The organism is Bradyrhizobium acaciae, assembly GCF_020889785.1.
Taxonomy (GTDB): domain Bacteria; phylum Pseudomonadota; class Alphaproteobacteria; order Rhizobiales; family Xanthobacteraceae; genus Bradyrhizobium; species Bradyrhizobium acaciae.
This window is the reverse complement of the sequence record NZ_JACMYK010000011.1, coordinates 1-57,671: the sequence shown is the minus strand read 5'-3', so window position 1 is coordinate 57,671 and position 57,671 is coordinate 1. Positions and strand designations below refer to the sequence as shown.

Sequence of the window (57,671 nt, the reverse complement as noted above, 5' to 3'; positions counted from 1 at the left end):
GCGATCCTCGATGCCACCGAGCAGCAGACCCGCGCCGTGGTGTCGAGCTGGAAGGACGGCGTGTTCTACGGCGAAGCGCTGCTCGACGATGACGGCCACGGCCGCACCGACATCAAGATCGCCGCCAAGGTGACGAAAAAGGGCAGTGACATCGAGGTCGATCTCACCGGCTCCGATCCGCAGTCGACGAGCTTCGTCAATTCGTCGCACGCCAACATGCAGGCCGCGGTCGCGATGGCCTTTGCCTATCTGATCGACGCCGATATCCCCAAGAACACCGGCGCGCTGCGGCCGCTGAGGGTGGTGGCGAAGCAGGGCACCATCGTATGGGCAGATCCCGGCCGTCCCGTGACCTTGTGCACCAGCCATCCTTCGAATGAGATCGTGGAAGCGATCATCAAGGCGATGTCGGCGTCCTGCCCGGATCGCGTGATGGGCGGCTGGGGACGCCGCTTCCGCATCGCGATCCAGGGCGAGGATCCGCGCAACGGGCGCAATTTCATCTGGCACATGTTTCAGGCGCGGCCCGGCGGCGGCGCATCGCCGGGCGGCGACGGTTACTCGTCGATCGGCGAGTGGCACTCGGTCGGCGGTCTCAAATTCGGCAGCATCGAGGTTGCCGAGGTGCGCTTTCCCCTGCATTTCCGCCAGCACGAGTTCCGCCCCGACTCCGGCGCGATGGCCAACATCGCGGCGGCCTCGGCGTGGCGCTCGACATGGTGCTGGAGACGCAAAAGCCCGCCAAGGGCAACACTGCCGGCGACGGCGCGCGCCACGGCCCCTGTGGCATGCTCGGCGGCAAGGACGGCGAGCCGCATCACTACCGGCTGCTGTCAGAGGGCCGCGAACCGCGTGTGTTGAAGACCAAGGAGGTCGGCATCGAGCTGCGCCCAGGCGATTGCCTCGAGATCCGATCGTCCGGTGGCGGCGGCTGGGGTCCGCCGGAGAAGCGCTCGGCGGAGGCGCGGGCGCGCGACGTCGCGCAGGGCCTGGTTTCGAAAGCGGTGTAGGTCAGCGATGTACACGATTGGGGTCGACGTCGGCGGCACTTACACCGACCTGGTTGCAACTGACAAAACCGGGCGCACGGTTTTCGCGAAATCACCGTCCACGCCGGCCGATCAGTCGATCGGCGTGATGGCGGGACTGGAGGAGCTGGCGCGCCGCCTCGGTGTCACCCGCGCGGCGATGCTGGCAGCGACCGATCGTTTGGTGCACGGCACGACGGTCGCGACCAATGCGCTGCTGGAGCGCAAGGGCGCCAGGGTCGCGCTGCTGACCACCGAAGGCCATCGCGACGTCGTCGAGATGCGCGAAGGGCTGAAGCCGGATCGCTATGATCTGCGCACGCCGCCGCCCGAGCCTTTGGTGCCGCGTGAGCGACGTTTCGGCGTGCGCGAGCGGCTGAAGGCCGACGGCAGCACTGCGGTTGCGCTGGATAGCGCCGCGCTCGGCGATGTCATCGCGGAAGTGAAACGAACAGGTGCGAATTCGGTCGCGGTCTGCTTCCTGCACGCCTATCTCAACCCGGCGCATGAGCTCGCTGCGGTCGAGCGGTTGGCGAAGGAATTGCCCGACGTCAACGTGTCGCGCTCGAGCGACGTGCTGCCGCAGATCAAGGAATATGAGCGCGTCTCGACCACGATCGTGAACGCCTATGTCGAGCCGACGGTGCGGCGCTATCTCACCAATCTGGAGCGCAGCCTGCACGAGGCCGGCTTCAAGGGCTCGCTGTTCGTCGTGCTGTCGCATGGCGGCATGGCGCCGGTGGAAGAGGCTTCGCGGCTTGCCGCGGGCACCGTGCTGTCGGGCCCGGCCGGCGGCATCTCCGGCAGCCGCCGCTGCGCGGAGATGCTTGGGATCCCCGATCTGGTGCCGTTCGACATGGGCGGCACCTCGACCGACATTTCGCTGATCGCTGACGGTCAGGCCTCGCTCTCGGCCGACGGCATGCTCGCGGGCCAGCGCATCGCGCTGCGCAGCCTCGACATCGCCAGCATCGCGGCCGGCGGCGGGTCGATCGCAAGCGTTGACGGCAGCCGCACGCTGCGGGTCGGGCCGGAGAGCGCGGGCTCGGTGCCGGGGCCGGCCTGTTACGGTAATGGCGGCACGGCGGCTGCCGTCACCGACGCCAATGTCGTGCTCGGCTATCTCGATGCCGCCGCCTTCATGGGCGGCGCGCGGCCGCTCGATCGTGCGGCGTCGGAAGCTGCTGTCGACCGGATTGCGGAAGCGCTAGAGCTGTCGCGCATCGAGGCGGCCGCGGGCATCTACAAGATGATCAATCTGAAGATGGCCGACGGCATCCGCCTGATGACCCTGCGCCGTGGCGTCGATCCGCGCAAATTCGCGCTGCTCAGCTTCGGCGGTGCCGCCGGCATGCATGCCGCCGAAGTCGCCCGCGAGCTCGAGATCAAGCGCATCATCGTGCCGACGGTTGCCTCGGTGCTGTCGGCCTGGGGCATGCTGACCAGCGATCTGCGCTATGAAGTCAGCCGCACGCATTACGGCACCGGCCGGATTTCCGCCGACGAGGTGAGGGCGCTGTTCGCCGGGCTGGACCAGCAAGCGGCCGGCCGGCTGCGCGACTGGTTCAAGGGCGACATCGCGATCGAGCGCTCGGCCGAGATGCGCTACGGCGAGCAGGTGTTCGAGATCGACGTGCCGCTCGGCGATCTCGATCTCGGCGCCGCCGATCTGGTCGCGCAGATCGAGGAGCGCTTCCATCGCCGCCACGAGGAGCTCTACACCTATGCCTCGCGCGGGCAGGAGGTGGTGTTCGTCAACGCCCGCGTCGCCGCCGTCGGCAAGGTCGCGCCGGGCAGCAATGATGCCGGAAAGGCCAGCTCGGCCGCGCCCTGCGCGCCGCGTGGCAAGCGGCAGGCTTGGCTCGGCGCCTGGCGCGAGGTGGCGGTCTATGCGCTCGACGATCTCAAACCGGGCCATGCGCTGGCCGGTCCGGCCATCATTGAGGCCGAAACCACGACAGTGCTGGTCGATCATGGCGATCGCGTCACAGTCAATCCGCTGGGCTGGCTCGACATAACATTGCGCTGAGGTCCGCTTCCGCCATCAACATTTCATTTTTCCGGCATTGGCTTGGGGGTAAGCTCTGCGCGCTGGGAGGGAGCGCCGGCTTGCCGCCGGCCTTTGTGGCGATGTTGATGCAAGCAAAACAACAAACTGCGTTTTCGATGGTGCTTGCCTTTGCAGCTGTTCTCGCGGCGGCACCGTTGCGCGCGCAGCAGGCGCAGACGGCGGCCGGCAGCGAGATACGCGTCGGCAATGTCATGCCCTACACCGGGCCGCTCGCCGCGTTCGCGACCATCGGGCGGGCGGAAGCGGCCTATTTCGACATGGTCAACGAGCACGGCGGCATCAACGGCCGCAAGGTCAAGTTCGTCTCGGTCGATGACAGCTCCAATCCGAAGACCGCGATGGAGCAGACCCGCGATCTCGTCGAGAAGCAGGACGTGCTGTTGATGTTCGGCTCGTTCGGTACGCCGAGCAACCTCGCGGTGCGGAAGTATCTCAATGAGAGGAAGATCCCGCAGCTGTTCGTTGCTTCCGGCGACGAGGAGTGGGCGCATCCGAGGGCCTTCCCCTGGACCATGGGCTGGCAGCCGACCTTCCGGGCCGAGGGACAGATCTACGCCAACTACATCCAGGCCGCCTATCCCTCGCGCAAGATCGCGGTGCTCTGGCAGAACGACCAGTTCGGCCGCGACCTGTTCAGGGGATTGCAGGAGGGGCTCGGCGACACCGCCGGGATGATCGTCGCCGATCTCGCTTTCGACGCCTCGGAGACCGCGATCCAGAACCAGATCGGCATTCTGAAGAACTCCGGCGCCGACATCCTGGTGTTCGACGGCGCCCCTGCGATCGCGGCGCGCGCGATCCGCGTGGCCGCCGACCTCGACTGGCATCCGGTGTTCATCCTCGACAATGCGTCGGCCTCGATCGCGAGCGCATTGCGGCCGGCGGGCCTGCAGAATTCGCTGGGCGTGATCTCGACCTCGTTCCTGAAGGACGCCGGCGATGCGTCCTGGAAGAACGATCCGCAGATCAAGGCGTGGCTCGCCTTCATGGACAGATATTACCCCGACGGCGACAAGGACGACATCTACGCCGTGTTCGGCTATGCCGCCGCCGACACGCTGATGCAGGTGCTGCGCCAGTGCGGCGACGACCTGTCGCGCGAGAACATCATGCGGCAGGCGGCCTCGCTGAAGGACTATCAGAGCCCGATCGCGCTGCCGGGGATCGTGATCAACACCGGGCCGAGGGATTTCCGCCCGATCAAGCAGATGCGCCTGGTGCAGTTCGACGGCACCGCCTGGCAGCCGATCGGCGATGTGATCGAAAGCGCGTTCACGGGGGTGCGCGAGGATAATTGAGGTATGGTGGCCACTCCATCACCGTCACCCTGAGGAGGCCGCGGAGCGGCCGTCTCGAAGGGTCGACGGCCCGACCGTGGCCGTGCATCCTTCGAGGCTCACTCCGCTCGCACCTCAGGATGACGGTGATGGGCGCAGTGCTTCCCCTCTATCGTAATGCGTCGTCCCGGCGAAGGCCGGGACCCATTACCCCAGCAGGGCATTGGTTTGCTCCGCTGGGGCGACAATCGTTTCCACACCACGCAGCGGTGGTTATGGATCCCGGCCTTCGCCGGGACGACGATGTGGCGAGGGGCGGCGTAAAAATACCTACTTCTTCAGCCCGTAATTCAACAGCCCGCCCTTGTTCTTCGGCGGATGCGCGCGCAGGCCTTCCTCGTTCGGCTCGGTGCCCCAGCCCGGACGGTCCGGGATCACGAGATGGCCGTCGACGAATTCGGGCACGTGGGTGAACAGCTCGTGGTCCCAGGCCAGCCGATCGATGTCGGTCTCCATGATCCGCAGGTTCGGCACCGCCGCGCAGAAATGCGCGTTCATCATCGTGCAGAGATGGCCGTAGAAATTATGTGGCGCGACGTTGACCTCGAAATGCTCGGCGGCCGCGGCGATCTTCATCGATTGCCACACCCCGTTCCACGGCGTGTCGATGATCGCGACGTCCATCGCCTGTTCGGTGAAGTAGGGCAGGAATTCGCGCAGGCCGAGCAGCGTCTCGCAGGACGAGATCGGGTGCGGGCTCTGGCGGCGGATATAGCCGAGCGCCTGCGGATTGAAGGTGTCGATCTCGACCCAGAACATGTCCATCTTCTCGATGGCGCGCAGGATATTGAGATAGCCCTCGGTCTTGGCGTTGAAGTTGAGGTCGAGCAGGAGATCGACATCCGGCCCCGCGCCGTCGCGGATCGCCTCCAGATGCATGCAGAGATTGCGCAGCACATTGCGGTCGATATTGATCTCGGGCTGGAACGGTGAGCCGAAGCCGGGGCGCCAGCCCATTGGCTTGCCGTCGGTATAGACGAAGATGTTGGTCTTCATCGCCGAGAATTTTTTCTCGCGCACCTCGGCGCCGATCGCCTTGACGCCGTCGAGATCGGTGATGGCCGGCTTGTACCAGTCGGGATGATTGATGCGCCAGGTCGCGCAGTGCGACCAGTAGACCCGGACGCGGTCGCGGATCCTGCCGCCGAGCAAATCGTAGCAGGGCACGCCGAGCGCCTTGGCCTTGACGTCGAGCAGCGCGTTCTCGATGGCCCCGAGCGCCAGCGCCACCACGCCGCCGGCAGCGGGGCGGGTCGCGGCGAACAGCTCGACATAGATCCGCTCGTGATCGAACGCGTTCTTGCCGATCACCCGCGCCGACAGCCGTTCGATCGCCGCCGTCACGCCGGGCGCGCCAAAACCCTCGTCATATTCGCTCCAGCCGACCAGCCCGTCCGTGGTCGTCACCTTGACGAAGTGATAATTCCGCCAGCCGGCATCGCAGGCGAGCGTCTCGACGCTTTTGATGGTGGTGGATTTGCTCATCGTTTCCCGCCCGGCTTTTGTTGATGTTGAGCAAGTTCAACAACGGATCGGCGGACGCGTCAATTCGCGCCACGGGAAGGCGACAATGCGCCGAGGTGGGTGCTGCGACATACTATCGCTTGCGTTAGCCAGCTCAATCGATCCGTCACCCCCGCGCAAAGGCTTCGCCTTTGTCGCTGGAGGTGCGAGCGGAGCGAGCCTCGAAGGGCGATGGCCCGACTGCTTCCGCGTGGAGCGGGGGCCGTGCATCCTTCGAGGCTCGCAAGAGCTCGCACCTCAGGATGACGGGGGGAGAGTGGTGGTTGCAGGCCGGAACAGCGTCGGCCTTTGTCGCTCGAACGTCTTGCGGCCGCGTTTGAAGCCCATCAGCACGTCGGGCAGTTCGGCGATCGCATTGGTTCCGCTGTCGGTGTCCAGCACGACGATATCGGCAGGGTTGCCGACCGCAATGCCGTAGTCGCGCAGGTTCATCAGGCGAGCCGGCAGCTCGGTGACGAGATCGAGGCAGGTGTCGAACTCGCCGATCCCGGCATGCGCGGCATTGGCATAGAGGTTGGCCATCCGCAGCAGCGATGCGTCGCCGAACGGCGTGAAAGGATTCTGCACGTTGTTGGTTGCGACCGAGCACAGCACGCCATCGGCGACCAGCCGGTGCGCCGCGGTCAGCCCGCGCGGGGCGTTATGCGTGGCGTCGCGCCCCATCAGATAAAGGTCGGTCGCGGGCAGCACGGTCACCGCGACGCCGGCTCCGGCAAGGCGCGCGCTCGCCGCCTTCAGCCTGTCCGGCGGCAGCGCGGACAGCTTGGTCGCGTGCCCGATCGCGACGCGTCCCTGATAGTTGCGCCGCTCGGTCTGCCGGCAGACCTCCTCGATGTGCGACCAGGACGGATCGAGGTCGAAGTCGAGATGGAAGTCGACATCGATGTCGAACTGCTGCGCGAGATCGAAGATGCGCGCGATCTGCGTGTTCGGGTCGGTGTCGACATAGGGGCAGCCGCCGATCACATCCGCGCCGTCGTTGAGTGCCGCGACCAAGAGCTCGTCGGCGCCGGGATCGTTCGTCAAACCCTCCTGCGGAAAGACACAAAGAGACAGATCGAGCGCCCAGGCATAGTCGTGCTTCAGCGCCTTGACCGCCTCGAAACTGCGCAGCCCGATCCGCGGGTCGATCTCGACATGGGTCCGCATCCGCGTGGTGCCCGCCGTGATCGCGCGCTCGATCACCTTGGCGCCGCGTGTATAGACATCCTCGACCGTGAAGTCGCGCTTCATGGCCGACACCGCGCGGATCGCGTCACCGAGGCTGGCGTGGTCGTGGCCGCAGCGGCCGAGCAGGCAGGCCTTGTCGAGATGGATATGGGTGTCGACGAAGCCGGCCAGCGCCAGCCGGCCGTCGAGGTCGACCTCGACGGCCTCGCAGGAGAGATGCGGCGCGACCGCGGCGATCCTGCCGCCGGCCACGCCGATATCGACCGCCGACGCGGATTGGCGCGTCAGGGCATTGCGGAAGACCAGGTCGAAGACGGGTTTCGCGATCATCGAGAAAACATCAGGATGGTTTGAGCCTAGCGGAAGGGGCGGGAACCGGCAGCATCAGATTGTGTGCAGTTTGCCTATCGAATTGTCTAAAAAATATGCATACACTTTGGCGGCCGAATTGTAGAGTCCTGTTTGTCCCTGGAGGCCCCGTCATGTCCATTACCGCCCAAGCCGATGCCCGCCCGCTGTCCGATGCCGAGATCGTCGAAGCCTATCTGACCGCGTCGATGATCCCGGATCCCGACGCGGCGGCGACCTATATGAAGCCGGGCACGGTGATCACCTTCACCGGCGGGCGCGAATTCGACCATCCGCGCGGGCCGACCGGCTTCAACGCCAAGCGCTATCGCTGGGTGAAAAAGCGGATGGATCGGTTCGACGTCTGCCCCGGCACCGGCGAGACCGTGGTCTATAGCGTCGGCACGCTGTACGGCGAATGGATCGACGGCACGCCGTTCGAAGGCAACCGCTATGTCGATCGCTTCGTGGTGAAGGGCGGGCAGATCGTCAAGATGGACGTCTGGAACGACAGCGCCGAACGGATTCTGGTGCAGCGGGGGATAGGGGCTTAGCCTCGCTGTCATGCCCCGCTTCAAGCGGGGCATCCAGTACGCCGCGGCCTCTCGGCGGACCACGAATGTCTCTGGAATACTGGATCGCCCGGTCAAGCCGGGCGATGACCCCGAAATTGGGATTACCTTCCCCGCACAGCCTTCGGCAGCTTCACACCCCGGTCGCCGCGTCCGCGTACGGCGCAAGGATATCCAGCAGATCCCGGCCGCGCTGCGGGCTCGGCGCAACCAGGGCGCGGGTCGCTACCGAATCCAGATGGCTGTGCATCAACCCCATCACCTTGTCGACGTCGCCCTTCACCAGCGCCGCGATGATGGCGCGGTGCTCGTTGATCGCGCATTCCGATGAATGCGGCCGGCTGTACAGCGACAGCGTCAGGCAGCAGCGGTAGGCGACCTCGCTGACATAGCGCACCAGGATCGGGCTGTTGGTCATGTGGGCGAGCAGGATGTGGAATTCGGTGGCGAGCCGGATCGAGACCGCATCGGTGCCGTTGCGGGCGCGATCCTCGGCGTCGACATGGGCGGTGAGTTCGGCGATCTGCGGCTTGGTCAGCTTGCCCGCCAGTTGCCGCACCACCAGCCGCTCCAGCTCGATGCGGATGTCGAAGGCATCGCGCGCCTCCTGCCAGCTCGGCGTCGCCACCACCGCAATACGGTTGCGGCGCAGCTCGACAAGGCCTTCCGCGGCCAATTGCCCGAGTGCATGCCGCGCAATGGTGCGGCTGACGCCGAAGCGCTCGCCGAGCGAATCCTCGGGCAGCTTTGCGCCGGGCTCCAGCGCCTGCTCGATGATCGCGCGCCGCAACGCACGGCAGATCACGCTGACCTTGTCGGACGATTCAGCCGTCTTGCTGGTGTAGGTGCGCGCCGCCATTGCCGCGAATCCCTCTCGAAAGCTGCCACGAACGCCTCTCTATCATACCGCAAAAACAATCGATCGCCCGAATTGCATGCAGTTCGGGTTGTGGATTGCCTAAAAGGAATCCGCCTCCCCGAGGTACGGATCGCGTGATCCCCTTGATTTTCAACGGGTCGGCCGCTGGCATCCAGCTTGCATGCACTTTGCTCGTGATGCGCATGCAACCAAATTCCGAATTTGCCGGCGAGCCGATGGCCGCCGGATCCGCGCCGACCGCGATCGAGCTGTCGGAAGCCTCCGTCACCTTCGGCCGCGGCGCCCGCGCCGTGCCGGCTTTGTCGAAGACCACGCTGCGGATCGCCGACGGCGAGTTCGTGGCGCTGGTCGGCCCATCCGGCTGCGGCAAGTCCACCATCCTGCGGCTGGTCAGTGGCCTGGCGCGGCCGACCACCGGCGTCGTCATCGTCGGCGGCCGCGAGGTCGCGGCGCGGGCGATGCGGGTCGGCATGGCGTTCCAGAACCCGACCATGCTGCCGTGGATGACGATCGAAAAGAACATCATGTTGCCGCTGAAGATCGTCGAGCCGTTCCGCTCGCAGTTCCGCAAGCTGCGCAAGACCGAGTTCCGCGACAAGGCCAATGCGCTGCTCGAGCAGGTTGGGCTGAAGGGTTTTGGCGGCCGCTATCCCTGGCAGCTCTCCGGCGGCATGCTCCAGCGCGCCAATCTGTGCCGCGCGCTGATCCACGAGCCGCGCATGCTGCTGCTCGACGAGCCGTTCGGCGCGCTCGACCAGTTCACCCGCGAGGAACTGTGGGGAATTCTTCAGCAGCTCTGGATGACCCACAAGCCGACCGTGCTGCTGGTCACCCACGATCTGCGCGAAGCCGGCTTTCTTGCGAGCCGCATCTGCGTGATGAGCGCGCGCCCCGGCCGCATCCTCGATGACTCCAGTGTGGATTTTGCCCGCCCGCGCACCGTGGCGATGACGTTCGAGCCGGACTTCGTCGCGCTCAACCAGAAACTTCGTGCCTTCATCGTCGATGCGCGCACCGCGGCGCGCGAGGGAGCCTGACCATGCCCGTGTCGGATATCAGGCAGAAGGCCTGGTCGGTGGCCTTGATCGTGCTGTTCTTCGTCGCCTGGGAGCTGTTCTGCCTGATGACGGGGATGTCGGATCTCGTGCTGCCGCGACCGTCGCAGATCTTCGTCACGCTGTTCGAGAAATTCCCGATCCTCTGGCCGCATATCGTGCAGACGCTGGTGACCACGATGATCGGCTTTGTGCTCGGCGTGGCCTTGGGCGTCGCGCTCGGCGCGGTGATCGGGGTGTCGAAGACCGCCTACGACACCTGTTATCCGCTGCTGGTCGGCTTCTCCTCGATCCCGAAGGTCGCGGTGGTTCCGATCTTCGTGCTGTGGTTTGGCTCCGGCACGGTGCCGGCGGTGCTGACGTCGCTGTCGATCTGCTTCTTCCCGATCGTCGTCAATATCGCGACCGGCCTTGCCACCACCGAGCCCGAGCTCGAGGACGTGCTGAAGGCGCTCGGCGCCAGCAAGTTCGACATCCTCTGGAATGTCGGGCTGCCGCGGACGATGCCGTTCTTCTTTGCCTCGCTGAAGGTTGCGATCTCCTACGCTTTCGTCGGCGCGGTGCTGTCGGAAACCGTCGCCTCGAACCGCGGCATCGGCAACGTCATGATGACCGCGTCCTCCAATTTCAACGTGCCGCTGGTGTTCGCCGGGCTGTTCGTGCTCGCAGGTCTCGGCGTCGCGCTCTACGTGCTGTTCTCGCTGATCGAGGGCCAGGTCACGGGCTGGGCGACGCGCAAGGACAATGTCATCGCCACCTGAATCATTTCGCCATCGCCGTTCACTGGAGTTGAGGAGGTCGTCATGCTGAAGACAATAAGCGCCGCATTGCTGGGATTGGCCCTGGTCGCGGCTTCCGCGCGCGCCGAGGACACCACCATCAAGTTCACCTTGGGCTGGAAGACGCAGGGCTCGGACGCCGCGTTCTTCTACGCCAAGGACAACGGCTATTTCAAAGAGGAGGGCCTCAACGTCGTGATCGACCAGGGCGAAGGCTCCGGCGCGACCGTGACGCGCGTCATGTCCGGCGCCTATGACGCCGGCTTCGGCGACGTCAACGCGATCATCCAGAATGCCGCGACCAAGCCGCAGGATGCGCCTGTGATGGTCTACATGATGTGGAACCAGCCGCCGTTCGCGATCGTCGCCAAGAACACCAGCGGCATCCAGACCATCAAGGATTTCGAGGGCCACACGCTCGGCGGGGCGCAGGGCACGCCGACCACGCGGCTGCTGCCGGTGTTCGTGCACAAGAACGGGCTCGACGGCGAGAAGATCAAGGTCTCCAACATGGCGCCGAACCTGCAGGAGCCGATGCTGATCAAGGGCGACATCGATGCCGCGCTGGTGTTCAACATCACGAGCTACTTCAACCTGGTGCTGAATCGCCAGGACCCCGACAAGGACTTCAAATGGTTCTCGTTCGGCGACTATGGGCTCGATCTCTATTCCAACGGCGTGATGGTGTCGCGCAAGCTGATCGCCTCGAACCCGAAGGCGGTGGCCGGCCTCGTGCGCGCCATCAACAAGGGCGCGATCGCGGTAGCCAAGGACCAGAACGCCGCGATGAAAGCTGCGCTGAACTATGACAATCTGATCAATGTCGATGTCGAGAAGCGCCGGTTGCAATATTCCTTCGAGAAGCTGATCGTTTCGCCGGAGATGAAGGACATCGGCATCGGCGACGTCAAGGACGATCGCATGGCCCGCGCCATCGGCTTCATCGTCGAAGGCTACCAGCTCGCCCGTACGCCGACGCCGGCCGAAGTGTTCTCCCGCGAGTTCCTGCCGCCGCGCGCGGAGCGGGAGCTGGTGTACACGGCGAATTGACGCAATTCGTCATTGCGAGGCGCGAAGCGACGAAGCAATCCATCTTTCCGCATGTGGAGATATGGATTGCTTCGCTTCGCTCGCAACGACGCCAGAGTGGAGCGCGTTCATGGACGTCACGGCAACCCGTCTGTTCTCCGGCTCTGACCACAACATCCGGGACAATGTCGTACTTCGGCACGATGGCGGTCTCATCACCGGTATCTCCGAAGCCGCCACCCCGCAGACCGGACCGCGCTCGCTCATCCTCCCCGCCTTCATCAACGCCCACGACCACGCCCGCCCGCGGGCGTCGAGCTTCGGTGCGGTCGGCATGCCGCTGGAAAGCTGGCTGCTGCGCACGGTGGTCGGCACGCCGGTCGACCCCTATCTCACCGCAGCCTCGGCGTTTGCCCGCGCAGCGAGGGCCGGCTGCGCGGCGATGATGGTGCACTACACACGGCCGAGCGGCACCATGCCGCTCGTCGACGAGGTCAGGGCAGTCGCGCGCGCTGCCGGCGATGTCGGGATCCGCATCGCCTTTGCGATCGCGGTGCGCGACCAGAACCCGATCGTCTATGGCGACAGCGAACCAGTGCTGTCAGGCCTTGCGGCCGACGATCGCAGGACGATCGAGGAACTGTTCGTCCGCATGCCGATGTCGCCGAAGGCCTACATCGAACTGACCGACGAGATCGCCGCGGCGATCGGTGGGCCGAAGGTCGACGTGCAGCTCGGGCCGGCCGGCGTGCAATGGTGCTCGAAGCCGCTGCTGGAGGCGGTCGCGGAGAATTCCGCGCAGACCGGCCGCCGTATCCACATGCACCTGCTCGAGACGATCTATCAGCGCGCCTGGGCCGACCAGCATTTTCCCGATGGCATCGTCCGCTATCTCCGCGACATCGGCTTCCTCTCGGAGCGGCTGGCGCTGGCGCACTGCACTCACGCCCGGCCCGACGAGATCGAGATGATCGCGGCATCAGGCGCGCGCATCGTCACCAATTTCTCCTCCAATCTGCATCTGCGCTCCGGGCTGGCGCCGATCGCAGCCGCACACGCTTGCGGCTGCGCGATTGCGGTCGGCGTCGACGGCCTGGCGCTCGACGAGGACGATGACGTGCTGCGTGAGATGCGCCTGGTGCAGATGATGCATGGTGGCCTCGGCTTCAAACGGACCTGGACCCCGCCGGAATTCCTCGCGCTCGCGATCCGCAACGGCCGCCGCGCCACCGGCGCACCGGGCACGGGCGAGCTTGCCGCCGGTGCGCCGGCTGATTTCGTGCGTATCGATCTCGATCGCCTGGAGCGCGACCAGATGATCGACGCCGATCCGCTCGATCTGCTGTTCGCGCGCGGCAATGCGCAGCTTGTCTCCGAGCTTGTGGTCAATGGTCGCACCGTCGCCATTGCCGGCCGGTGCCTCGGTGTTGATCTTCCCGCCATCGAGCAGGAACTGCGCGGCATCATGCGCGCGAGCGCGGCCTCATACGCGCATGTCTTGCGCGCATGGCCGCGACTGTCGAGCTCGTTGCAGCATTGGTTTGAAGCGCAGCTCACCTGCAATTAACTGCACAATCGTCGTTTCGCGCCGAGCAGCAACTTCAGTCGATCTCTCGCTAATTCCGTCAAGCGGAAGAAAATTCCACTTGCATCACACAGACGGCGCGGCTTCAAGTTCAGGCAACAAGAAACTGAATCAGTCGCTGTCACCGGCTGGTCATGTTGTCGCGAGGAAGCCTGATGGGCGCGTTGTCGCATCTGCGGATTGTCGAGATCGGAAGTGCTGCGGCGACGAGCTATTGCGCGCGGCTGTTTGCCGATTTCGGCGCCGATGTGCAGAAGGTCGAGCCGCCTGGCGGCGATCCGATCCGCCGCACCGCACCGCTGACGCCGCAAGGGCACAGCGCATGGTTCGCGTTTCTCAATTTCAACAAATCGAGTGCCGTGCTCGACAAAAGCGACGCGTCGCGGCTGCGCGGGCTGATCGCCGACTGCGACATCCTGCTCGACGGACGCGGCATCGATGCGGCGGACTGTCCCGACATCGATCTCGATACGATCAAGCGGGACAATCCCGGCCTGATCCATCTCGACCTCGCCTGGTTCGGCGATCGCGGTCCCTACGCCGATTTCGCAGCAACGGACTCCACGATCCGCGCGCTGACCGGGCTCGTGAAGCTGGTCGGACCCGAGCAGGGGCCGCCGATGCACGCGCCGGATTTCCAGACCGGCATCCTGGGCGGGCTGTGGGGCTTCATCGCCGCCGCCTCGTCGGTGTTGGGCCGCATGCAGGACGGACGCGGACGCGAAAGCCATCTCAGCCTGTTCGAGGCCTCTATCGCCGTCACCGAATACATCATGTTCGAGGCGTTCCAGCGCGGCGACATCATGCGGCGGATCGGCGTCAACCGGTTCTGGCCGACCTTTCCGGTCGGCATCTACGAGACCAAACAAGGCTGGCTCGGCGTCACCACGGTGACCCCGGCGCAGTGGCGCGCGTTCTGCGAGATGCTCGGGCTCACCGATCTGCGCGACGATCCGACGCTGGTCATGGGCGTCGACCGGCTGCAACACGTCGCCGAGATCGAAGGCAGGATCCTGCCCAGGCTGAAGCAGCGCACGGCGCAGGAATGGTTCGCCGAAGGCCTCAAGCGCAAGATCCCGATCGTGCCGGTGCCGGAGATCTCGGATCTCATCGCCGATGAGGAGAAGCGCGCCCGCGGCGCCATCGTTCCGATCGCGGTCGGCGACGAGACCGGCTTTTCCGCCGGCACGATGCAGCGGTTGACCGGAACGCCGCCGCTCCGTGGCGGGCGAGTGCCTGATCTCGGCGAGCAGCAGGCGAGGCCCGAGGCCGCGCCGCGTGTGCCGTTGCCGAAGCCGGCTGCGGTTAATCGCTTGCCGCTCGAAGGCATCCGCGTCGTCGACTTCTCGATGGGCTGGGCCGGGCCGATCTGCACCCGCACGCTCGCCGATCTCGGCGCCGACGTCATCAAGATCGAGGCGACCCAGTATCCGGACTGGTGGCGCGGCGTCGACCGCCGTCCCGCCTACGTGCTGGAGCAGATGTACGAGAAGTCGGTGCGCTACTGCATCATGAACCGTAACAAGCGCGGCATCACGCTCGATCTCACCCGGCCGAAGGGACTCGAGCTGGCAAAGCGCCTGCTCGCCGATGCCGACCTCGTGGTCGACAATTATTCGGTCGAGGTGCTGCCCAAGCTCGGCCTCGGCTACGACGTGCTGAGCAAGCTCAATCCAAAGCTGGTGATGATGTCGATGTCGGCGTTCGGCGCCGGCAGCGTGCATCGTGATTGCCGCGCCTATGGCTCGACGCTGGAGCAGGGCTCCGGCCTGCCTGGTGTGATCGGCGATGCCGGCGGCCCGCCGGTGATGAGCCACACCGCGTTCGGCGACGCTGTCGGGGGTCTCAACGGCGCTGCCGCGGTGCTGACCGCACTGATCCATGCGAAGCTCACGGGGCAGGGCCAGTTCATCGATCTCGCCCAGATCGAATGTATGATGCCGTTCGCGGCACCCTGGATCGTCGCGCATTCGATCGACGGCAAGGAGCCTTCGAAATACGGCAACCGCCATCCGGATTTCGTGCCGCATGGCTGCTTTCGCTGCGATGGCGAAGACAACTGGATCGTCGTCGCAGTGTCCGACGATGCGATGTGGCCGAAACTTGCGCGGCTGCTGGGCCGTGAGGACTGGGCGGCCGATGAAGCGCTCAAAACGGCTGCGGGCCGCCGCGCCATCGAGGCCGAGATCGAGGCGGCGATCACGGCCTGGACCTCGGCGTGCGATGCGGATGCGGCGATGGCCTCGCTGCAATCCGCCGGTGTTGCCTCCGGCGTCGCGCGGTTGCCGATTGATCTGCTGCAAGACCTGCAACTGCACGCCCGCGGCTTCGTCCAGCAGGTCGACCGCGCCTTTATCGGACAACACCCGCAGCCATCGATGCCGTTCCGCGAGGGCGATGCGCCGTTTGCGATCCGCTCGGTGCCGCCGACGCTCGGCGAACACAACCGCGAGATCCTCGGCGGCATGCTCGGCCTTTCCGACGCGGAACTTGAAGAGCTCACCCGCGAGGGCATTATCGGCACCGAGATGCTGATGGAGGAGCAGCTGGTGAAAGAGAAGAAGCGGGCGGCGGGTTGATGGGAGAAGGCCAGCCGGCACTGCGCAAGTCGGAGGTTGCGCGCGAGGGCGCGCGGCCGCTGCTGTCCGTGCGCGGGCTCGGCATCCGTTTCAAGACCACGCAGGGCATCTGGCAGGCGACGCGCCGGATCGACTTCGACATCGCGCCCGGCGAGCGCGTCGGCATCGTCGGCGAGAGCGGCTGCGGCAAGACCATCACCGGCCTCTCGATCCTGCGCCTGCTGCCGGGCAATTTTGCCGGCCTCGATGGCAGGATCCTGTTCGACGGCGTCGATCTCGCCTCCTGTAGCGCGCGGCAGATGCGTGCCATCCGCGGCAAGCGGATCGCGATGATCTTCCAGGAGCCGATGAGCGCGCTCGATCCGGTCTTCACGGTCGGCCATCAAATCGCGGAGACGCTGCGGGTCCACAGCAATGTCGGCGAGGAGGAGGCGCGCGCCAGGACGCTGGAGATGCTGCGCCGCGTCGGCATCGCCTCGCCGGAGCGGCGGATCGACGATTATCCGCATCAGCTCTCCGGCGGCATGCGCCAACGCGTGATGATCGCGGCCAGCCTGATCTGCGGGCCGCAGCTTCTGATCGCGGACGAGCCGACCACCGCGCTCGACGTCACGGTGCAGGCGCAGATCCTCGAGCTGCTGCGCGACATCAGCGAGACCTCGAAGACCGCGCTGATGCTGATCACCCACGATCTCGGCGTCGTCGCCGAGACCTGCACGCGGATGATCACGATGTATGCCGGCGAGGTGATCGAGGACGCCACCGTCGACGAGGCGCTGGTGCGGCCGCTGCATCCCTATACGTCGGGCCTGCTGCGCTCGTTGCCGCATTTGAGCCCGCGTCACGGCCGGCTGCCGTCGATCCCGGGCCGGGTGCCGTCGATCGCCGAGATGCCGGCCGGCTGCCGCTTCCGCGCCCGCTGCGCGCATGCGACCAAAGGCTGCGAGGCCGAGCAGAAGCTGCAGGATGCCGGCGGCGGCCGCAAGGTGCGTTGCTGGCGCTTTGCCGAGCTCAATCTGCCCGGCGCGCTGCATCCGCCGGACACTTCCGCCAGCGCCAGGGTTGCGCGCCAATGACCGCAGCTACAGCCGAGCCCCGCCGCGACGCGATCATTTCGGTGCGCGACCTCCAGGTCCGCTTCCAGACCTCGGACCGCCGCGCCACCGTGAAGGCGGTCGACGGCGTCAATTTCGATGTCCGCCGCGGCGAGACCTTCGGCATCATCGGTGAGTCAGGCTCGGGCAAGACCACGATCGGCCGCGCGCTGGTGTTTCTGCTCAATCCCAGCGCCGGTGCCATCCTGCACGACGGCATCGATCCGCTGGCGCTGCCGCGGCGGGAATTCCAGAGCCATCGCCGCGACTACCAGATCATCTTCCAGGACCCGAACGCCGCGCTGAACCCGCGCATGACCATCCTGGCCTCGGTGCTGGAGCCGCTGGAGCTCGCCCGTGTCGGCAGCCGTACTGAGCGCGAGCGGCAGGCGCGGGAGGCGCTGGAGCGCGTCGGCCTGCCGCAGGAGTTCGGCGAGCGCTATCCGCATCAGCTCTCCGGCGGCCAGAAGCAGCGCGTGGTGATCGCCCGCGCGCTGACGTTGAAGCCAAAACTGATCGTCTGCGACGAGGTGGTGGCCGCGCTCGACATGTCGATCCGCGGTGACGTGCTCAATCTGTTCGCCGACCTGCAGCGCGACCTCGGGCTCACCTACGTCTTCATCACGCATGATCTCGCCGTGGTCGCGCATATCAGCGAGCGCGTCGCGGTGATGTATCTCGGCCAGTTCGTCGAACTCGGGCCCACCGAGGAGGTCGCCGAGCGGCCGCTGCATCCCTACACCATCGCGCTGCTCTCCGCCGAGCCGCGACCGCTGCCGTCGTCGATGCGGCAGGAGAGCCGCATCGTGCTGCAGGGAGAGGTGCCGAGCCCGATTGATCCGCCCTCGGGCTGCCGCTTCCGCACCCGCTGCCCGCACGCACAGCCGCTCTGCACCGAGCGGGTGCCGGAGTGGCGCGAGCTGAAGCCCGATCACTGGGTGGCCTGCCATTTCGCCGACCGCCCGAATTTTTCGAACAACTAGAGCATGACCCGGAAAAGTGTGTAGCAGCTTTCCGACAAGATCATGCTCCAAGCAAAACTGGAGACGACGCCATGACGATGACGACACGACGCGAGGCCATGGCGCTGATCTCGGCGGCACTCGCTGGCACCACGCTCGGCGGCCGTGCGTTTGCGGAAGGCGCGCCGAAGAAGGGCGGCACCTTGCGGATCTCGGCGCCGGCCAATCCGTCGAGCCTCGATCCGGCAACCGGCGGCGCCGGCTCCGATCACGCCTTCCTGTTCACGATGTACGACACACTGACCGAATGGGAGTTCGACACGCTGAAGCCGAAGCCGGGGCTTGCCGAGAGCTGGAAGTTCACCGATCCCAATACGCTGGTGCTGAATATCCGCCCCGGGGTCACCTTCCATGACGGCACGCCGCTCGACGGTGAAGCCGTCAAGTTCAACCTCGATCGCAACCGCGGCGATGCGAAGTCGAACATCAAGGCCGATCTGCTGTCGGTCGCCTCGGTCGAGGTCACCGGCCCGCAGCAGGTGACCTTGAAGCTGAAGACGCCCGACACCGCGCTGCCCGGCATTCTCTCCGACCGCGCCGGCATGATGGTGTCGCCCACTGCGCTGAAGGCGGCCGAAGGCGGCGTCGTCACCCGCAAGCCGGTCGGCGCCGGCGCCTATGCCTTCGTGAGCTGGGCCGACGGGGAGAAGATCGTAGTCAAGCGCAACGAGAAATACTGGAAACCGAATCGGCCGTATCCCGACGGCATCGAAATCTCGATCATTCCCGAGCTCACCACCGGCGCTCGTTCGGTCACCGCCGGCCAGAACGACCTGATCTATCAGCTGCCGCCGCGGCAGAAGGCGATCATCGAGCGCGCTTCGAGCGTCAAGGTGGTGCACGGCCCGACGCTCTATGTGTTCCAGATCTTCCTGAACTGGGCCAGGCCGCCGTTCGACAACATCAAGGTTCGCCAGGCGCTCAACTTCGCGATCGACCGCGAGTCCTTCGCCAAGGCCGCGCTCGCCGGCCTCGCAGAACCCGCCTACATGAACCTGCCGAAGTCGCATTGGGCCTATGATGCCGAGGTCGCCAAGCTCTATCCCTATGATCCCGACAAGGCGCGCAAGCTGCTCGCCGAAGCGGGCTTCAAGGAAGGCACCCCGATCGAGATCGGCGGTTACACCGATCAGGATTCGGTGCAGCGCGAAGAGATCCTGCTCGAGCAATTGCGCAAGGCCGGTATCAACGTGAAGTTCGTCAACGGCACTGTCGCGGAAGCCTCTGCAGCCTTCTTCGGTCCGGAAAAGAAGGGAGCCGGGTTGCTTTCGGCCTGGACCGGACGGCCCGATCCGAGCCTGACCTATTCGCTGATGTTCACCAAGGATGCCTATTACAATGGCGGACGTGCGCCGGTGCCGCCCGAGCTCGAAGCCGCGATCAAGGAATCGCGCGCGTCCGAGGATATTGAGGTCAGGCGCAAGGCCTTCTCCACCGTGCAGCGGCTGGTGATGGAGAATGCCTTCGTCGTGCCGCTTGCGTTCCAGTTCGAGCTGGTCGCCATGAACAAGAAGGTGCAGGGCTATCGGCCCAATCTGCTCGGCAAGCCGAAATACGACGACGTCTGGTTGGAAGGCTAAGCGATGGCGCGACGGTCACCGATCAAGGTCATCGGCAGCCGCCTCGTGCAGGCGCTGCCCGTGATCGTGCTCGCGACCTTCATGGTGTTCTCGCTGCTCAAGCTGGTGCCCGGCGACATCGCCGTGACGCTGGCGGGCGACAACGCGACCGACGCGCGGATTACCGAGATCAGGACAATCTACGGCCTCGACCGGCCGTTCCTGGTGCAATATGGCGCCTGGCTCGGCCATGTCGCGCAGGGCGATCTCTCGCAATCGCTGCTGACCGGCGAGAAGGTCGCGGTTTCGATCGGCCGCGCCTTCCCGAACACGCTGCTGATCGTGGTGATCGCGCTGCTGCTGGCGCTGGTCACCGGCATTCCGATGGGCGTGCTGGCGGCGATCAAACCGAATGGCTGGGTCGACAAGCTGATCAGCATGCTCGCCTCGCTCGGCGTCGCAGTGCCTGGATTTTGGCTCGCGATGATCCTGGTCGCGGAATTCTCGCTGAAGCTGAACTGGCTGCCGGCGACCGGCGCAAAATCCTTCAGCGCATCGCCGGTCGACGCGATGCGACACGCGCTGCTGCCTGCGATCGCGATCGCGGCCTATGGCATGGCCGAGGTCGCACGCCAACTCCGCGGCGCGCTGCTGGAGGTGCTGTCGTCGCAATATGTCCGCACGCTGCACGCCAAGGGGCTGTCGATGTCACGCATCCTCTGGCAGCACGGCCTGAAGAATGTCAGCGTCAATCTGCTGACGATCATCAGCCTCTTGGTCAACCGCATGCTGGCTGCGACCGTCGTGATCGAGGCGGTGTTCGCGATTCCCGGCCTCGGCAGCCTGATCGTGCGCGGCGCGATCCAGCGTGATTTCCCGATCGTACAGGGTGTCGTCTTCACCATGGTGGTGGTTGTGATCGCGGTCAATCTGGTCACCGATATCCTGTGCGCGGCAGTCGATCCGAGGATCGAGCAATGACCGACACCGCGCTCGCATCCCTGAAACCACCGGCCAGGCCGACCCGGCTGCGGCGTTTCCTGCGCTGGCTCGCCGGGGATCTGCGCGCCGCGCTGTCGATCCTGGTGTTGCTGGTGCTCGTTGTCGTCGCCATCGGCGCGCCCTGGATCGCGCCCTACGCGCCGACCGCGCAGGACGTCAACAACATGCTGGCGCCGCCGGGGCCGCTGCATCTGCTCGGCACCGACGATCTCGGCCGCGACATCTTCTCCCGCCTGATCTACGGCGCGCCGGCCACCGTCTATGCCAGCCTGCTTGCGGTCGGCGTCGCGGTTCTGATCGGGCTGCCGGTCGGCCTGATCGCCGGCTATTTCGGCGGCTGGATCGACGACATCATCAGCCGCATCATCGACACCTTCCTGTCGTTCCCCGCCATCGTGCTGGCGATCGCGGTCACCGGCGCGCTCGGCATCGGGCTGACCAACGGCATGATCGCCATCGGCATCACGATGTTTCCCGCGTTGGCGCGCATCGTCCGCGCCCGTACGCTGATCGTGCGGCAGGAGCTTTATGTCGATGCGTCCAAAGGTTTTGGCGCGCCGACCTGGCACATCCTCTGGCGCCACGTGCTGCCGAACACGCTGCAGCCGGTCATCGTGCAGGTGACCCTCCTGCTCGCCGCGGCGCTCTTGGCCGAAGCCAGCCTGTCGTTCCTCGGCCTCGGCATCCAGCCGCCGGACCCGAGCTGGGGCGCCATGCTGGCGCGCGCCTATCAATACATGGAAATCGCCCCGGAGCAGATGTATGCGCCGGGGCTTGCCATTCTCGTCGTCTCCCTGGCCTTCAATGCGCTCGGGGAGTCCTTGCGTGTCGTGCTCGATCCGACCATGAAGGATCGCTAGACATGCAGGTGCCTATTTGCTGCCGCGCTCCATTCACCTCGCCCCGCTTGCGGGGAGAGGTCGAAATTTGCGCGGAGCGCGAATTTCGGGTGAGGGGGGCTCTCCGCGGGCTCGCTTGCGCAGACTCCCCCTCACCCGAAGCCTACGCTTTGCTTCGGCTTCGACCTCTCCCCGCAAGCGGGGCGAGGTGAGCAACTCACGGAACCGATCATGTCCTTCAAGAAATTGCTGATTGCCAACCGCGGTGAGATCGCGATCCGCATTGCCCGCGCCGCGGCCGATAGCGGCCTTGCCACGGTCGCGATCTATCCCGCCGACGATGCAGCTTCGCTGCATGTCCGCTCCGCCGATGAGGCGCACGAGATTCCCGGCCGCGGCGCGCGCGCCTATCTCGACATGGAGGCCGTGATCGCGGCCGCCAAGGCCGCAGGCTGCGACGCGCTGCATCCGGGTTACGGCTTCCTCAGCGAGAACACCCAGCTGGCGCGGCGCTGCGCCGAGGAGAAGATCGTCTTCGTCGGCCCGTCGCCGGAGGCGCTCGATCTGTTCGGCGACAAGGCCAAGGCGAAGGCGCTGGCCAAAAAATGCGGCGTGCCGATCATTGCCGGCACCGCGGGTGCGACGTCGCTCGACGAGGCAAAGGCCTTCTTCGCCTCGCTCGGCACGAATGCCGCGGTGATGGTCAAGGCGATCGCCGGCGGCGGCGGACGCGGCATGCGGGTGGTCGAGGATGCCGCCAAGCTCGACGAGGCCTATGCGCGCTGCCAGTCGGAGGCCAAGGCGGCTTTCGGCAGCGATGCGGTCTATGTCGAGCGGCTGATCCGAAAAGCCCGTCATATCGAGGTGCAGATCATCGGCGACCGTCATGGCGCCATCAGCCATCTCTGGGAGCGCGAATGCACCATCCAGCGCCGCAACCAGAAGCTCATCGAGGTGGCGCCGAGTCCATCATTGAGCGAGGGCCTGCGCGCGCGCATCATCGAGGCGGCGAAGCAGCTCGCGACCGCCACGCGCTACGACAATCTCGGCACCTTCGAATTTCTCGTCGATGATGAGGCGGGCGAAGGCGAGGGCGCCTTCGCCTTCATCGAGGCCAATCCGCGGCTCCAGGTCGAGCACACCGTCACTGAAGAGGTGCTCGGCGTCGACCTCGTGCGGTCGCAGCTTGCGGTCGCCGCCGGCGCCACGCTGGCCTCGCTCGGGCTGGCGCAATCAGCGGTGCCGCTGCCGCGCGGCTATGCGATGCAGCTCCGCGTCAACATGGAGGTGATGGACGAGAAGGGGCTGACAAAGCCGACCGGCGGCACGCTTAGCGTGTTCGACCTGCCGTCCGGCCCCGGCGTCCGCGTCGATACGTTCGGCTATTCCGGCTACCGGACCAGCGCCGCGTTCGACTCGCTGCTGGCAAAGGTTATCGTGCATTCGCCGGGCCCGAAATGGATCGAATTGGTGCACAAGGCATCGCGCACCCTGCGCGAATTCCGGATCGGCGGCGTCGCCACCAACATCCCGCTGCTCGGTGCAATCCTGGCGCACCAGAGCTTTGGCCGGAACAAGATCAGCACCAACTTCATCGATACCCATGTCGCGGCGTTGGTCGGCGCCGCGCAGGAGCATGCCGCGCCGCTGCTCGAGGTGAGCGAGGCGGCTGTGACCAAGACTGCTGTCATCGAGGCGGCGCCCGAGGGATCGCTTCCGGTGGCGGCGCCGCTCCAAGGCACGATCGTGGCGATCGAGGTCGCGGAGGGCGATCTGGTTCGGCCCGGCCAGCAGATCGCAGTGCTGGAATCGATGAAGATGGAGCATCTGGTCACCGCGCCGCATGGCGGCCGGGTGACGAAGATCGCCGGCGGCCCCGGCATCACCCTGATGCATGGCGAGCCGATCCTGTTCCTGGAGCCGGCCGAAGTCGACGGCCATGCCGCAGAAGAAGCAGCCGCGATCGATCTCGATCACATCCGCCCTGACCTTGGCGAGCTGATCGCGCGCAAGGCGATCACGCTGGACGAGAACCGCCCGGCCTCGGTCGAGCGCCGCCGCAAGACCAACCAGCGCACCGCGCGCGAGAACATCGCGCAGCTGGTCGACGAAGGCTCGTTCGTCGAATACGGCTCGCTCGCGATCGCAGCGCAACGCCGGCGCCGCAAGGTCGAGGACCTGATCAAGAACACGCCGGCCGACGGCCTGATATCAGGCGTCGCGACCGTCAACGCCAAAGACTTCGGCGCCGACGGCGCTCGCTGCATGGTGATCTCCTACGACTACACCGTGCTCGCCGGCACCCAAGGGCACATGAACCACAAGAAGATCGACCGCATGCTCGGCCTCGCCGAGCAATGGCGCATGCCGCTGGTGTTCTATGCCGAGGGCGGCGGCGGCCGTCCCGGCGATACCGACCGGCTCGGCATGACCGGCCTCGACGGTCCGTCCTTCGTGCAGTTCGCAAAACTCTCGGGCCTCGTGCCCGTGGTCGGCGTGGTCTCCGGCTATTGCTTCGCCGGCAACGCCGCGATGCTCGGCGTCTGCGACGTCATCATCGCCACCAAGAATGCCTCAATCGGCATGGGTGGTCCGGCGATGATCGAGGGCGGCGGGCTCGGCGTCTATCATCCGGCCGAGGTCGGCCCGGTTTCATTCCAGTCGCCGAACGGCGTGATCGACATTCTGGTCGAGGACGAGGAAGAGGCCACGACGGTGGCGCAGAAATATCTGTCCTACTTCCAGGGCGCGGTGCAGCACTGGAAGGCGCCGGACCAGCGGCTGCTGCGCCGTGCGATTCCCGAAAACCGCCTGCGCGTCTATGACATCCGCAACGTGATCGACCTGATCGCCGACGAAGGCTCGGTGCTGGAGATCCGCAGGGATTTCGGCGTCGGCATGATCACGGCGTTCATCCGCATCGAAGGCAAGCCGTTCGGCCTGATCGCCAACAATCCGAAGCATCTCGGCGGCGCGATCGATGCGGCGGCCGGCGACAAGGCCGCGCGCTTCATGCAGCTATGCGACGCCTTCGATATCCCGATCGTCTCGCTGTGCGACACGCCGGGCTTCATGGTCGGCCCTGAGGCCGAGAAGACCGCGATCGTGCGCCATGTTGCGCGGATGTTCGTCACCGGCGCCAGCATCACGGTGCCGCTGTTCGGCATCGTGCTGCGCAAGGGCTACGGCCTCGGCGCACAATCGATGATCGGCGGCGGCTTCCACGCCTCGTTCTTCACGGTGGCGTGGCCGACCGGTGAGTTCGGCGGCATGGGCCTCGAAGGCTATGTCCGCCTCGGCTTCCGCAAGGAGATGGAAGCGATCGCGGATCCGGTCGAGCGCGAGAAATATTTCCAGACCAAGGTCGCCGAGCTCTACGCCAACGGCAAGGCCGTCTCGATCGCCTCGGTGCTGGAGATCGACGAGGTGATCGATCCCGCCGACACCCGGCACTGGATCATGGCCGGCCTCCGCTCGGTGCCGAAGCCGGAGCCGCGGACGGTGCGGAAGCGCCCGTGCATCGATGCGTGGTAGGGCGGCACCGGGTGGTACCGCAACATATTCGGTGTCGTCCCTGCGCAAGCAGGGACCCATAACCACCGATGGTCATTGTCGTACGGTGCTGCGGCCACAGCCCTCCTTCAACAACCCAGCCCTGTGGTTATGGGTCCCGGCTTTCGCCGGGACGACGGCGGTAGGTGGGCGGGCGCCTCGCGTCACTGCGAGAGTCAGGCCAAATTCAACTCCGCATAACCCCCCGCCGCCACCGCGTCGCATCGCTCGCGATACGCCGGTGCGCTGCCGCTGTAGCGGGCGACGATGCGCGTCTGCTTGCCTTCGACGTTGCGGTTGATGCCGGTCATCCAGGAATCGACCTCGTTGGACAGCAGTCCGACACCTAGCGCTTTCACGTGATCGGTCCAGCCGGCGGTGCCCTCGGGCGTGGCGTCGAGGAAGGTCAGGCCCTTATCTTGCGCGAAACGGAGCAGCCCGGTGACCCAATCAACGCTGTATTCGATGCTGCGCGGGATGTTGCCGAGCGCGGTGTGCGGGCCCATCAGCATCATCATGTTGGGGAAGCCGTCGACCATCAGCCCGAGATAGGTCTCGGGGCCGTGCGTCCACTTCTGCTTCAGCCGCGCGCCGTGTGCGCCGCGGATATCGATCTTGTCGAAGCTGCCGGTGATGGCGTCGAAGCCGGTGGCGTAGATGATGATGTCGAAGGTGTAATCCTTCTCGGTCGTCCGGATGCCCTCGGGCGTCATCCGCTCGATCGGTGTCGCCTTGAGATCGACCAGCTCGACATTGTCGCGATTGTAGACCTCGTAATAGAAGGTCTCGAGCGGCAGCCGCCGCGTGCCGAAGCCGTGGTTTGTCGGGATCAGCATCTCCGCGACCTTCGGGTCCTTGACGCGCTCGCGGATCTTGCGCGCAACGAAATCGCTGATCGTCGCATTGGCCGCGCGATCAATCAGGATATCCTTGAAATTGCCCTGCCAGATGCCGAAGCCGCGCTCGCCATAGAGTTTTTCGTAGAACGCCTCCCGTTCTTGCTCGCTGACTTCGAACGCGCCGCGCGGGTCGGGCGTGTGGACGAAGCAGGCAAACGTCTCCTTGCAGCGCGCGAAGATCTCGGGATAGCCCGCCTTGATCCTGCCTTGCGTCTCCGCATCGATCTTGCCGTTGTGCAGCGGCGCGGCCCAGTTGGCGGTGCGCTGGAACACGGTGAGGTGGCCGACTTCGCCGGCGATGGTCTGGATGGTCTGGATGCCGGTGGCGCCGGTGCCGATCACGGCGACGCGCTTGCCGGTGAAATCGACCTTGTCCTTCGGCCAGCGCGCGGTGTGAAACGACTGCCCCTCGAATCCTCGATGCCCTCGATGCGCGGCAGGGTCGGCGTCGACAGCGGCCCGATCGCGGTGATCAGGAAACGGCATGAGTGCCGCGCGCCGCTCTCCAGCGTGACCTGCCAGCTCCGCCTCTCGTCCTGGTAGATCGCCGACGTGACGCGGCTCTCGAACTGGATATCGCGGCGCAGGTCGAACTTGTCGGCGACATAGTTGCAGTAGCGCAGGGTCTCGGGCTGGCCGGCGAAATGCTCGGACCATTCCCATTCCTGCAACAACTCCTTCGAGAACGAGTAGCCGTAGGAATAGCTTTCGGAATCGAAGCGCGCGCCGGGATACCGGTTCCAGTACCAGGTGCCTCCCACACCGGTACCGGCCTCGAACACCCGCGCATTCAGGCCGAGCTCGCGCAGCCGGTAAAGCTGGTACATGCCGGACAGGCCGGCGCCGATGATGATGACGTCGTAGTCCAGCGCAGCCGTCTGGGCGCTGTTGTCCTGGCGCGATGCGGCCACCTGTCGCTGCTCCCTGATCGGTTGATTGCCTGCAAGGCTAACCGGTCTTGTTGTTGCCGACAAACATCGAAGCGCGGGGCAGCTATCGCGATTTGCCGGGTTTGCCCGCCTGCGCGCATTCCGCGCGGCGGACTGTCGGCGCCGCGGCTTTACTCGGCCGCGGGATACCCGCTATCGTCGACCCGACAAGACGATCGCCCGCCAAGCGGCGACGGAACCAGCGGGAGTAAGGCGATGGGAGAGGCGCTGCGCAGGCCGACATCGATCGATGTCAGCAATCCCCGGCTTTACCAGGACGACATTTGGCGGCCGCTGTTCGCACAACTCCGCCGCGACGATCCCGTGCATTATTGCGAGACGTCGGCCTACGGCCCTTACTGGTCGGTGACGCGTTACGACGACATCTTCGCGGTCGAGCTCGATCACCAGAACTATTCCTCGGCCTCCGAGCTCGGCGGTATCCAGGTCGCTGACCAGCCCAAGGGGCTGGAGCGGCCGAGCTTCATCCGGATGGACCCGCCCGGCCACACCGCGCAGCGCCGCACGGTGGCGCCGATCGTTGCACCGTCGAACCTCGCCAATTTGGAGGCCTTGATCCGCCAGCGTACGGCCACCGTGCTCGATGCGCTGCCGCGCAACGAGACCTTCGACTGGGCCGAGCGGGTCTCGGTCGACCTCACCAACATGATGCTGGCAACGCTGTTCGATTTTCCCTCCGAGGATCGTGCCAAGCTGACCTGGTGGTCGGATGTCGCGATCGCCAACGTCGAGTCATCAGACGCGGTGGTGCATTCGGAGGCTGAGCGCACCGCCGAACTGGTCAAGATGGGAGAATATTTCCGCAAGCTATGGGACGCGCGGGTCGATGCGCCGCCCACCTTCGATCTGATCTCGATGCTGGCGCATTCGGAAGCGACGCGGAATCTGGAGCCGCGCGAGTTCATCGGCACGATCGGGCTCCTGATCGTCGGCGGCAACGACACCACGCGGAATTCGATGTCGGCAGGCCTGATGGCGCTGTGCGAGAATCCCGAGCAATTCGAGCTGGTCCGCGCGAAGCACGAGCTGATCCCGAACCTGGTGTCCGAGACCATCCGCTACCACACGCCGGTGCTGCACATGCGCCGCACCGCGCGCAATGATGTCGAGCTCGCCGGCCGCCAGATTAGGAAGGGCGAGAAGGTGGTGATGTGGTACATCTCCGGCAATCGCGACGAGGACAAGATCGAGCGTGCCGATGAATTCATCATCGACCGCGCCAAGCCGCGTCAGCACCTCGCCTTCGGCGCCGGTATCCATCGCTGCGTCGGCGACCGCCTCGCCGAGCAGCAACTCCGCATCCTCTGGGAGGAGGTTCTGGCGCGCGATCTGCGTTTTGAGCTGATGGGCCCGCCGCAAAGGCTCTATTCCAATTTCATCCGCGGTATACGAAGCTTGCCGGTGAGAATCGTCGATTGAATCACGCATTGTCATTCCGGGGCGCCCGTAGGGCGAACCCGGAATCTCGAGATTCCGGGTTCGATGCTTCGCATCGCCCCGGAATGACGGCATACTGAGATCAAGGAACAAGAATGAAGAACGATCCCGTTGACGTCCTGATCATCGGCGCCGGCGCCTCCGGCGCTGCGGTGGCCTGGAGTCTGGCCGATACCAAGATGCATATCCTCTGCCTCGATCAGGGCGGCTGGATGAATCCAGCCGAATATCCGAGCACCGGGCGCGACTGGGAGGCGAAGTTCTACGGCGAGTGGTCGTCCAGCCCGAACGTTCGCAAGCGGCCCGAGGACTACCCGATCAACGACGACAATTCGCCGATCAAGGTGGTCAATTTCAACGCGGTCGGCGGCTCGACGGTGATGTACACCGCGCACTGGCCGCGGCTGCATCCCTCCGACTTCAAGGTGAAGACGCTCGACGGCGTCGCCGACGACTGGCCGATCGACTACGATGCGCTGACGCCGTTCTTCGAGGAGAACGATCGCATGATGGGCGTCTCGGGCCTGTCGGGCGATCCGCTGTCGCCGCTCAGCCATCCGCCGATGCCGCAGCAGCCGCTCGGGCTGTCCGGCCCCTTGATCGGCAAGGCGATGAACCAGCTCGGCTGGCACTGGTGGCCGTCGGACACCACGGTTGCGACGACGGACTACGAGGGCAGGGCGCGCTGCATCAATCTCGGCCATTGCACGCCGGCCTGCGCGCAGGGCGCCAAGGCCTCGACCGACATCACCTACTGGCCGCACGCGATCCGCGCCGGGGTCGAGCTCAGAACCCATTGCCGGGTGCGCGAGATCCTGACCAACGAGGACGGCATGGCCTCCGGCGTCGTCTACTACGACAAGGACGGCGTCGAGCAATTCCAGCCGGCCGAGGTCGTCATCATCGCCTGCAACGGCGTCGGCACGCCGCGGCTGTTGCTCAACTCGGTGTCGGGAAAATTCCCGAACGGCCTTGCCAACTCGTCCGGCCTGGTCGGCAAGAACCTGATGTTCCATCCCTACGCGCAGATCTACGGCTTCGTGAAGGAGCCGACCGATAGCAACCGCGCGCCGCCGACCTGCCTGTGGAGCAAGGAGTTCTACGACACCGATCTGTCGCGCGGCTTCGTCCGCGGTTACGGCATCCAGTTCGGCCGCGGCGCCGGGCCGGTGTTCGAAGCGGTCGCGAGCGAGCAGAAGGGCATCCTGCCCTGGGGCAGGGATCATCACCGCGTGTTCCGCAAGCTCAACGGGCATCGTCTTGCGGTGTCGGCGATCTGCGAGGATCTGCCGGAGGAACATAACCGCGTCGCGCTCGATCCCGTGCTGAAGGACAGCCACGGCATCCCCGCGCCGAAGATCGACTACACGATCAGCGCGAACAGCCGGAAGATGATGGACCACGGGCTGGCGCGTGGCCGCGAGATCCTCGAGGCCGCCGGTGCCACCGACATCTGCATCAACGATCCGATTCCCTGGGGCGGCTGGCATTTGCTCGGCACCGCGCGGATGGGCACCGATCCGGCGCGCTCCGTGGTCAACGAATGGGGCCGCTCGCATGACGTCAAGAACCTCTTCATCGTCGACGGCAGCATCTTCGTCACCTCGGGTGGCGTGAACCCGACCTCCACCATCCAGGCGCTCGCGCTCTACATCGCCGACCAGATGAAGCAGCGTCTGGCCAATCTGTTCGACTGAGACCGTCCAGAGAACCGACATGTCCGATGCAAAACAACTGACCGCAGCCCAGCGCGCCGATCTCCGCACCGTCGCCGCGATGATCGTTCCCGCCAGTGACGAGTACAAGGTGCCGGGTGCGGATGATGCCGAGATCCAGGCCGATATGCTCGCAACGCTCGGCCGCGACACGGCGCTGGTTGCGCGGGCGCTGGATCATCTGGCTGATCTCGCCGGCAAGCCGCTCGCCGAGCTCGACGATGCCAGGCGCGATGCCGTGGCGCAGGAGTTTCGTAGCCGCGGCGGCGCTGCCGCCGCGACGCTCGTCCGCGTGGTGCTGCAATGCTACTACCGCGACGACCGCGTGCTGCGCTCGCTCGGGCTTGAGCTGCGCGCGCCATTCCCCAAGGGCCATGTGCTGCCGGACGGCGACTGGTCGCTGCTCGATCCGGTCAAGGCGCGCGGCGGCACCCTGCGGCGGGCGCCCTAGGCCTGACGAGATTGGGCTGATTTGCACCCACGGCGGGGCTTCACCTCTCCCTTGGGAGAGGTCGGCGCATAGCGCCGGGTGAGGGGTTACGGTCCCTCTTTGGAGCTGCGGCCCCTCACCCGATTTGCTTCGCAAATCGGCCTCTCCCCATCGGGGAGAGGTGAAAGCAAGTGCGCGGCCGAGCGACTTCGATCGTGGACTTACCTTGTCCTAGCCGACCGGGCAGGTAACTACTTGCGGCGACGGGAGCCGGTCACCATTTGAGGGGACCAAAGGACTCTCGCCATGCTGGATTTTACCTCAGATACCGCTGCTGACACGCCGTCAGCGGCGACGGCCGATGCTGCCCAAGTCGATGACAGGGCCTTGCTGGATGCCTATTCCAACGCGGTGATCGACGTGACCGATCGCGTCGGCCCCGCCGTGGTCCGGGTCGAAACCGGGCCGAAGGTGCGTAGCGCGCGCGAGCGCGGCGGGCTCGGCTCGGGCATCGTGATCTCGCCCGACGGGTTCGTGCTGACCAACAACCATGTGGTCGGATCGTCGAAGGAGATCCGGTTGCGCGACACTGAGGGTTTCGTCACCGATGCCCACGTGCTCGGCGTCGATCCCGACACCGATCTCGCGCTGCTGCGCGCCGATGGCGCGCGCGATCTCCCCTATGCCTCGCTCGGCAATTCCAAGACCTTGCGGCGCGGCCAGCTCGTGGTCGCAATCGGCAATCCGCTCGGCTTCGAATCGACTGTCACCGCCGGCGTGGTGTCGGCGCTCGGCCGCTCGATCCGTTCGGTCAGCGGGCGCACCATCGAGGACGTGATCCAGACCGACGCTGCGCTCAATCCCGGCAATTCCGGCGGTCCGCTGGTGTCGTCGCAGGGCGAGGTGATCGGGATCAACACCGCGATCATCAACGGCGCGCAGGGCATCTGCTTTGCGGTCGCCAGCAACACCGCGCAGTTCGTGCTGTCGGAGATCATCCGTCACGGCTATGTCCGCCGCGCCTATATCGGCGTCGCCGGCCAGACCGCGCCGGTGCCGCGGCGGCACGCGGTGCTGGCCGGCGTCGAGAACAAGATGGGCGCGCTGTTGATGCAGATCGAGCCGGACAGCCCGGCCGCGCGCGCCAGCCTGTTGCCCGGCGACGTCGTGATCCGGCTCGACGGCATCGAGATCAACGGCGTCGACGACCTGATCCGCGCGCTCGATCACAGCCGGATCGACCGAACCCTGTCGATGGACGTGCTCCGCCTCGGCCGCCTGCGCGCGATCGACATCCACCCGATCGGGCGGAAGCCGGCGAAGCAGTAGCACGTGCGATCCACAAACCGTCCTGACCCTTTCCCCCGGTGGGGAGAGGGGTTGTGGTCGCGCCCGCAAACGCTTTTGGCTATGCGATCCGTGTCGACCGACTGGAACTGGCGTGTTCCTGTAAACGTGCAAGATGTCAGGTCTTGGAAGCCAAACGGGACAGCACATTTTTTGACGTAGATCAAAGCAAGTTCCGCAGGGGGCCGCCAGCCTAAGCACGCTCAAACGGTCGACGGAGGGTTGGAATATGAAGATCCTTCACAGCGCACTTGCAGCCGCAGCGCTTCTGGCTCTCGGTTCGGTATCGGTCTCCGCTCAGCAAGTCACGGGCGTTCTAGGATCGCCCGGCGCCACCACCACGATAGATGGCAAACAACTTCCACCGTCGCCGCCAGGATTTGGCGGGGTGATCGGCGAGAAGGCCTCGGAATCGAAACCATGGTGGGCGCCGCGTGTGGTGCCGCCCAAAGGCGCGCCCAATGTACTGCTCATCATGACGGACGACCAGGGTTTTGGTGCGCCAAGCACGTTCGGCGGCGTCATACCGACGCCCAGCATGGATCGAATCGCGCAGGCTGGTGTGCGCTACACGAACTTCCATTCGACATCGTTGTGCTCGCCGACGCGCGCCGCGCTGATCACCGGGCGCAATCATCACTCGGTTGGCTCTGGAGTGGTCGGAGAACTGGCGACCGGTTTCCCGGGTTACGACTCCATCATCCCGATCGAGAAAGGCACCGTCGGCACCATTCTTAAGGCCAACGGCTACGCGACCTCGTGGTTCGGCAAGGACCACAACACGCCGTCCTACCAGTCGAGCCAGGCCGGCCCGTTCGATCAATGGCCGAATGGCATGGGCTTTGAGTATTTCTACGGCTTCGTCGGTGGCGACGCGAGCCAGTGGCAGCCGAACCTGTTCCGCAATACGACCGCGATCTATCCCTTCGCCAATAATCCCGGCTGGAATCTCGAGACGGCGATGGCCGACGAGGCAATCCAGTACATCAAACAACTCAAGGAGGTCGCGCCCGACAAGCCGTTCCTCGTCTACTACGTGCCGGGTGCCACGCATGCCCCACACCATCCGACGCCGGAGTGGATCAAGAAGATCAGCGACATGCATCTGTTCGACGACGGCTGGAACAAGGTCCGCGAGAAGATCTTCGCCAATCAGAAGCGGCTCGGCATCATGCCGGAGAATGCCAAGCTGACACCTTGGCCGAAAGAGCTGCCGGAATGGGACTCGCTGAGCTGGGACGAGAAAAAGCTCTTCGTCAAGCAGGCGGACATCTATGGGGCCTATCTCGCCTATGCCGACCATGAGATCGGGCGGGTGATCCAGGCCGTGGAAGACCTCGGCCAACTCGACAACACGTTGATCATCTACATCGGCGGCGACAACGGTGCGAGCGCCGAAGGCATGATCAACGGCACGCCGAACGAGTTCACCAGCCTCAACGGCATTTCCGTGCCGGTGAAGGATCAGTTCCTCTGGTACCCGTTCTGGGGATCGGAACGGACCTTCCCGCACTACGCCGCGGGGTGGGCGTGGACGATGGATACGCCTTTCAAATGGGTCAAGCAGGTGCCGTCACACTTCGGCGGGACCGCGCAGGGCGTGGTGATGTCGTGGCCCGGGCATATCAACGACGCGGGCGGCATTCGCCGCCAGTTCCACCACGTCATCGACATCGTGCCGACCATTCTCGAAGCGGCAGGTATTTCGCAACCCGACACGGTCAACGGGATCAAGCAGATTCCGATCGAAGGCGTCAGCATGGCGTACACGTGGGACAAGGCGAACGCGAATGCGCCATCAACCCACAAGACACAGTATTTCGAGATGCTCGGCAATCGCGCCATCTACAGCGACGGATGGGTCGCGGCGACGACGCCCGCGACAATCCCATGGGAGCTGAGCAGCAAGCCGGCGCCCGACGTCATTACCGGCTACAATTGGGAGCTCTACAACGTCAAGGAAGATCCGACGCAATCCAACGACCTCGCTGCCAAGATGCCGGACAAGGTCAAACAGATGCAGGATCTCTTCTATTCAGAAGCGAAGAAGTACAACGTGCTCCCGCTCGACAACTCGACGCTGGCGCGCTGGAACGCGCCGCGTCCGAATCTCACGGCAGGACGTACAACCTTCACCTATTCGGGCGAACTGATCGGCACGCCGGCCAGCGCGGCGCCGAGCATCCTGAACAAGAGCTATGTCATCACTGCTGAAGTCGACATCCCTTCAGGTGGCGCGGAAGGCATGATCGTCACGCACGGCGGGCGCTTCGGCGGCTACGGCCTATACCTGACCAAGGGCGAATTTGGCGTCGGACGGGGCAAGGTCGTGTTCCTCTACAATCTGCTCGACCTCAAGCGAACGGCGTGGGAGGGACCGGAGCTGACGGCGGGCAAGCACAGCATCGTCTTCGATTTCAAGTCGGACGGTCCGGACCTCGGCAAGGGAGGCACGGGCATCTTGTCGGTAGACGGCAAGGAGATGGCGCGGAACAGCCTGGAGCACGGCATCCCGGTCACGCTGCCCGAGGACGAAACCTTCGACATCGGCCAGGACACCCGCACCGGCGTGGCGCTGATCGAGTATCGCTACGATCCTCCGTTCAAGTTCACTGGCAAAATCGACAAGCTGACCTTCAAGGTCGAACCGGAGCCGCAGAAGGAAGCCAAGAACTAGCAGTGCATCGGACTGGCTGTTCACCGCAAGGCAGAGGAAAAGTCCATGAACATCGCAGCGGGTCAGTGGATGAATTCAATTCGGTTGCGGCGCCGTGATCTCGGTCTGGGCGCACTGGGGCTAGGCACGGCAGGCTCGATCGGTAGCCGAACGACGGGCACCGGCGGGCGCGTGTATCAGCCGAGCAAACCGCTGCTCGATGGCAGCTACAAGATTCCGCCGGTCAAGCGGGTAGGGTGAGTTCGCGGCCGCCGGATCGTTGCAGTCGATCGCTGTTCAATCGGCCTCGGGGGCGCCAGCCTTGGTTGTGGACACATGTTGAAACGCGGCGTTGCCGAGCAATGGACCGTTCTCGCCGCAGTTGGCGAGGTCGCGGTAACGGGTCTCATCCTGTTCATTCGGCCGCAGCTGTTCGCGAGGTTGGTATTCGGGACCGAGTTCTCCGAAGCCGGTGACGCGCTCGGCCGGCTCACGGCCATCGCTCTGCTCGGGCTGGTGCTCGCCAGCTGGCCCGGGCCTGCCGCGGCGGCATCATCTATAAGCGCGCTACTAATCTACAATCTGTCAGCGGCCATTTTTCTGCTCTACGTGGGGTTTGGGGGCCGGCTCACGGGCCTCCTCCTGTGGCCGGCGGTCGCGCTCCATGCGATCTTCACGCTCCTCCTCGGTCGCGCTTGGCTCACCGCGAATCTGAGATGATGGTGGTTGGGCAACTCCGGCAGGTCAGCAAGTAGCCCGCATGAGCGAAGCGACATGCGGGATTGATGTCGCGATCTACTGCCGGCCCCCGGATGTCGCTTCGCTCATCCGGGCTACGCTCGCTGTTGGCCTGAAGCCGCTACCGCCGCGTCCGTCAGGGAACAATCACCACTTTTCCCGGAATGCGATCTGATTGGCGTGATCGCTTTTCACTACCAGTATGGCCACCGCCACCCCTCATAGAGGTCCCAAGACGACACCAGGGGCGGCCCATATGGATCGACCCGATCGTCTTCAGGGCGATAGCGATATCGTGGAACGATGTAATAATCCCACGGAGTCGGCGTTATCACGGGCGTCGGGATCACGACCCTCGTTCGTTCATGAACGATCTGTGCCTTGCGCGCCCGGGCTTCAGCACCGGACGTCCCGAGGGTACACAACACCAGGGCCGCTCCGAGAGCGCATGCGACAGTCACCATCTTCATCATGCATCGGCCTCCTCGCCTGAGAGTGCAAAGGACTCAAAGCAAGCTCATTCGCCCTTGGCTGGCGTGAATCTCCGCGTCAGGCCGCTCTCGGACTTGTCGCAAAAATTCGGAATAATAGAAGATATCGCTGAGTTGCCCGACGTGTCAAGTTGCTTGTCCGAGTGACGGCGGCCGGTCTGCTCCTTTGCATGGGGTTGTTTTCGATATTTTGGGATGGCGGGAAGCGGAGCCGGCGGCGGCCCTACTGCAGCGCCGCCAGCAGCTCGTCAGGCTGCTCGACCATCATCATGTGGCCGGCGCCGGGCAGCACCACAATGCGGGCATTTGGCGTCGCGGCGGCGAGTGCCTTGCCTGCCTTGGCGGGCGTCATCATGTCGCGCTCGCCGAGGACGAAGGTTGCGGGCACCTTGACCGCGGCGGCGGCGGTCAACCCGTTCTGATAGGCGTTGCAGGCGTTGAGGTCGTTGTACAGCACACCGGGCTTTGCCTCCTGCAGCACACGCTGCGCGCCCTGGTGCATCCACAGGCCCGGCGCGAGGCTGCCGCCGAGCTCGGCCTTGAAGCCGAGGCCCCAGATCGAGACCATGTCGATCGCGGCCACGTCATTGGCCTCGGCAGCCTTCAGGAGATCGGGACCGACCGTCATGGTCGCGGCGGTGCCGATCAGGGCGAGGCCGGACACCTTGTCGGGATGTCGCGCCGAAGTCTCGATCGCGATCAGCGAGCCCATCGAATGGCCGATCAGCCGGGCCTTCGCTGCGCCGGCCGCGGCAATCAGCGCCGCGATCCAGTCGGCCATCTCGGCAATCGTTGCGAGCGGCTTGCCTGCGGAGCGGCCGTGCCCGGGCAGATCAGGTGCCAGCACGGAATAGCCGTGATGGGCGAACCAGCGGCTGTGCAGCGCCCAGGTCGAGGAATCGAAGCCGGCGCCGTGGATCATCACCACGGCGGGCAGCGATGGGTCGAACGGCTTGCCGCCGGTGGCGATGAAGGTGTCTGATCCGTTGACGGAAAGCTGCATGGCGCTCAAGTCCTTTGCGAGGCGCGCAGCGCCTGGCCGAGATCGTCGATGATATCGTCAGCGGTTTCGATGCCGACCGACAGCCGCACCAGCTCCTCGCCGATCCCGGCAGCCTTGAGCTGCTCGGCATCCATCTGCTGATGCGTGGTGCTGGCAGGGTGGATCACCAATGTCTTGGCGTCGCCGACATTGGCGAGATGGCTGATCAGCTTCAGGGACTCGATGAACTTCTTGCCGGCGGGGCGGCCGCCCTTGATGCCGAAGCTGATGATCGAGCCGGCGCCGCGCGGCAGCAGCTTCTTCGCCAGCGCATAGTCCGGATGCGTCTCCAGCGACGGATGCAGCACCCAGTCGACCGCCTTGTTCGCGGCGAGGGCCTCCAGCACCACACGGGTGTTGCTGACGTGGCGGTCCATGCGGACGCCGAGCGTCTCGATGCCTTGCAACAATTGGAACGCGTTGGTCGGCGACAGGCAGGCGCCGAAATCGCGCAGGCCTTCGGTGCGGGCGCGCATGATGAAGGCGGCCTTGCCGAACTGCTCGTCGAAGACGATGCCGTGATAGCCGGCATAGGGTTCGGTGAGCTGCGGGAATTTGCCGGAGCCGCGCCAGTCGAACCGGCCGCCGTCGACGATGACGCCGCCGATCGCGATGCCATGGCCGCCCATCCACTTCGTCGCCGAGTTCATCGTGATGTCGGCGCCGAGCTCGATCGGCTGGCTGAGATAGGGCGTTGCGAAGGTGTTGTCGATCAGCAGCGGAATCTTCGCATCATGCGCGATCTGCGCGACCGCGGGGATGTCCAGCACCTCGAGGCCGGGATTGCCGATGGTCTCGCCGATCACGAGGCGTGTGTTCGGCTTGATCGCGGCACGGAATTCATCGAGCGCGCGCGGCTTGACGAAGGTCGTGGTGATGCCGAACCGCGGCAGCGTGTGCGCCAAGAGATTGATGGTGCCGCCGTAGAGCGAGGCGGAGGCGACGATATGGTCGCCGGCATTGAGCAGCGTTGCGATCGCCAGATGCATCGCGGCCATGCCGCTCGCAGTGCAGATCGCGCCGACGCCGCATTCGAGCGCGGCAATGCGCTCCTCCAGCACTGCGGTGGTCGGGTTGGAGATGCGCGTATAGATGTGACCGGCGCGCTCCAGGTTGAACAGCGCGGCGGCGTGGTCGGCGTCCTGGAACACGTAGGACGTGGTCTGATAGATCGGCACGGCGCGCGCGCCGGTTGCGGGATCGGGGCGCTGGCCGGCGTGCAGGCTCAGGGTTTCGAAGGCAGGCGGCTTGGGTGCGGGCATGCGAGGCTCGTCGGGTCAGTCGATGAAAAGGTTGAGTCCGAAGATTTAGACGTGAACTGCGGTGCGAACGCGGCCGACATTGCCGAACACGCGCAAATAGCGTTCAACCTCCGTGGGGATGCCGGTCGCCTTCTCCGGATTGTCGGAGAGCTTCACGGCCGGTCGTCCGTCGACCGACGTCACCTTGCAGACGATCGAGATCGGATCGAGCGCGGCGGTGCCGTCAGGTGCGCAGCCGACGAAGTCGTTGGTGAGGTTGGTGCCCCAGCCGAAGCTGACGCGCACGCGGCCCTTGAAGTGGTGGAACGTCTCCTCGATCGAGCCGACATCCATCGCGTCGGAGAACACCAGAAGCTTCTCCTTGGGATCGCGGCCCTTCTGCTTCCACCACTTGATGATGTCTTCGCCGGCCGTGATCGGCGGCGCGCTGTCGGGACGAAACCCGGTCCAGTCGGCGACCCAGTCGGGCGCGTCGCGCAGGAACGGCTTGGTGCCGAACGCATCGGGCAGCGCGATCAGCAGGTTGCCGCCATAGGCGTGGCGCCATTGGTCGAGGATGCGATAGGGCGCCCAGCGCAGCTCCTGGTCGTCGTTGGCGAGTGCGGCGGCCACCATCGGCAGTTCGTGCGCGTTGGTGCCGATCGCCTCGAGGTCGTTGTCCATCGCCAGCAGCACGTTCGACGTTCCGGTGAAGGACGGACCGAGACCTTCCTTCACCGCCTCGACGCACCAGCGTTGCCAGAGGAAGCCATGCCGGCGCCGTGTGCCGAAATCGGATAGCCGCAAGCCGTCGAGCTTGCGTAGCCGCTCGACCTTGGCCCACAGCTTGGCCTTGGCGCGGGCGTAGAGCACGTCGAGCGCGAAGCGGCCGTAGGCCTTGGTCGCCGCGCGTGAGCGCAATTCGTTGAGGATCGCGAGCGCCGGGATCTCCCACATCGTGGTGTGGGTCCACGGCCCGTGGAAATGCAGCTCGTACTGGCCGTCGACCTTGTGCAGCTCGTATTCGGGCAGGCGGAAGGTCGAGAGCCAGTTGATGAAATCCGGCGAGAACATCTGGGTCTTGCCGTAGAACGTGTTACCGGCGAGCCAGATCAGTTCCTTCTTGCTGAAGCGGATGGTGCGGGCGTGGTCGAGCTGGGCGCGCAGCTCGCCCTCGTCGATGACCTCGGCGAGCCGGATATGGGTCGAACGGTTGATCACCGAAAAGGTCGTGCGCGTGTCCGGATAGCTTTCCCGGATCATCTGCTGCATCAACAACTTGTAGAAATCGGTGTCCAGCAGGCTGCGCACGATCGGGTCGAGCCGCCAGCCGTGGTTGTAGGTCCGGGTCGCGATATCTGTCACGGTCATGCGGGAACCTTAGCCTGCCCCGCGGCGCCCGCCCAGTGGGTATCGGGCGGAACATGGCAGGTCAGCGCGCTATGGTCTGCCGTATACGGCCGACCGTGGCAGCGACGTCGGTCCAGGCCGGCTTGTCCGGGGCAAACTGCAGCCGCAGGAAGGAGGCGAGCTCGGCGACCTGGCCGTCGGTCATGCTGTCCTTGAAGGCCGGCATGTAGCCGAGGTCGGTGACGGCCGGCTTGGCGATGCCGTGCAGGATCACCTGGATCAGATTGTCGGGGGCGTCGCTGTGCAGATTGCTGTTCAGTGCTAGCGACGGCCGGCTGCCGAACAGCGGCGGACCGCCGACCTCATGGCAGACCGCGCAGGCGCCCTGATAGATCCGGGCGCCTGCCGACGCGGCGGTGGTGACGGCGGTGGCGGCTTCGAGCTTTGCGGCAAGCGCATCGTGGGCCGATCGGTCGGTGCTCTCGTTGAACGAGGCGAGGTAGACCGCCATCGCGCGGATGTCCTGGTCGGGCACCGCGGCGAGCTCGTGGATGACCGGCGCCATCGGCCCCGCGGCTACGCCGTGCAGGCGCGATTCGCCGCTGCGCAGATAGGCGTAGAGCTCGTCCTCGCTCCAGGGGATCGGCGCCTTCGACAGCGACGTCAGTGCCGGTGCCTCCCAGCCTTCGGCAAAGCCGCCGGCGAGATAGGCCGCTTGCCGTTCGGCGCCGAGCGCATTGCGCGGCGAGTGGCAGGCGCTGCAATGGCCGAGACCCTCGATCAGATAGGCGCCGCGATTCCAGATCGCCGACTTCGATGGATCGGGCTGGAATGGGCGCGGCTGATGGAACAGCGCGTTCCATCCGGCGAGCAGCGGCCGCAGGTTGAACGGAAAGGCGAGTGCGTTCGCCGGCGTCTCGGCATGCACCGGCGGCTGCGCCATCAGATAGGCATAGAGCGCCTGCAGGTCGGCATCGGACGTCCTCGCGAAATGCGTGTACGGAAACGCCGGATAGAGATGCCGCCCGTCGCGATGAATGCCCTCGCGCATCGCGCGCTCGAACGCGGGGTAGGACCAGGCGCCGATGCCGGTGTCGACATCGGGCGTGATGTTGGTCGTGTAGATCGTACCGAACGGCGTCTCGAGCGGCCGCCCGCCGGCGTTCGCGATACCGTGCTCCGAGGTATGGCAGACGGCGCAGGCGCCGAGCGCCGCAAGCTCCTTGCCGCGCGCGATCGTCGCGGTGGAATAGACCGAGGCATCAGGCCGCGCGATCGGCGCGATCGCCCGCCAGGGCAGCACGGCCGCGCCGATTCCGATCGCCGCGGCGCAGAGCGCGGCAATGCCGGCGAGCATGCCGCCGCGCTTCGCAAACGGATTTGGCCATCGATTGAGGTCAGTCGGCGGCGCGGGCGGCGCAAGCGGGGCGGGCGTCACCGGTTGTCGCAAACCGTTCAAAATTCGCTCCGGCGTGAACGGCAATTCGCGAAACCGCACGCCGGTCGCATCGTAGATCGCGTTCGCAATCGCAGCCGCGCTCGGCACCGAGGCGGACTCGCCGACGCCGAGCGGCGGCTGGTCCTGCCGCGGCAACATCAGCACGTCGATCTCAGGCAATTCAGGGAATTTGATGATGGGGTAGGCGCCCCATTCCCGCGCCGTCACCGCGCCGCGCTCGAAGGAGACTTCCTCCATCAACGCGCGGCTGGTCGACTGGATCACGTTGCCTTGGATCTGGTGCCGTACACCATCCGGATTGATCATCAGCCCGGAATCCTGGCCGGCGACGACACGGGTCACGCTGACATGGCCGGTCGCCTTGTTGACCGCGACGTCGGCGATCCAGGCTGACCATGCCGCGCCGTAGCCTGGAAATTTGCTGTGCACGTAGAGCGCATAGGCAAAGCCGCGGCCGCGCACGATATCTCCGTCCGCCTCCGGTTCTTTCCACACCGGGCGCGGCGTCCAGCCGGCGCGCTCGGCGACTGCGTTGACGAGGTCGATCGCGCGCTTGTCCTTCAAATAGCGCAGCCGGTATTCGATCGGATCGACCTCGGCCTCGGCGGCGAGCTCGTCGATATAGGATTCATGCGCGAAAGTATTGGGCAGTGCCGAGACGCCGCGAAACCAGGACGCGCGCACGATCGGCGGCATGTCGTTGGCGATCACGCGCATGTTCTCGTAGTCATAGGGCGGGATCGCGGTGCGGTCGCCCATCTCGAACACGGTGGCTTCAGGCGCGATCCGCCCGGTGAGCAAGAGCGCCAGCGTCGGCGCGCCGTTCGAGGGATAGCGCGTGGCAAAGTCGTAAGCAGCAACGCTGCCGTCGGCATTGAGCCCGCCATTGACGTCCATCAGCTGCGCGGTGCCCTTCGGCTCCCAGGCATGTTCCTGCTCGCGGGTGAGCTGCACACGCACGGGGCGGCCGACCGCGCGCGACAGCAGCAGCGCATCGGCGGAGACGTCGTCGGCGCAGTTGCGGCCGTAGCAGCCGGCGGCCTCCATCCGGATCACGTCGATCTCGGATTCCGGCCGCTGGATCAAAAGCGCCAGATCGCCGCGCAGGATGTGCGGGTTCTGCGTGGCGGACCAGACCCGGATCCCGCCTTCGCCGTAATCGGCGACCGCACAGGACGGGCCGATCGAGCCGTGCATCTGGTACGGCCAGAGATAGGTCCGGTGCATCGGCTTCGCGGCCGCCTTGAGTGCGGCATCGACATCGCCCTTGTCGATCAGCTGGCGCGGCGTTGAGGGATTGGCGCGCAACGCCTGCTCGATGTCGGAGAGATCAGTCAGCGCCGGTCCCGGCTTCCAGCTCACCTTGAGCTGTGCGGCGGCCTTGATCGCGTTCTCCTCGCGCTCGGCGACGACGCCGACGAAATCCCCGATCCGCACCACCGCAACAAGCCCGGGGATATCCCGCACCGAGGCTTCATCGACCGCGATCAGGCTGGTGCCGACGAACGGGCCGGCATCGACGCCGGCATAGGGTGGACGGACGACGCGGCCGTGCAGCATGCCGGGCACGCGCACATCGTGGACGTAGACGAGCTCGCCGGTGGCCTTCGCCGGCAGGTCGATGCGCGGCACCGACCTGCCGACGACGGAATAGGCGCTGACGTCCTTGACCGGAACATCGTCGGCGAGTTCGAGCCGGATGGTCTCGTCCGCGATCAGCTCGCCATAGGTGATGCTGCGGTTATCGTGTCCGCGGATCAGGCCGTCCTCGATCGTGAGTTCGTGAGCCGGCAATTCGAGCCGCTCAGCCGCGCGTGTGAGCAAGAAGTGCCGCGCCTGCGCTGCGGCCTTGCGCAGGGGGACGGCGGTGATCTGGATGGTCTCGCTCGCGATCGTCGCGCCCTGGTTCGGCACCACGGCGGTGTCGCCGAGAATGACGACGACGCGGGCAAAGGAGACGTCGAGCTCTTCGGCGACGATCTGTCCGAGCGCGGTGCGGATGCCGGTGCCGAGATCGACATGGCCGTTATGGGCATTGACCAAACCGTCTGATGTGATGGTGATGAAGGTCTCGAACGCGCCTTCCGCACCCAGCACCGCGGGGCGGACGACCGACAGCGAGCCGCGATTGCGTTGCCCTGGAGACCGTGTGTCCGTCATCAATCGCGTGCCTCGAGCACGTGGCCGGCGGCGCGCATCGCCGCGCGGATGATTTCGATATGCGCGCCGCAACGGCAGAGATTGTAGCGCAGCGCTTCCAGCACCTCGCGCTCGGATGGATTTGGATTGCGTGTGAGCAGCGCCTTGGTGGTGATGATCATGCCGTTGAGGCAATAGCCGCACTGCGCGGCCTGTTCGCTGATGAAGGCATCCTGCACGGGATCGGGATGCTCGCGCGTGCCTAGACCTTCGAGCGTGACGATGTCGCGCCCTGCACAGCCCTCGATCGGAATCACGCAGGCGCGCGCGGCGACGCCGTCGATCAGCACCGCGCAGGCGCCGCACTCGCCGAGGCCGCAGCCGTATTTCGGTCCGTTCAATGCGAGATCGTTGCGCAGCACGTAAAGCAATGCGGTGTCGGGAGCGGCGTCGACATCATGATTCCTGCCGTTCACGGTCAGGCGCATTGCTCCGGTTCTCCCCTTGATGTTTGCGCTGCAATGTCAGCGTCCGATCGCCAATGAGGATAACGTTTGTATACAAACGTGCAAGCGGCGGCATGCCGCGCTGCAGCGAGTGCACGCTTTATGAACAGGGTGCGCAAGCGAACGGCAGCTTTTGATCGCAAAGGCCGCTTGACAGGTCCCGGGCTCGCGCGCAGGATCATTCGTATACGAACGATATAGGCAGGGAGGCGGAAGCGCAGTATGATCGACCGCCACCACAAGTCCAGGCTTGGTCACGATGGCTGACACAATGACCGTCGCCGCCGGCGACAAGATCCGCTGCGATGCCTGTCCGGTGATGTGCTACATCAAGCCGGGCGCCGCTGGCGCCTGCGATCGTTACGCCAATCAAGACGGCACGCTGGTGCGCGTCGATCCGCATGTCGTGCTCGAGCGCACCGTCTCGCATGGCGGCAAGTTGGTTCCGTTCCAGGTCAGCGGCGACTGGGACGGCAAGATCGTCCGCCAGCCCGATCTCTTCGTCACCGCGATCGGCGCCGGGACCACCTATCCGGACTACAAGCCGGCGCCGTTCATCGTGTCGTCGGAAGTCGACGGCGTCGACATGGTCACCGTCGTGACTGAAGGCATCTTCTCGTATTGCGGCGTCAAGGTGAAGATCGACACCGACCGCTACCTCGGGCCGGAGACCGCGACCGTGCGCGCGGACGGCGAGGCGGTCGGTCATGTCACGACCAGCGAATATGGCTCGCAGATGCTCTCGCTCGGCGGCGTGCATCATCTGACCGGCGGCTCCAAGAAGGAAGGCCGCGTCACCTGCGATACGCTGATGGATCTCTCCAACTGCAAGGCGGTGGAGCTTGTGATCGACGGCGGCGCCACCGTCGTGGTGCAGGCCGGCAGGCCGCCGATCGTCAACGGCGTGGCAGAAGAGCGGATGCGGGTCGGCTGCGGCTCGGCGACGATCGGCATGTTCGCCAAGCAGTGGTATGGCAAGGTCGATGAAGTCGTGGTGGTCGACGACCACATCACCGGCGTGCTCAGCGAGCATCAGGCCGGCAAGCTGCTCGATATCGCCGATACCGGCATCAAGATGAAGGGCCGCCGTTCGACGCCCGGCCGCTATTTTCAGGTCGCCGATCCCGGCACCGGATGGGGCGGCACCAACATCTCCGATCCGCTGTCGATCCTCGGGCCCTTCAATGCCAAGGAAGCACGGCCCGGGCTCACCATGCTGATGGTGTCGACGACAGGCGAGCACGCCTCCTACTACGTGCTCGACGAGGCATTGAAGCCAATCGAGACCGAGATGCCGGCGGACCTCAAATTCTCGGTCGAGCGCATCCAGGAGAACTGCGAGCCGGCGCTGTGCACGGTGCTGTTCATGGGTGGCGCGGGCGGATCGCTGCGCGCCGGCGTCACCGACAATCCGGTGCGGCTGACGCGCTCGGTGAAGGACGCGCTCACAAGGGTCACCAGCGGCGGCGCGTCGGTTTATGTCTGGCCCGGCGGCGGCATCACCTTCATGGTCGATGTCACGCAGATGCCGGCCGGCGCCTTCGGCTATGTGCCGACCCCGGCGCTGGTGGCGCCGATCGAGTTCACGATGCGGCTGTCGGATTACGCGGCGCTCGGCGGCCATATGGACTACGTCAGGCCGCTGTCGTCGCTGCGGGACAGCGCCGACATCCGGCCGATGCCTCATCTTCCCGGGCGGCGCGCATGATGAGGCTCCCGCAAATCGCGCTTCTTCCTGACGGCAAGCGGCTGCATTTGCAGGACGGTCCCATTGATCTCGTCATCGAAGCCAAGGGCAGGGAAACTGAGGTTACCGCCGCATATCAGGCTGCGGCGCAGCGCTTCACCTGCTTGCTCGATGAACTCTGCGTGGAACTTGCTGAGCTGCGCAGCGCGGCCGATCCCGATCATTGCGCGCTGAAGGGTGTGGTCGCACGGCGCATGCATGCGGCGGTCGCGCCGTTTGCCGCCGATTGCTTCATCACGCCGATGGCGGCCGTCGCGGGCTCGGTCGCCGAGGAAATCCTAGGCGCAATGTTGCAGTCGGCATCGCTCGACCGCGCCTATGTCAACAATGGCGGCGACATCGCGCTGCATCTCGGCGTTGGCGAACAGTTCAGCGTCGGCCTGATGGATCGGCCGGACCGCCTTGGCGTGATGCGCGCGATGACCGTAGATAGCGACATGCCGGTCCGCGGCATCGCAACCAGCGGCCGGCATGGCCGCAGCTTCTCGCTTGGCATCGCCGATGCTGTCACCGTGCTGGCGCGGACGGCGTCGCAGGCGGACGCCGCTGCGACCGTGATCGCCAATGCGGTCGATCTGCCCGGTCATCCTGCGATCCTGCGCGTTCCTGCGAGCGAATTGCAGCCGGACAGCGACCTCGGCGCGCGGCTGGTGACGCGCGATGTCGGGCGGCTCTCGGAACATGAGATCGAGCAAGCACTTGAGACTGGCGCGGCGCGGGCTCGCATGCTCCTGATGTCGGGATTGATCGAGGGCGCGGCATTGCGTCTACTGGGCGAAACGCGGATTGTCGGTGCAGCTGGGCAGGAAACGCCGGCGTCGCACGCGTTTCAAGGACGAACGATAGGCAACATGCTGCAGGCATGACCGGGAGCGAGGCAAGATGAGCGCCGTCATTCGCAAGATCGTCACCGTGGTCGAGGAGACGCATCTGGAGATGGGCAAGACCATCGCGCCGCCGACAAGGCGTGCCGCTGCGATTGCCGTGATCGAAAATCCGTTTGCCGGCCGCTATGTCGAGGATCTCTCGCCGTTGATTGCGATCGGCGAGGAACTCGGCGAACTGCTGTCGAAGCGGGCAGTTGCCGCGCTCGGGATCGATGGCGCCAAGGCGCACAGCTACGGCAAGGCCGCCGCCGTCGGCGAAAATGGCGAGCTCGAGCACGCGGCCGCGATCTTGCATCCCAAGATGGGCGCGCCGGTGCGCAAGGTGCTCTCCAAGGGAGCGGCGCTGATCCCGTCGTCGAAGAAGCGCTCGGGTCCCGGCACCACGCTGGATATTCCGCTCGGGCACAAGGACGCCGCCTTCGTGCGCAGCCATTTCGACGGCATGGAGGTGCAGATCAACGACGCGCCGCGGGCCAACGAGATCATGGTCGCGGTGGCGGTGACCGACAGCGGACGGCCGCTGCCGCGAGTCGGAGGGCTGACGGTCGATGAGGTCAAGGGCGAAGACGGATTGCGATAATCTCTTTCGAGAAAAACTGGAGGACGGGATGCGTGGTTATTTCGTAGGGGCGGGATTGGCGATCGCGGTCGCGACCATGGCAACGGGTGCTATGACGACGCAGGCTTCGGCGCAGAGCGAAATCAAGATCGGCGAGATCAACTCTTATTCCTTGCTGCCGGCGTTCACCGAGCCCTATCGCAAGGGCTGGCAGCTTGCGGTGGAAGAGATCAATGCGGCCGGCGGCATCAACGGCAAGAAGCTCGTCGTCATTTCCAAGGATGACGGCGGCAAGCCGGCGGATGCGCAGACCGCGGCGAACGAGCTGGTGTCGAGCGAGAACGTCGCGATGCTCACCGGCACCTTCCTCTCCAATATCGGTCTCGCCGTCTCTGACTTCGCTAACCAGAAGAAGGTTTTCTTTCTCGCAGCCGAGCCTTTGACCGACGCGATCACCTGGTCGAAGGGCAACCGCTACACGTTCCGCCTGCGTCCTTCCAACTACATACAGGCCGCCATGCTGGTTGAGGAGGCGGCAAAGCTTCCCGCAAAACGCTGGGCGACGATCGCGCCGAACTATGAATACGGTCAGTCGGCGGTCACGGTGTTCAAGAAGCTGATGTCGGAGAAGCGACCCGATATCCAGTGGGTCGACGAGCAGTGGCCGCCGCAGGGCAAGATCGACGCCGGCCCGGTGGTGCAGGCGACTGCCGCGGCGAACCCCGAGGCGATCCTCAACGTCACCTTCGGTGCCGACCTCGTCAAGCTCGTGCGCGAGGGCAACACCCGCGGCCTGTTCAAGGGCCGTACGGTGGTGAGCTTCCTGACTGGCGAGCCGGAGTATCTCGATCCACTGAAGGACGAGACGCCGGAGGGCTGGATCGTCACCGGTTATCCCTGGTACTCGATCAAGACGCCCGAGCATGACGCGTTCCTGAAGGCCTATCAGGCCAAGTACAACGACTATCCGCGGCTCGGCTCGATCGTCGGCTACCAGACCATCAAGGCGGCGGCGGCGATCCTCGCCAAGGCCGGCTCGAGCGATCCGGAGAAGCTGATCGCGGCGGCGGAAGGCATCTCGATGCCGTCGCCGTTCGGCGAGATCACTTTCCGCAAGATCGATCACCAGTCGACGCTCGGCGCCTTCACCGGCAAGACCGCGCTGAAGGACGGCAAGGGCATCATGGTCGATACCGCCTATCGCAAGGGTTCGGACTATCTGCCGAGCGATGCCGAGATCGAGAAGCTGCGGCCGAAGGATTGATCTTTTCTTCTCCCTCTCCCCGTTCTTACGGGGCGAGGGTTGGGGTCAGGGGCTATCTCCGCGAACGAGCGCGCGGAAAGTCCCCCTCACCCGAAACTCAAGCTGGCGCTTGAGTTTCGACCTCTCCCCGCAGGCGGGGCGAGGTGAACAAGACCGACGCGGCGAGTTCGATCGACGCGCTTACTCCAACGCGGACCGCCCATGGCCTTCTATGTCGTCCAGTTCCTGACCGGTCTTGCCAGCGCGGCGTCGCTGTTCCTGGTCGCTTCGGGTCTGTCGATCATTTTCGGCGTGACGCGGATCGTGAATTTCGCGCATGGCGCGTTCTATATGCTTGGCGCCTATGTCGCCTTCACCTTGACCGATCGCTTCTCCGGCGCGTTCGGCTTCTGGGGCGGCATCGTCATCGCGGCGCTGGTGGTGGCTGCCATCGGCGTGTTGGTCGAGATGGTGCTGCTGCGCCGGATCTACCATTCGCCCGAGCTGTTCCAGCTGCTTGCGACCTTCGGCCTGACGCTGATGGTTGAGGACCTCGTGGTGCTGATCTGGGGGCCGGACGATCTGGTCGGCCGCCGCGCGCCGGGCTTCAAGGGCGCGATCGATTTCTTCGGCCAGAATATTCCAAGCTACGATCTGTTCCTGATCGCGCTCGGGCCGGTCGTGCTCGGCGTGCTTTGGCTCTTGTTCCAGCGCACCCGCTGGGGCGTCCTGGTGCGCGCGGCGACGCAGGACCGCGACATGGTCGCAGCACTCGGCGTCAATCAGAAATGGCTGTTCACCAGCGTGTTCGCGCTCGGCGTCTTCCTCGCCGCGCTCGGCGGCGCGCTGCAGATTCCGCGCGATGCGGTCAATCATGCGATGGACCTGCGCGTCATCGTCGAGGTGTTCGTCGTGGTCGTGATCGGTGGCCTCGGCAGCATCATCGGCGCCTTCGTCGCGGCGGTGCTGGTGTCGGAGCTCAACGCCTTCGGCATCCTGATCTTCCCGAAGATCTCCATTATTCTGGTGTTCCTGGTGATGGCGGTGGTGCTGATCGTCCGTCCCTGGGGCCTGTTCGGCAAGCCGGAGGCGCCCGCCCGGCGCACGCCAGGCCTCACCGTCAATCCGTGGCGGCCGCTGACGACGAATGAACGGCTCGCGGCGATTGCCGTGCTCGTGGTCGCGGCGGCGCTGCCCTTCGTCGCCGGCAATTACGTGCTCACCGTCGGCTCGGAGATCGCGATCTTCGTGATCTTCGCGGTCAGTCTGCACTTCCTGATGTCGGTCGGCGGCCTTGCCTCGTTCGGCCACGCGGCCTATTTCGGCCTCGGCGCTTATGGCGTGGCGCTGCTCGCCAAGATGGCGGGCCTGCCGATGATCGCCTGCCTGCTGCTCGGTCCGCTGCTCGGGCTATTGGGCGCAGCCGTGTTCGGCTTCTTTGCGGTGCAGCTCTCCGGGGTCTACTTCGCAATGCTGACCTTGGCCTTTGCCCAGATCGTCTGGTCGATCGCGTTCCAGTGGGTATCGGTCACCGGCGGCGATAACGGCATCCTCGGGGTCTGGCCGGAAAAATGGGCGGCGAGCCCGTCGCATTTCTACTGGCTGTCGCTCGGCATCGCCGCGCTGGCGGTCGTGGTCCTGCGCATCATCGTGTTCTCGCCGTTCGGCTTTGCGCTGCGGGCCACGCGCGACTCGCCGCTGCGCAGCGAAGCCATCGGCATCAACGGCAAGCGCATCCAGTGGACCGCCTTCGTGATCGCGGGAACGGTCGCCGGCCTCGCCGGCGCGCTGTTCGCCTATCTCAAGGGCAGCGTGTTCCCCGACAATATGGGCATCTCGCTGTCGGTCGACGCGCTGGTCATGGTGCTGCTCGGTGGCGTCGAGACGGTGTCGGGCGCGGTGGTCGGCGCCATCGTCTACAAGGCACTCAACATCTGGTTGGTCAGCCAGACCGATCTTTCCAAGCTCGTGCTCGGTGGCTTCGTCGTGTTGATCGTGGTCGCGTTCCCGAAGGGCATCGTCGGCACGCTGGAAGCTTTCATGCATCGGCGGCGCAAATCCTCGTCGTCGGCGTCCTCGCCCTTGCTGACCTCCCGCATCGAGAGCGCCGAATGAGCATGGTCCCCACATTGCTGTCGGTCGAGGGGCTGACCAAATCCTATGGCGGCGTGCATGCGGTGCGCGGCGTCTCCTTCGAACTGCGCGCCGGCGAGATTTTGGCGCTGATCGGTCCGAACGGCGCGGGCAAGAGCACCTGCTTCGACATGCTCAACGGCCAGAACATTCCGGATAGCGGCCGTATCCGCGTGCTGGGCGCGGAGACCACCGGCAAGAAGCCGCGCGTGATCTGGCGCATGGGGGTGGGCCGCACCTTCCAGATCGCCGCGACATTCCCGACCATGACGGTGCGCGAGAACGTGCAGGTCGCGCTGGTCTCGCACGGCGCGCAATTGTTCAATCTGTGGGCCTCGACCGCGCGCCAGGCGCGCGACGAGGCGGGACGGCTGCTCGACCTTGTCGGGATGGGCGCCTATGCGGAGCGGCCCTGCGGCGAACTCGCTTATGGCGACGTCAAGCGGCTGGAGCTTGCGATCGCGCTCGCCAACCAGCCGAAGCTGCTCTTGATGGACGAGCCGACCGCCGGCATGGCGCCGCGTGAGCGCGTCGAGCTGATGCGGCTGACGGCGCGGATCGCGCGCGAGCAGTCGATCGGCGTGCTGTTTACGGAGCACGACATGGACGTGGTGTTCGAGCATGCCGATCGCATCCTGGTGCTCAATCGCGGAACGTTGATCGCCGAAGGCTCGCCCGAAGAGGTGCGCGGCAATGCCCAGGTGCGGGCGATCTATCTCGGCGAAGGCCTGCTCTATGACGCCCGGCACCGTGAGGGAGCATCGGCATGAAGCTCACGGTGAAGGACCTCAACAGCTTCTACGGCCCGGCGCATATCCTGTTCGACATCGCGCTAGAGGTCGGCGAGGGTGAAGTCGTCGCGCTGCTCGGCCGTAACGGCGCCGGCAAGTCGACCACCTTCCGCTCCATCGTCGGCCTGGTCGAGAATCGTTCAGGGCGTGTGATGTTCGAGGGCAGGGACGTCTCCGAGCTGCCGACGCATGCGATCGTGCGCGGCGGGCTCGGCTATGTGCCGGAGGAGCGGCGAATCTTCACTGACCTGACGGTCGAGGAAAATCTCGAGGTCGGCCGCCAGCCGAAGCGGGCTGGCGCGCCGCAATGGGATCGCGACAAACTGTTCAAGCTGTTCCCGAACCTCGGCGAGATGCGCGGCCGGCCCGGTGGACGCATGAGCGGCGGCGAGCAGCAGATGCTGACGATCGCGCGGACGCTGATGGGCAACCCGTCGCTGGTGCTGCTCGATGAGCCCTCGGAAGGGCTGTCGCCGAAGATCGTCGAGCAGATGGTCGATGCGATCCTGGCGATGAAGAAAGAGGGGGTCAGCATCGTCGTGTCAGAGCAGAATCTGCATTTCGCCCGGCTGATCTCGGATCGCGCCTATATCATCGAGCGCGGCCGGATCTGCTTTGGCGGCACCATGGCGGAACTCGATGCGCGTCCGGATGTCCGCGACGCGCATCTGTCGCTGTAACGGCGAGGTGGGACGATGGCGAGGAGTGCTGCACAGAAGCGAAGCGTCAAGGCGGCCAAGCCGGGTTACGTGCTGGATGACCAGATAGGCTTCATCCTGCGCCAGGTGTCGCAGCGCCACGCCGCGATCTTCGCCCGCGAGATCGGCATCAATCTGACGCCGACGCAGTGGGCGGCGCTGTCGAAGCTGTCGGAGGTCGGCGCCTGTTCGCAGAACCAGCTTGGACGGCTGACGTCGATGGACGTTGCGACCATCAAGGGCGTGATCGATCGCCTGACCGCGCGTGGCCTGACCGAGACGGCGCCCGATCCCGACGACGGCCGCCGGCTGCTGGTGAGCCTGACGCGCGCCGGCCAGCAGATGGCCGACAAGGCGGCGCCGAATGCGCTCGTGATCTCAAGGGAGACGCTGGCGCCGCTCGACGCCAAGGAGCGCGACACGCTGATGGCGCTGCTCGGGAAGCTGCGTTGATTCCAAATCCATCACCGTCACCCTGAGGAGGTCGCGAAGCGACCGTCTCGAAGGGTCGACGGGACTGAAGGCGGGACAACCTGTCCGACGTCGTCCCTGCGAAAGCAGGGACCCATAACCACAGGGTTTAATTGTTTGGGAAGGCTGTGGCCTCAGCCATGCGCAACAATCGCCTTCGGTGGTTATGGGTCCCGGCTTTCGCCGGGACGACACTGAATGTTTGGTGACGCTGCTCCGCCATACATTCAGATCGGGGTGACGGATCGTCTACCGTGCCTACTTCCCCACGATCTCCGGCACTTTGCCCGCGGGCGGGGTGTTGCGGCTGCGCTGGGTGCGGACGATGCCGTCGATGATGGTCATGCCGATGCCCGGGAGATCGCCGAGCTGAACGCTCTCCAGGATGTTCTTGCCCGGTGAATGCTGTGCCTTGTCCATCAGCACGAAATCGGCGGAGCGGCCGACCTCGATCAGGCCGCAATCGAGCTCGCGCATCCGCGCGGTGTTGCCGGTCGCAAGGCAGAACGCCAGCTCGGCCGGCAGCTCGCCGAGCGAGGACAACAGCGAGACCATGCGCAGGATGCCGAGCGGCTGCACGCCGGAGCCGGCCGGCGCATCGGTGCCGAGGATGACGCGGTGCAGATCACCCATCTCGCGCGCGGTGCGCAGCGTGAACAGCGCCGAGCGCTCGTTGCCATTGTGCACCAGCTCAAGCCCGCGCTTGCAGCCCTCGCAGATGCAGCGGATCTGGTCGTCCGGCAGCGCGGTGTGGCCGCCATTGATGTGGCCGACCACGTCGGTGTCGGCCTCCAGCACCACGTCCTTGTCGATCAGGCCGGAACCGGGAATCGAAGGTCCGCCGGTGTGGATCGTGCTTTGAATGCCGTATTTGCGGGCCCAGCCGACCATTTTCCGCGCCGTCGGCCCGTCCTTCACGCCGCCGAGCCCGACTTCGCCGAGCAGCTTGACGCCGGCGGCGGCCATTTCCTTGAAATCGTCCTCCACCATCTCGCATTCGATCACGGGCGCGCCGGCATGCACCTTCACGCCGCCCGGCCGCAGCGTCCAGAATGCGCGCTGCGCGAAGATCGCCATCGCCTTGACGCCGACCACGTCGCGCGGACGGCCGGGCATGTGCACCTCGCCGGCGGAGATCATGGTGGTGACGCCGCCATGCAGATAGCTGTCGATCCAGTTGATCTGGTTCTGCCGCGGCGTCCAGTCGCCGGCGACGGGATGGACGTGGCTGTCGATCAGGCCGGGCGCGACCGTCGTTCCCATCGCATCGACGATCGTGGTGGCGCCTTCGGTGTCGACGTCCTTGAGGCGGCCGATCGCGGTGATCTTGCCGTTCTCGGCGACGATGGTATCGGCATCCAGAATTGGTCTTTCCAAGGCTCCCGACAGCAATAGCCCGATATTGCGGATCACCAGCTTGCTGGGGCCGGTGGCCTGGGGCGCGTCGTGAGCCATGGGTGTTTTCCTTCTGTTTTCTTCCGAAATTGCCCGGGAATTTGAGCCCGGCTTGACTTTTGGATCAAGCCGGATTATTCGTTTGTATACGAATGATCGTATACAAACGATCCGGCCGGTCAACAGGGTTCAAGTCCTTCCCCGCCGCAGCACAAATCAGGGATTGGTGCGATGAGCAATTTCAACCAGGAAAGCGTCCTCAGCGTTCATCACTGGACCGACACGCTGTTCTCCTTCAAGACCACGCGCAATCCGTCGTTCCGCTTCCGCAACGGCGAGTTCACCATGATCGGGCTCAAGGTCGGCGAGAAGCCGCTGCTGCGCGCCTACAGCGTCGCCAGCGCGAACTACGAGGACACGCTCGAGTTCTTCTCGATCAAGGTTCCGGACGGCCCGCTGACCTCGCGCCTCCAGCATCTGAAGGAAGGCGACGAGATCATCGTCAGCCGCAAGGCCACCGGCACGCTGGTGATCGACAACCTCGAGGATGGGCGCAACCTGTATCTGATCGGCACCGGCACCGGCCTCGCGCCGTTCCTCAGCGTGATCAAGGATCCCGAGACCTACGACCGCTTCGAGAAGGTCGTGCTGCTGCACGGCTGCCGCCGGGTCAAGGAGCTCGCCTATGGCGAGATGATCACCGAGAAGCTGCCGCAGGACGAGCTGATCGGCGAGCTGGTGCGCGACCAGCTGATCTACTATCCGACCGTGACGCGCGATCCGTTCCGCAACCGCGGCCGCATCACCGACCTCATCACCTCGGGCAAGCTGTTCGCCGATATCGGCCTGCCGGCGCTCGATGCCGCGCATGATCGCGTCATGATCTGCGGCTCGCCGGCACTGGTCGCCGGCACCCGCACGTTGCTCAATGGCCGCGGCTTCGTCGAGGGCAATCACGGCGAGCCCGCGCAGTTCGTCGTCGAGAAGGCGTTCGCCGAGCGCTGAATCTTCGCGCTGACCTCCAGCGCCGTCATTACGAAGAGTTCGCGACAGAATTGCAGAGTAATTTTGTCGCCGAAGCGAGGGAGCAATCCATCTTCCGGTACAGCCGGGAGCAATGGATTGCTTCGCGTCGCTTGCGACGGGCTGATGTGCTAGGGCCTGACCGCGGGCGTCTCGATCGGCATGCCGCGCGCCCGCGACATCAGGTAGAGCTCGAGCTCGACCAGCTCGGGCGAACCGTAATCGTAGGCCTGCGCGCGGATACCGGTGATGCAGGCGCGCAGCCGCCGCTGCAACGATCCGAGCGACTGCCATTCCAGCCGGTATAGCGGATAGCCGGTCGGTTGCGCCTGCGTGATCGCGCTTCCTGCGAGCTTCTTGTCCCAATTGTCGTCGTGGCAGTTGGTGCAGCCGAGATTGAGCTGGCCCTGCCGTTGCATGAACAGCACGCGGCCCTGCTCGACGAATGGCGCGAGCTCCGGATCGTCGCCGGCTGCGATCGGCACGCCGCGCGATTGCTGTGCGACATAGGCTGATAGCGCCAGCAGCTCGCGGCTTTCATAGGCAAACGGCGAGGCTTGCTGATGATTGGTGCGGCAGAGGTTGATCCGGCCTTCGAGGTCGACCGGTCTTCCCAGCGCCTTCTCGAAGGCGGGATAATGTGCCGCGATCCCCTTCATGCTGACGCGCGCATCGTTGTGGCAGTCGGCGCAGGCCTTGTCCGCGCTGCCGGCCTTGCGCTTCCACAAGGTTTCGCCGTCGAGCACGAACAGCATGCCGGGATTGGCGGTGTCCTCGTCCTGCATTGCCTTGGTGTCCGCGCTCATGAAGCTGTAGCCGGATCGGCGTTCAGACTGCGGGATCTCGGTGGCGAACGCCGCGCTCGCCATCGTCGTCACAAACGCGATGCAGAGGGCAATCTTCATTCGACCGTGATCGAAGCCTGTGCGGTCTCCGAAAACCCTTTGTCGCCGATCCACTCGAACTCGAACTTGCCGCTCTCGGTCACGGTGGTGAAGAAGGTGATGAACGGGTTGGCCGCGATCGCGGGAAACAGATCGGCGCGAAAGACTTCCGTGCCGTTGAAGCGACAAATGAAGCTCGTGATGATGTCGCGCGGCACCACATCGCCGGACGCGGTGTGGCGATAGCCGGTCTCCATGATATGCGACATCAGCGTCTTGATCTCGATGACGCTGCCGCGCTTGGCCTTGGCCGGTACGTTGATCAGGGCCGACGGCATCAGATCGCCTCCTCGGTGCAGGCCGCGAGCGTCACCACGACGTCTGCGGTTGCCGACCAGAACGTGTCGTCGGACAGCCGCGCGATGGCGGTGACCTTCTGGCTGTCGGCGAGGCGGATGCGGGCCGATATCTGGGCGCGACCGGCGCGCGGCCCGAGATAGAAGTTGCCGACGTTCGGTTGCGGGTTCTTCTCGTTGAAGACGTGGATGCTCTTCACATACTCGTCCGCCGTCATTGAGCTGGTGACGCTGACCGTCATCGGCACCGTGTTGCCGTTCTCGACCAGCGGCGGGATGTCGAGCTTGACCTTGCCGGTCCGCACATTGGCCTCGCCGACGACGTTGCGGATCGCGGCCTGCAGCATCGCCGGTGTCGCGTCCACCGGACGCACGATCACCAGCGCTGCAGCGCCGCCGGTGAGGCTCAGGAACTTGCGACGTGTGGTGTGGTCCGAATTCGTCATGCTCTATTCTCGCAACGTCACCAGATAGGCCACGATATCCTCGATCTGTTCCGCCGACAGAATCGGCTTGCCGCGCCATGAATTGCCGACCCGCGTCAGCCCGTCGACGCGATAATAGGACGGCATGATCGTCGCCGCATTGAGATGCGACGCATCGACCAGCCGGAGCCGCAATTGTCCCTCTGTCCAGCGGCTGCCGCTGCCGGCGAGATTGGGCGCGAGGTCGCCCTGGAACGCCTGCTCGGGAAACGGGCCGCTGTGGCAGAGGATACAAGTGGAGGAACGCTCGACGACCAGCGCGCGGCCGCGGGTCGCGTCGCCTCTTGCTCCCGTCAGCGAGGCTGGAATCGCATCGCCCACGACGATGTAGGGGCGCAACGCCTCGGCGCTTGCGGGCGCGCAGGCTGCGAACGCGGCCGCTGCGAGCAATGCGACGAGGGAGCGCCTAGCCAAAGGCATCTCCCGTGATGGTCTTGAACCAGTCGAGCGCCTGATCGGCCTCGCGCTGGCGTACCTCTCGCGGTGCGTCGACCGGGCTCGTCGTCACCTCGGCCTCGGCATACTGATCTTCCTTTGGCTGATAGATGCCCTTCAATGAGAACGCGTAGCCCGGCGCCACCGTATTGTAGCAGGCGCCATCGAGCCGCGGGGTCTCCGGCGCCTTGCCCGCCAGCGTGTTGACGATCGCGGCCGCGCAGGCGCGGCCTTGCGCCGCGGCTGCCGAGGCGGATTTCGGGATGCCGCCCGCGATCGCGGCGTCGCCGATCACATGGATATTGGGCACGAGCTTTGAGGCAAAGGTCACCGGATCGATCGGGCACCAGCCGGTGTGGTCGGCGGCGCCGGCGGTCTCGGCGATACGGCCGGCTCGCTGCGGCGGGATCACATTGGCAACCGCGGCGGTGTAATTGCCGAAGTCGGTGACGATCTCATTGGTCGCCGGATCGACCGATGTGACGCGGCCGCCTTGCGACAGCGCGATCCGCTCGATCATCCCTGGATAGAGCTCCGTCCAGGCCTTCTCGAACAGCTTCTGCTGCGAGTAATTATCCTTGGCGTCGAGCACCAGGATTTTCGACTTCGGCTTGTTCGCCTTCAGATAATGCGCGATCAGGCTGGCGCGCTCGTAAGGCGCCGGCGGACAGCGCAGCGGCGCGGCCGGCACCGCGATCACGACCAGGCCGCCATCGTCCATCGCCTCGAGCTGCCGGCGCAGCAGCACGGTCTGCGCGCCGGCCTTCCAGGCGTGCGGCATCTTCTCGGCGGCTGCCTCGTCATAGCCGGGCAGGGCATCGAAACGCATGTCGATGCCGGGAGCGAGCACAAGCCGGTCATAGGACAGCGTTGCGCCGTCCGAGAGAGCGATGCTGCGCGCCTGGGCGTCGACCTTGGTGGCCCCTTGCGCAACAACAGAAATGCCGTCGGCGGCAACCTTGTCGTAGCTGAATTGCTGTGCCGTAAGCTCGCGCAGGCCGGCGATCACCTCGTTGCTGAACGGGCAGGCGGTGAAGGTCTTCTTCGGCTCGATCAGCGTGACCTGAAGTTTGGCGTCGAGCCGCCGCAGTGCCCGCGCACAGGCCGCGCCGCCGAAGCCGCCGCCGATCACCGCAACG

The 57,671-nt window shown here is 65.3% G+C and carries 45 protein-coding genes and 1 pseudogene (1 of these 46 running past the window's edge); 31 read left to right on the top strand and 15 right to left on the bottom strand.

Annotation, left to right across the window (positions count from 1 at the left end; all coding sequences use genetic code 11):
- From H8A92_RS07785 to H8A92_RS07775, 3 genes and pseudogenes are all read left to right on the top strand, one after another.
- Positions 1–1,010: pseudogene (locus tag H8A92_RS07785) on the top strand (hydantoinase B/oxoprolinase family protein); it begins 642 nt to the left of the window's first position.
- Positions 1,011–1,017: 7 nt separating this feature from the next.
- A complete protein-coding gene (locus H8A92_RS07780; protein WP_229195238.1) occupies positions 1,018–3,057 on the top strand; it encodes a hydantoinase/oxoprolinase family protein in 2,040 nt (679 codons plus the stop codon).
- Positions 3,058–3,164: 107 nt separating this feature from the next.
- A complete protein-coding gene (locus H8A92_RS07775; RefSeq protein WP_229195237.1) occupies positions 3,165–4,397 on the top strand; it encodes an ABC transporter substrate-binding protein in 1,233 nt (410 codons plus the stop codon).
- 309 nt (positions 4,398–4,706) lie between these two features.
- Here H8A92_RS07775 and H8A92_RS07770 read toward each other — a convergent pair whose 3' ends face one another.
- Both H8A92_RS07770 and H8A92_RS07765 read right to left on the bottom strand, forming a co-directional pair.
- The gene (locus H8A92_RS07770; protein ID WP_229195236.1) at positions 4,707–5,921 is read right to left on the bottom strand and encodes a mandelate racemase/muconate lactonizing enzyme family protein; all 1,215 of its coding nucleotides are present in this window, start codon (positions 5,919–5,921) and stop codon (positions 4,707–4,709) included.
- 276 nt (positions 5,922–6,197) lie between these two features.
- Positions 6,198–7,460 (bottom strand): amidohydrolase family protein, encoded by a 1,263-nt coding sequence (locus H8A92_RS07765; protein ID WP_229195235.1) that lies wholly within the window; start codon positions 7,458–7,460, stop codon positions 6,198–6,200.
- Between the two features lie 152 nt (positions 7,461–7,612).
- On the opposite strand from H8A92_RS07765, the gene H8A92_RS07760 reads away from it, so the two are divergent.
- Entirely contained in the window at positions 7,613–8,032 is a 420-nt protein-coding gene (locus tag H8A92_RS07760; protein WP_229195234.1) for a nuclear transport factor 2-like protein, read from the top strand.
- 151 nt (positions 8,033–8,183) lie between these two features.
- Here H8A92_RS07760 and H8A92_RS07755 read toward each other — a convergent pair whose 3' ends face one another.
- A complete protein-coding gene (locus H8A92_RS07755; RefSeq protein WP_229195233.1) occupies positions 8,184–8,909 on the bottom strand; it encodes a GntR family transcriptional regulator in 726 nt (241 codons plus the stop codon).
- 203 nt (positions 8,910–9,112) lie between these two features.
- On the opposite strand from H8A92_RS07755, the gene H8A92_RS07750 reads away from it, so the two are divergent.
- From H8A92_RS07750 to H8A92_RS07700, 11 genes are all read left to right on the top strand, one after another.
- Positions 9,113–9,967 carry an ABC transporter ATP-binding protein gene (locus tag H8A92_RS07750; RefSeq protein WP_229195232.1) on the top strand — a complete coding sequence of 285 codons (855 nt, stop codon included), beginning with the start codon at positions 9,113–9,115 and terminating at the stop codon, positions 9,965–9,967.
- A 2-nt stretch (positions 9,968–9,969) separates the two neighbouring features.
- Entirely contained in the window at positions 9,970–10,746 is a 777-nt protein-coding gene (locus H8A92_RS07745) for an ABC transporter permease (RefSeq protein WP_229195231.1), read from the top strand.
- Between the two features lie 42 nt (positions 10,747–10,788).
- Positions 10,789–11,814 carry an ABC transporter substrate-binding protein gene (locus H8A92_RS07740; RefSeq protein ID WP_229195230.1) on the top strand — a complete coding sequence of 342 codons (1,026 nt, stop codon included), beginning with the start codon at positions 10,789–10,791 and terminating at the stop codon, positions 11,812–11,814.
- Positions 11,815–11,923: 109 nt separating this feature from the next.
- A complete protein-coding gene (locus H8A92_RS07735; protein WP_229195229.1) occupies positions 11,924–13,360 on the top strand; it encodes an amidohydrolase family protein in 1,437 nt (478 codons plus the stop codon).
- A gap of 173 nt (positions 13,361–13,533) precedes the next feature.
- Positions 13,534–15,957: a CaiB/BaiF CoA transferase family protein gene (locus H8A92_RS07730; RefSeq protein ID WP_229195228.1), complete on the top strand. Its 2,424-nt coding sequence runs from the start codon at positions 13,534–13,536 to the stop codon at positions 15,955–15,957.
- Complete coding sequence (locus H8A92_RS07725) at positions 15,957–17,033, top strand: ABC transporter ATP-binding protein (RefSeq protein WP_229195227.1); 1,077 nt, start codon at positions 15,957–15,959, stop codon at positions 17,031–17,033. Before H8A92_RS07730 ends, H8A92_RS07725 begins: the two co-directional genes overlap by 1 nt.
- Positions 17,030–18,034 (top strand): ABC transporter ATP-binding protein, encoded by a 1,005-nt coding sequence (locus H8A92_RS07720; protein WP_229195226.1) that lies wholly within the window; start codon positions 17,030–17,032, stop codon positions 18,032–18,034. Before H8A92_RS07725 ends, H8A92_RS07720 begins: the two co-directional genes overlap by 4 nt.
- A 71-nt stretch (positions 18,035–18,105) precedes the next feature.
- Positions 18,106–19,653, top strand: coding sequence for an ABC transporter substrate-binding protein (locus H8A92_RS07715; RefSeq protein ID WP_229195225.1), 1,548 nt, complete (start codon positions 18,106–18,108; stop codon positions 19,651–19,653).
- Between the two features lie 3 nt (positions 19,654–19,656).
- A complete protein-coding gene (locus tag H8A92_RS07710; RefSeq protein WP_229195224.1) occupies positions 19,657–20,613 on the top strand; it encodes an ABC transporter permease in 957 nt (318 codons plus the stop codon).
- The gene (locus H8A92_RS07705; protein ID WP_229195223.1) at positions 20,610–21,494 is read left to right on the top strand and encodes an ABC transporter permease; all 885 of its coding nucleotides are present in this window, start codon (positions 20,610–20,612) and stop codon (positions 21,492–21,494) included. The genes H8A92_RS07710 and H8A92_RS07705 overlap by 4 nt, the downstream gene beginning before the upstream one ends.
- A 210-nt stretch (positions 21,495–21,704) precedes the next feature.
- Positions 21,705–25,007, top strand: coding sequence for a carboxyl transferase domain-containing protein (locus H8A92_RS07700; protein ID WP_229195222.1), 3,303 nt, complete (start codon positions 21,705–21,707; stop codon positions 25,005–25,007).
- 1,255 nt (positions 25,008–26,262) lie between these two features.
- Here the strand turns inward: H8A92_RS07700 and H8A92_RS07695 are convergent.
- Positions 26,263–26,835, bottom strand: a complete 573-nt coding sequence (locus H8A92_RS07695) for a flavin-containing monooxygenase (protein WP_229195221.1) — start codon at positions 26,833–26,835, stop codon at positions 26,263–26,265.
- 234 nt (positions 26,836–27,069) lie between these two features.
- Between H8A92_RS07695 and H8A92_RS07690 the strand changes: the two genes are divergently transcribed.
- From H8A92_RS07690 to H8A92_RS07660, 7 genes are all read left to right on the top strand, one after another.
- Complete coding sequence (locus tag H8A92_RS07690) at positions 27,070–28,293, top strand: cytochrome P450 (protein WP_229195220.1); 1,224 nt, start codon at positions 27,070–27,072, stop codon at positions 28,291–28,293.
- Between the two features lie 113 nt (positions 28,294–28,406).
- Positions 28,407–30,008 (top strand): GMC family oxidoreductase, encoded by a 1,602-nt coding sequence (locus H8A92_RS07685; RefSeq protein ID WP_229195219.1) that lies wholly within the window; start codon positions 28,407–28,409, stop codon positions 30,006–30,008.
- A 19-nt stretch (positions 30,009–30,027) separates the two neighbouring features.
- Positions 30,028–30,477, top strand: a complete 450-nt coding sequence (locus H8A92_RS07680; RefSeq protein ID WP_229195218.1) for a gluconate 2-dehydrogenase subunit 3 family protein — start codon at positions 30,028–30,030, stop codon at positions 30,475–30,477.
- Between the two features lie 285 nt (positions 30,478–30,762).
- Positions 30,763–31,785 carry a S1C family serine protease gene (locus H8A92_RS07675; RefSeq protein WP_229195217.1) on the top strand — a complete coding sequence of 341 codons (1,023 nt, stop codon included), beginning with the start codon at positions 30,763–30,765 and terminating at the stop codon, positions 31,783–31,785.
- Positions 31,786–32,032: 247 nt separating this feature from the next.
- Positions 32,033–34,480 carry an arylsulfatase gene (locus tag H8A92_RS07670; RefSeq protein ID WP_229195216.1) on the top strand — a complete coding sequence of 816 codons (2,448 nt, stop codon included), beginning with the start codon at positions 32,033–32,035 and terminating at the stop codon, positions 34,478–34,480.
- A 45-nt stretch (positions 34,481–34,525) separates the two neighbouring features.
- Positions 34,526–34,720: a hypothetical protein gene (locus tag H8A92_RS07665; protein ID WP_229195215.1), complete on the top strand. Its 195-nt coding sequence runs from the start codon at positions 34,526–34,528 to the stop codon at positions 34,718–34,720.
- A gap of 75 nt (positions 34,721–34,795) precedes the next feature.
- Positions 34,796–35,179 carry a hypothetical protein gene (locus tag H8A92_RS07660; RefSeq protein WP_229195214.1) on the top strand — a complete coding sequence of 128 codons (384 nt, stop codon included), beginning with the start codon at positions 34,796–34,798 and terminating at the stop codon, positions 35,177–35,179.
- 732 nt (positions 35,180–35,911) lie between these two features.
- Here the strand turns inward: H8A92_RS07660 and H8A92_RS07655 are convergent.
- The 5 genes from H8A92_RS07655 to H8A92_RS07635 form a co-directional block, all read right to left on the bottom strand.
- Positions 35,912–36,691, bottom strand: a complete 780-nt coding sequence (locus tag H8A92_RS07655) for an alpha/beta fold hydrolase (RefSeq protein ID WP_229195213.1) — start codon at positions 36,689–36,691, stop codon at positions 35,912–35,914.
- A gap of 5 nt (positions 36,692–36,696) precedes the next feature.
- Entirely contained in the window at positions 36,697–37,992 is a 1,296-nt protein-coding gene (locus tag H8A92_RS07650) for an O-acetylhomoserine aminocarboxypropyltransferase (protein ID WP_229195212.1), read from the bottom strand.
- A 45-nt stretch (positions 37,993–38,037) separates the two neighbouring features.
- Positions 38,038–39,342, bottom strand: a complete 1,305-nt coding sequence (gene pncB / locus H8A92_RS07645; RefSeq protein WP_229195211.1) for a nicotinate phosphoribosyltransferase — start codon at positions 39,340–39,342, stop codon at positions 38,038–38,040.
- A gap of 61 nt (positions 39,343–39,403) precedes the next feature.
- Complete coding sequence (locus H8A92_RS07640) at positions 39,404–42,940, bottom strand: molybdopterin cofactor-binding domain-containing protein (protein ID WP_229195210.1); 3,537 nt, start codon at positions 42,938–42,940, stop codon at positions 39,404–39,406.
- Complete coding sequence (locus H8A92_RS07635; protein WP_229195209.1) at positions 42,940–43,407, bottom strand: (2Fe-2S)-binding protein; 468 nt, start codon at positions 43,405–43,407, stop codon at positions 42,940–42,942. The genes H8A92_RS07640 and H8A92_RS07635 overlap by 1 nt, the downstream gene beginning before the upstream one ends.
- Positions 43,408–43,684: 277 nt before the next feature.
- Here H8A92_RS07635 and H8A92_RS07630 point away from each other — a divergent pair, with 277 nt between their 5' ends.
- From H8A92_RS07630 to H8A92_RS07595, 8 genes are all read left to right on the top strand, one after another.
- Positions 43,685–45,133 carry a 6-hydroxynicotinate reductase gene (locus tag H8A92_RS07630; protein ID WP_229195208.1) on the top strand — a complete coding sequence of 483 codons (1,449 nt, stop codon included), beginning with the start codon at positions 43,685–43,687 and terminating at the stop codon, positions 45,131–45,133.
- Positions 45,130–46,038 carry a UPF0280 family protein gene (locus H8A92_RS07625; protein ID WP_229195207.1) on the top strand — a complete coding sequence of 303 codons (909 nt, stop codon included), beginning with the start codon at positions 45,130–45,132 and terminating at the stop codon, positions 46,036–46,038. Before H8A92_RS07630 ends, H8A92_RS07625 begins: the two co-directional genes overlap by 4 nt.
- Positions 46,039–46,054: 16 nt before the next feature.
- Positions 46,055–46,639 carry an amino acid synthesis family protein gene (locus H8A92_RS07620; RefSeq protein WP_029078203.1) on the top strand — a complete coding sequence of 195 codons (585 nt, stop codon included), beginning with the start codon at positions 46,055–46,057 and terminating at the stop codon, positions 46,637–46,639.
- 28 nt (positions 46,640–46,667) lie between these two features.
- Entirely contained in the window at positions 46,668–47,882 is a 1,215-nt protein-coding gene (locus tag H8A92_RS07615) for an ABC transporter substrate-binding protein (protein ID WP_420831297.1), read from the top strand.
- 201 nt (positions 47,883–48,083) lie between these two features.
- Complete coding sequence (locus H8A92_RS07610; RefSeq protein WP_229195206.1) at positions 48,084–49,976, top strand: ABC transporter permease; 1,893 nt, start codon at positions 48,084–48,086, stop codon at positions 49,974–49,976.
- Complete coding sequence (locus H8A92_RS07605; RefSeq protein WP_229195205.1) at positions 49,973–50,764, top strand: ABC transporter ATP-binding protein; 792 nt, start codon at positions 49,973–49,975, stop codon at positions 50,762–50,764. Before H8A92_RS07610 ends, H8A92_RS07605 begins: the two co-directional genes overlap by 4 nt.
- Positions 50,761–51,465: an ABC transporter ATP-binding protein gene (locus tag H8A92_RS07600; protein WP_176532805.1), complete on the top strand. Its 705-nt coding sequence runs from the start codon at positions 50,761–50,763 to the stop codon at positions 51,463–51,465. The genes H8A92_RS07605 and H8A92_RS07600 overlap by 4 nt, the downstream gene beginning before the upstream one ends.
- 15 nt (positions 51,466–51,480) lie before the next feature.
- On the top strand, positions 51,481–51,936 hold the full coding sequence (locus tag H8A92_RS07595; RefSeq protein ID WP_229195204.1) for a MarR family winged helix-turn-helix transcriptional regulator: 456 nt from the start codon (positions 51,481–51,483) through the stop codon (positions 51,934–51,936).
- A gap of 276 nt (positions 51,937–52,212) precedes the next feature.
- Here the strand turns inward: H8A92_RS07595 and H8A92_RS07590 are convergent, their stop codons facing one another.
- Positions 52,213–53,409 (bottom strand): amidohydrolase family protein, encoded by a 1,197-nt coding sequence (locus H8A92_RS07590; RefSeq protein ID WP_229195203.1) that lies wholly within the window; start codon positions 53,407–53,409, stop codon positions 52,213–52,215.
- 171 nt (positions 53,410–53,580) lie between these two features.
- Between H8A92_RS07590 and H8A92_RS07585 the strand changes: the two genes are divergently transcribed.
- A complete protein-coding gene (locus tag H8A92_RS07585) occupies positions 53,581–54,354 on the top strand; it encodes a ferredoxin--NADP reductase (RefSeq protein WP_229195202.1) in 774 nt (257 codons plus the stop codon).
- A gap of 149 nt (positions 54,355–54,503) precedes the next feature.
- On the opposite strand, the gene soxA is transcribed toward H8A92_RS07585, so the two are convergent.
- From soxA to H8A92_RS07560, 5 genes are all read right to left on the bottom strand, one after another.
- Complete coding sequence (gene soxA, locus H8A92_RS07580) at positions 54,504–55,277, bottom strand: sulfur oxidation c-type cytochrome SoxA (RefSeq protein ID WP_229195201.1); 774 nt, start codon at positions 55,275–55,277, stop codon at positions 54,504–54,506.
- Complete coding sequence (gene soxZ, locus H8A92_RS07575) at positions 55,274–55,594, bottom strand: thiosulfate oxidation carrier complex protein SoxZ (RefSeq protein WP_229195200.1); 321 nt, start codon at positions 55,592–55,594, stop codon at positions 55,274–55,276. Before soxZ ends, soxA begins: the two co-directional genes overlap by 4 nt.
- A complete protein-coding gene (locus tag H8A92_RS07570; RefSeq protein WP_229195199.1) occupies positions 55,594–56,058 on the bottom strand; it encodes a SoxY-related AACIE arm protein in 465 nt (154 codons plus the stop codon). Before H8A92_RS07570 ends, soxZ begins: the two co-directional genes overlap by 1 nt.
- A 3-nt stretch (positions 56,059–56,061) precedes the next feature.
- Positions 56,062–56,517, bottom strand: a complete 456-nt coding sequence (gene soxX, locus H8A92_RS07565; protein WP_229195198.1) for a sulfur oxidation c-type cytochrome SoxX — start codon at positions 56,515–56,517, stop codon at positions 56,062–56,064.
- A partial coding sequence (locus tag H8A92_RS07560; RefSeq protein ID WP_229195197.1) for an NAD(P)/FAD-dependent oxidoreductase occupies positions 56,504–57,671 on the bottom strand: 1,168 nt, incomplete at its 5' end. The genes H8A92_RS07560 and soxX, both read right to left, overlap by 14 nt.

What these genes read in the sequence shown, in the direction of transcription:
- H8A92_RS07705 (WP_229195223.1), top strand. Translation starts at nt 20,610, where the DNA reads ATGACCGACACCGCGCTCGCATCCCTGAAACCACCGGCCAGGCCGACC.
- H8A92_RS07610 (WP_229195206.1), top strand. Translation starts at nt 48,084, where the DNA reads ATGGCCTTCTATGTCGTCCAGTTCCTGACCGGTCTTGCCAGCGCGGCG.
- H8A92_RS07600 (WP_176532805.1), top strand. Translation starts at nt 50,761, where the DNA reads ATGAAGCTCACGGTGAAGGACCTCAACAGCTTCTACGGCCCGGCGCAT.
- H8A92_RS07630 (WP_229195208.1), top strand. Translation starts at nt 43,685, where the DNA reads ATGGCTGACACAATGACCGTCGCCGCCGGCGACAAGATCCGCTGCGAT.
- H8A92_RS07730 (WP_229195228.1), top strand. Translation starts at nt 13,534, where the DNA reads ATGGGCGCGTTGTCGCATCTGCGGATTGTCGAGATCGGAAGTGCTGCG.
- H8A92_RS07585 (WP_229195202.1), top strand. Translation starts at nt 53,581, where the DNA reads ATGAGCAATTTCAACCAGGAAAGCGTCCTCAGCGTTCATCACTGGACC.
- H8A92_RS07735 (WP_229195229.1), top strand. Translation starts at nt 11,924, where the DNA reads ATGGACGTCACGGCAACCCGTCTGTTCTCCGGCTCTGACCACAACATC.
- H8A92_RS07685 (WP_229195219.1), top strand. Translation starts at nt 28,407, where the DNA reads ATGAAGAACGATCCCGTTGACGTCCTGATCATCGGCGCCGGCGCCTCC.
- soxX (WP_229195198.1), bottom strand. Translation starts at nt 56,517, where the DNA reads ATGCCTTTGGCTAGGCGCTCCCTCGTCGCATTGCTCGCAGCGGCCGCG.
- H8A92_RS07590 (WP_229195203.1), bottom strand. Translation starts at nt 53,409, where the DNA reads ATGGCTCACGACGCGCCCCAGGCCACCGGCCCCAGCAAGCTGGTGATC.
- H8A92_RS07760 (WP_229195234.1), top strand. Translation starts at nt 7,613, where the DNA reads ATGTCCATTACCGCCCAAGCCGATGCCCGCCCGCTGTCCGATGCCGAG.
- H8A92_RS07715 (WP_229195225.1), top strand. Translation starts at nt 18,106, where the DNA reads ATGACGATGACGACACGACGCGAGGCCATGGCGCTGATCTCGGCGGCA.
- H8A92_RS07570 (WP_229195199.1), bottom strand. Translation starts at nt 56,058, where the DNA reads ATGACGAATTCGGACCACACCACACGTCGCAAGTTCCTGAGCCTCACC.
- H8A92_RS07700 (WP_229195222.1), top strand. Translation starts at nt 21,705, where the DNA reads ATGTCCTTCAAGAAATTGCTGATTGCCAACCGCGGTGAGATCGCGATC.
- H8A92_RS07655 (WP_229195213.1), bottom strand. Translation starts at nt 36,691, where the DNA reads ATGCAGCTTTCCGTCAACGGATCAGACACCTTCATCGCCACCGGCGGC.
- H8A92_RS07740 (WP_229195230.1), top strand. Translation starts at nt 10,789, where the DNA reads ATGCTGAAGACAATAAGCGCCGCATTGCTGGGATTGGCCCTGGTCGCG.
- H8A92_RS07770 (WP_229195236.1), bottom strand. Translation starts at nt 5,921, where the DNA reads ATGAGCAAATCCACCACCATCAAAAGCGTCGAGACGCTCGCCTGCGAT.
- H8A92_RS07680 (WP_229195218.1), top strand. Translation starts at nt 30,028, where the DNA reads ATGTCCGATGCAAAACAACTGACCGCAGCCCAGCGCGCCGATCTCCGC.
- soxZ (WP_229195200.1), bottom strand. Translation starts at nt 55,594, where the DNA reads ATGCCGTCGGCCCTGATCAACGTACCGGCCAAGGCCAAGCGCGGCAGC.
- H8A92_RS07780 (WP_229195238.1), top strand. Translation starts at nt 1,018, where the DNA reads ATGTACACGATTGGGGTCGACGTCGGCGGCACTTACACCGACCTGGTT.
- H8A92_RS07650 (WP_229195212.1), bottom strand. Translation starts at nt 37,992, where the DNA reads ATGCCCGCACCCAAGCCGCCTGCCTTCGAAACCCTGAGCCTGCACGCC.
- H8A92_RS07710 (WP_229195224.1), top strand. Translation starts at nt 19,657, where the DNA reads ATGGCGCGACGGTCACCGATCAAGGTCATCGGCAGCCGCCTCGTGCAG.
- H8A92_RS07635 (WP_229195209.1), bottom strand. Translation starts at nt 43,407, where the DNA reads ATGCGCCTGACCGTGAACGGCAGGAATCATGATGTCGACGCCGCTCCC.
- H8A92_RS07665 (WP_229195215.1), top strand. Translation starts at nt 34,526, where the DNA reads ATGAACATCGCAGCGGGTCAGTGGATGAATTCAATTCGGTTGCGGCGC.
- H8A92_RS07720 (WP_229195226.1), top strand. Translation starts at nt 17,030, where the DNA reads ATGACCGCAGCTACAGCCGAGCCCCGCCGCGACGCGATCATTTCGGTG.
- H8A92_RS07605 (WP_229195205.1), top strand. Translation starts at nt 49,973, where the DNA reads ATGAGCATGGTCCCCACATTGCTGTCGGTCGAGGGGCTGACCAAATCC.
- H8A92_RS07620 (WP_029078203.1), top strand. Translation starts at nt 46,055, where the DNA reads ATGAGCGCCGTCATTCGCAAGATCGTCACCGTGGTCGAGGAGACGCAT.
- H8A92_RS07750 (WP_229195232.1), top strand. Translation starts at nt 9,113, where the DNA reads ATGCAACCAAATTCCGAATTTGCCGGCGAGCCGATGGCCGCCGGATCC.
- H8A92_RS07725 (WP_229195227.1), top strand. Translation starts at nt 15,957, where the DNA reads ATGGGAGAAGGCCAGCCGGCACTGCGCAAGTCGGAGGTTGCGCGCGAG.
- H8A92_RS07755 (WP_229195233.1), bottom strand. Translation starts at nt 8,909, where the DNA reads ATGGCGGCGCGCACCTACACCAGCAAGACGGCTGAATCGTCCGACAAG.
- H8A92_RS07670 (WP_229195216.1), top strand. Translation starts at nt 32,033, where the DNA reads ATGAAGATCCTTCACAGCGCACTTGCAGCCGCAGCGCTTCTGGCTCTC.
- H8A92_RS07675 (WP_229195217.1), top strand. Translation starts at nt 30,763, where the DNA reads ATGCTGGATTTTACCTCAGATACCGCTGCTGACACGCCGTCAGCGGCG.
- H8A92_RS07690 (WP_229195220.1), top strand. Translation starts at nt 27,070, where the DNA reads ATGGGAGAGGCGCTGCGCAGGCCGACATCGATCGATGTCAGCAATCCC.
- H8A92_RS07595 (WP_229195204.1), top strand. Translation starts at nt 51,481, where the DNA reads ATGGCGAGGAGTGCTGCACAGAAGCGAAGCGTCAAGGCGGCCAAGCCG.
- H8A92_RS07660 (WP_229195214.1), top strand. Translation starts at nt 34,796, where the DNA reads ATGTTGAAACGCGGCGTTGCCGAGCAATGGACCGTTCTCGCCGCAGTT.
- H8A92_RS07615 (WP_420831297.1), top strand. Translation starts at nt 46,668, where the DNA reads ATGCGTGGTTATTTCGTAGGGGCGGGATTGGCGATCGCGGTCGCGACC.
- H8A92_RS07625 (WP_229195207.1), top strand. Translation starts at nt 45,130, where the DNA reads ATGATGAGGCTCCCGCAAATCGCGCTTCTTCCTGACGGCAAGCGGCTG.
- pncB (WP_229195211.1), bottom strand. Translation starts at nt 39,342, where the DNA reads ATGACCGTGACAGATATCGCGACCCGGACCTACAACCACGGCTGGCGG.
- H8A92_RS07775 (WP_229195237.1), top strand. Translation starts at nt 3,165, where the DNA reads ATGCAAGCAAAACAACAAACTGCGTTTTCGATGGTGCTTGCCTTTGCA.
- H8A92_RS07640 (WP_229195210.1), bottom strand. Translation starts at nt 42,940, where the DNA reads ATGACGGACACACGGTCTCCAGGGCAACGCAATCGCGGCTCGCTGTCG.
- H8A92_RS07745 (WP_229195231.1), top strand. Translation starts at nt 9,970, where the DNA reads ATGCCCGTGTCGGATATCAGGCAGAAGGCCTGGTCGGTGGCCTTGATC.
- soxA (WP_229195201.1), bottom strand. Translation starts at nt 55,277, where the DNA reads ATGAAGATTGCCCTCTGCATCGCGTTTGTGACGACGATGGCGAGCGCG.
- H8A92_RS07765 (WP_229195235.1), bottom strand. Translation starts at nt 7,460, where the DNA reads ATGATCGCGAAACCCGTCTTCGACCTGGTCTTCCGCAATGCCCTGACG.